At 47.6% G+C, this 56,871-nt stretch carries 58 protein-coding genes (1 of these 58 only partly in view); 32 read left to right on the top strand and 26 right to left on the bottom strand.

The genetic code is table 11. The annotated features are described in order from the left end of the window. From ABEQ74_RS09200 to ABEQ74_RS09230, 7 genes are all read right to left on the bottom strand, one after another. On the bottom strand, positions 1–229 hold the 5' end (the start) of the coding sequence (locus tag ABEQ74_RS09200; RefSeq protein ID WP_430121679.1) for a nucleoside hydrolase. It extends 719 nt beyond the left edge of the window; the window shows 229 of its 948 coding nt (coding positions 1–229); the start codon lies at positions 227–229; the stop codon falls past the left edge of the window. Positions 230–249: 20 nt separating this feature from the next. After that, a complete protein-coding gene (locus ABEQ74_RS09205; RefSeq protein WP_430121680.1) occupies positions 250–1,056 on the bottom strand; it encodes an energy-coupling factor ABC transporter ATP-binding protein in 807 nt (268 codons plus the stop codon). Continuing rightward, positions 1,053–1,913, bottom strand: a complete 861-nt coding sequence (locus ABEQ74_RS09210; RefSeq protein WP_430121682.1) for an energy-coupling factor ABC transporter ATP-binding protein — start codon at positions 1,911–1,913, stop codon at positions 1,053–1,055. The genes ABEQ74_RS09205 and ABEQ74_RS09210 overlap by 4 nt, the downstream gene beginning before the upstream one ends. Next, positions 1,910–2,659, bottom strand: a complete 750-nt coding sequence (locus tag ABEQ74_RS09215; protein ID WP_430121684.1) for an energy-coupling factor transporter transmembrane component T — start codon at positions 2,657–2,659, stop codon at positions 1,910–1,912. The genes ABEQ74_RS09210 and ABEQ74_RS09215 overlap by 4 nt, the downstream gene beginning before the upstream one ends. A 43-nt stretch (positions 2,660–2,702) precedes the next feature. Then, entirely contained in the window at positions 2,703–3,302 is a 600-nt protein-coding gene (locus tag ABEQ74_RS09220) for an ECF transporter S component (protein ID WP_430121686.1), read from the bottom strand. A gap of 55 nt (positions 3,303–3,357) precedes the next feature. After that, complete coding sequence (gene deoD, locus ABEQ74_RS09225; protein WP_430121688.1) at positions 3,358–4,065, bottom strand: purine-nucleoside phosphorylase; 708 nt, start codon at positions 4,063–4,065, stop codon at positions 3,358–3,360. Between the two features lie 135 nt (positions 4,066–4,200). After that, positions 4,201–5,652: a helix-turn-helix domain-containing protein gene (locus tag ABEQ74_RS09230; RefSeq protein ID WP_430121690.1), complete on the bottom strand. Its 1,452-nt coding sequence runs from the start codon at positions 5,650–5,652 to the stop codon at positions 4,201–4,203. Positions 5,653–5,906: 254 nt separating this feature from the next. On the opposite strand from ABEQ74_RS09230, the gene ABEQ74_RS09235 reads away from it, so the two are divergent. The 4 genes from ABEQ74_RS09235 to ABEQ74_RS09250 all read left to right on the top strand — a co-directional run bounded on the left by ABEQ74_RS09235 (position 5,907) and on the right by ABEQ74_RS09250 (position 11,685). Then, positions 5,907–6,521 (top strand): hypothetical protein, encoded by a 615-nt coding sequence (locus tag ABEQ74_RS09235; RefSeq protein ID WP_430121692.1) that lies wholly within the window; start codon positions 5,907–5,909, stop codon positions 6,519–6,521. 198 nt (positions 6,522–6,719) lie between these two features. Next, positions 6,720–9,830, top strand: coding sequence for an ATP-binding protein (locus tag ABEQ74_RS09240; protein ID WP_430122148.1), 3,111 nt, complete (start codon positions 6,720–6,722; stop codon positions 9,828–9,830). A gap of 60 nt (positions 9,831–9,890) precedes the next feature. After that, positions 9,891–10,649, top strand: a complete 759-nt coding sequence (locus tag ABEQ74_RS09245) for an AAC(3) family N-acetyltransferase (RefSeq protein ID WP_430121694.1) — start codon at positions 9,891–9,893, stop codon at positions 10,647–10,649. A 247-nt stretch (positions 10,650–10,896) separates the two neighbouring features. Then, positions 10,897–11,685, top strand: coding sequence for a methyl-accepting chemotaxis protein (locus tag ABEQ74_RS09250; protein ID WP_430121696.1), 789 nt, complete (start codon positions 10,897–10,899; stop codon positions 11,683–11,685). A gap of 214 nt (positions 11,686–11,899) precedes the next feature. Here the strand turns inward: ABEQ74_RS09250 and ABEQ74_RS09255 are convergent, their stop codons facing one another. Continuing rightward, entirely contained in the window at positions 11,900–12,694 is a 795-nt protein-coding gene (locus ABEQ74_RS09255; protein WP_430122149.1) for an SDR family NAD(P)-dependent oxidoreductase, read from the bottom strand. A gap of 65 nt (positions 12,695–12,759) precedes the next feature. Next, positions 12,760–13,785 carry an AraC family transcriptional regulator ligand-binding domain-containing protein gene (locus ABEQ74_RS09260; RefSeq protein ID WP_430121698.1) on the bottom strand — a complete coding sequence of 342 codons (1,026 nt, stop codon included), beginning with the start codon at positions 13,783–13,785 and terminating at the stop codon, positions 12,760–12,762. A gap of 466 nt (positions 13,786–14,251) precedes the next feature. Between ABEQ74_RS09260 and ABEQ74_RS09265 the strand changes: the two genes are divergently transcribed. Beyond that, complete coding sequence (locus ABEQ74_RS09265) at positions 14,252–15,058, top strand: SDR family NAD(P)-dependent oxidoreductase (protein ID WP_430121700.1); 807 nt, start codon at positions 14,252–14,254, stop codon at positions 15,056–15,058. Positions 15,059–15,291: 233 nt separating this feature from the next. Beyond that, entirely contained in the window at positions 15,292–15,597 is a 306-nt protein-coding gene (locus ABEQ74_RS09270) for a MarR family winged helix-turn-helix transcriptional regulator (protein ID WP_430122150.1), read from the top strand. A 43-nt stretch (positions 15,598–15,640) separates the two neighbouring features. On the opposite strand, the gene ABEQ74_RS09275 is transcribed toward ABEQ74_RS09270, so the two are convergent. From ABEQ74_RS09275 to ABEQ74_RS09285, 3 genes are read right to left on the bottom strand one after another with little or no spacing between them, the layout of a single operon-like run. Beyond that, positions 15,641–16,246, bottom strand: coding sequence for a response regulator transcription factor (locus ABEQ74_RS09275; RefSeq protein ID WP_430121702.1), 606 nt, complete (start codon positions 16,244–16,246; stop codon positions 15,641–15,643). Further along, positions 16,243–17,370: a sensor histidine kinase gene (locus ABEQ74_RS09280; RefSeq protein ID WP_430121704.1), complete on the bottom strand. Its 1,128-nt coding sequence runs from the start codon at positions 17,368–17,370 to the stop codon at positions 16,243–16,245. The genes ABEQ74_RS09275 and ABEQ74_RS09280 overlap by 4 nt, the downstream gene beginning before the upstream one ends. Positions 17,371–17,388: 18 nt before the next feature. Next, positions 17,389–18,525 (bottom strand): DUF418 domain-containing protein, encoded by a 1,137-nt coding sequence (locus tag ABEQ74_RS09285; RefSeq protein WP_430121706.1) that lies wholly within the window; start codon positions 18,523–18,525, stop codon positions 17,389–17,391. Between the two features lie 377 nt (positions 18,526–18,902). On the opposite strand from ABEQ74_RS09285, the gene ABEQ74_RS09290 reads away from it, so the two are divergent. The 3 genes from ABEQ74_RS09290 to ABEQ74_RS09300 all read left to right on the top strand — a co-directional run bounded on the left by ABEQ74_RS09290 (position 18,903) and on the right by ABEQ74_RS09300 (position 21,479). After that, complete coding sequence (locus tag ABEQ74_RS09290; RefSeq protein WP_430121708.1) at positions 18,903–19,640, top strand: hypothetical protein; 738 nt, start codon at positions 18,903–18,905, stop codon at positions 19,638–19,640. A gap of 88 nt (positions 19,641–19,728) precedes the next feature. Continuing rightward, complete coding sequence (locus tag ABEQ74_RS09295) at positions 19,729–20,295, top strand: hypothetical protein (protein ID WP_430121710.1); 567 nt, start codon at positions 19,729–19,731, stop codon at positions 20,293–20,295. 104 nt (positions 20,296–20,399) lie between these two features. Next, on the top strand, positions 20,400–21,479 hold the full coding sequence (locus tag ABEQ74_RS09300) for an ankyrin repeat domain-containing protein (protein WP_430121712.1): 1,080 nt from the start codon (positions 20,400–20,402) through the stop codon (positions 21,477–21,479). Between the two features lie 83 nt (positions 21,480–21,562). Here the strand turns inward: ABEQ74_RS09300 and ABEQ74_RS09305 are convergent, their stop codons facing one another. Beyond that, complete coding sequence (locus ABEQ74_RS09305; protein ID WP_430121714.1) at positions 21,563–22,594, bottom strand: YsnF/AvaK domain-containing protein; 1,032 nt, start codon at positions 22,592–22,594, stop codon at positions 21,563–21,565. 176 nt (positions 22,595–22,770) lie between these two features. On the opposite strand from ABEQ74_RS09305, the gene ABEQ74_RS09310 reads away from it, so the two are divergent. The 4 genes from ABEQ74_RS09310 to ABEQ74_RS09325 all read left to right on the top strand — a co-directional run bounded on the left by ABEQ74_RS09310 (position 22,771) and on the right by ABEQ74_RS09325 (position 27,585). Continuing rightward, positions 22,771–23,643: an SMI1/KNR4 family protein gene (locus ABEQ74_RS09310; protein WP_430121716.1), complete on the top strand. Its 873-nt coding sequence runs from the start codon at positions 22,771–22,773 to the stop codon at positions 23,641–23,643. Between the two features lie 111 nt (positions 23,644–23,754). Continuing rightward, on the top strand, positions 23,755–24,498 hold the full coding sequence (locus ABEQ74_RS09315) for a Bax inhibitor-1/YccA family protein (protein WP_430121718.1): 744 nt from the start codon (positions 23,755–23,757) through the stop codon (positions 24,496–24,498). Positions 24,499–24,680: 182 nt separating this feature from the next. After that, the gene (locus tag ABEQ74_RS09320) at positions 24,681–26,159 is read left to right on the top strand and encodes a protein adenylyltransferase SelO (RefSeq protein WP_430121720.1); all 1,479 of its coding nucleotides are present in this window, start codon (positions 24,681–24,683) and stop codon (positions 26,157–26,159) included. A 274-nt stretch (positions 26,160–26,433) separates the two neighbouring features. After that, complete coding sequence (locus ABEQ74_RS09325; RefSeq protein ID WP_430121722.1) at positions 26,434–27,585, top strand: VanZ family protein; 1,152 nt, start codon at positions 26,434–26,436, stop codon at positions 27,583–27,585. 169 nt (positions 27,586–27,754) lie between these two features. Here the strand turns inward: ABEQ74_RS09325 and ABEQ74_RS09330 are convergent, their stop codons facing one another. From ABEQ74_RS09330 to ABEQ74_RS09345, 4 genes are read right to left on the bottom strand one after another with little or no spacing between them, the layout of a single operon-like run. Further along, positions 27,755–28,918, bottom strand: a complete 1,164-nt coding sequence (locus tag ABEQ74_RS09330; protein ID WP_430121724.1) for a glycoside hydrolase family 18 protein — start codon at positions 28,916–28,918, stop codon at positions 27,755–27,757. Between the two features lie 4 nt (positions 28,919–28,922). Continuing rightward, positions 28,923–30,014, bottom strand: a complete 1,092-nt coding sequence (locus ABEQ74_RS09335) for an acyltransferase (protein ID WP_430121726.1) — start codon at positions 30,012–30,014, stop codon at positions 28,923–28,925. A gap of 30 nt (positions 30,015–30,044) precedes the next feature. Further along, positions 30,045–31,397, bottom strand: a complete 1,353-nt coding sequence (locus tag ABEQ74_RS09340; RefSeq protein WP_430121728.1) for a glycosyltransferase family 2 protein — start codon at positions 31,395–31,397, stop codon at positions 30,045–30,047. Between the two features lie 5 nt (positions 31,398–31,402). Continuing rightward, the gene (locus ABEQ74_RS09345; RefSeq protein WP_430121730.1) at positions 31,403–31,534 is read right to left on the bottom strand and encodes a hypothetical protein; all 132 of its coding nucleotides are present in this window, start codon (positions 31,532–31,534) and stop codon (positions 31,403–31,405) included. Between the two features lie 365 nt (positions 31,535–31,899). On the opposite strand from ABEQ74_RS09345, the gene ABEQ74_RS09350 reads away from it, so the two are divergent. Together ABEQ74_RS09350 and ABEQ74_RS09355 are read left to right on the top strand one after the other, a co-directional pair. Next, entirely contained in the window at positions 31,900–32,703 is an 804-nt protein-coding gene (locus ABEQ74_RS09350) for an alpha/beta fold hydrolase (RefSeq protein WP_430121732.1), read from the top strand. Positions 32,704–32,768: 65 nt separating this feature from the next. Beyond that, a complete protein-coding gene (locus ABEQ74_RS09355; RefSeq protein WP_430121734.1) occupies positions 32,769–33,773 on the top strand; it encodes a sensor domain-containing diguanylate cyclase in 1,005 nt (334 codons plus the stop codon). A 93-nt stretch (positions 33,774–33,866) separates the two neighbouring features. Here the strand turns inward: ABEQ74_RS09355 and ABEQ74_RS09360 are convergent, their stop codons facing one another. Then, positions 33,867–34,781, bottom strand: a complete 915-nt coding sequence (locus tag ABEQ74_RS09360; protein WP_430121736.1) for a phosphatidate cytidylyltransferase — start codon at positions 34,779–34,781, stop codon at positions 33,867–33,869. Positions 34,782–35,105: 324 nt separating this feature from the next. Between ABEQ74_RS09360 and ABEQ74_RS09365 the strand changes: the two genes are divergently transcribed. From ABEQ74_RS09365 to ABEQ74_RS09395, 7 genes are all read left to right on the top strand, one after another. Beyond that, positions 35,106–35,234 (top strand): hypothetical protein, encoded by a 129-nt coding sequence (locus tag ABEQ74_RS09365; RefSeq protein ID WP_430121738.1) that lies wholly within the window; start codon positions 35,106–35,108, stop codon positions 35,232–35,234. A 119-nt stretch (positions 35,235–35,353) separates the two neighbouring features. Next, the gene (locus tag ABEQ74_RS09370; RefSeq protein WP_430121740.1) at positions 35,354–35,806 is read left to right on the top strand and encodes a hypothetical protein; all 453 of its coding nucleotides are present in this window, start codon (positions 35,354–35,356) and stop codon (positions 35,804–35,806) included. A 338-nt stretch (positions 35,807–36,144) separates the two neighbouring features. Further along, a complete protein-coding gene (locus ABEQ74_RS09375) occupies positions 36,145–36,681 on the top strand; it encodes a hypothetical protein (protein ID WP_430121742.1) in 537 nt (178 codons plus the stop codon). 359 nt (positions 36,682–37,040) lie between these two features. Beyond that, positions 37,041–37,790, top strand: coding sequence for a class I SAM-dependent methyltransferase (locus tag ABEQ74_RS09380; protein ID WP_430121744.1), 750 nt, complete (start codon positions 37,041–37,043; stop codon positions 37,788–37,790). Between the two features lie 22 nt (positions 37,791–37,812). Next, a complete protein-coding gene (locus ABEQ74_RS09385) occupies positions 37,813–38,760 on the top strand; it encodes a helix-turn-helix transcriptional regulator (protein WP_430121746.1) in 948 nt (315 codons plus the stop codon). Between the two features lie 61 nt (positions 38,761–38,821). Further along, a complete protein-coding gene (locus ABEQ74_RS09390; protein ID WP_430121748.1) occupies positions 38,822–39,364 on the top strand; it encodes a DinB family protein in 543 nt (180 codons plus the stop codon). A 114-nt stretch (positions 39,365–39,478) separates the two neighbouring features. Continuing rightward, on the top strand, positions 39,479–39,979 hold the full coding sequence (locus ABEQ74_RS09395) for a cupin domain-containing protein (protein ID WP_430121750.1): 501 nt from the start codon (positions 39,479–39,481) through the stop codon (positions 39,977–39,979). Positions 39,980–40,104: 125 nt separating this feature from the next. Here the strand turns inward: ABEQ74_RS09395 and ABEQ74_RS09400 are convergent, their stop codons facing one another. Continuing rightward, positions 40,105–40,452: a DoxX family protein gene (locus ABEQ74_RS09400; RefSeq protein ID WP_430121752.1), complete on the bottom strand. Its 348-nt coding sequence runs from the start codon at positions 40,450–40,452 to the stop codon at positions 40,105–40,107. A gap of 113 nt (positions 40,453–40,565) precedes the next feature. Here ABEQ74_RS09400 and ABEQ74_RS09405 point away from each other — a divergent pair, with 113 nt between their 5' ends. Beyond that, a complete protein-coding gene (locus tag ABEQ74_RS09405; RefSeq protein WP_430121754.1) occupies positions 40,566–41,267 on the top strand; it encodes a Crp/Fnr family transcriptional regulator in 702 nt (233 codons plus the stop codon). A gap of 81 nt (positions 41,268–41,348) precedes the next feature. After that, positions 41,349–41,690 carry a zinc ribbon domain-containing protein YjdM gene (locus tag ABEQ74_RS09410; protein ID WP_430121756.1) on the top strand — a complete coding sequence of 114 codons (342 nt, stop codon included), beginning with the start codon at positions 41,349–41,351 and terminating at the stop codon, positions 41,688–41,690. Positions 41,691–41,912: 222 nt separating this feature from the next. On the opposite strand, the gene ABEQ74_RS09415 is transcribed toward ABEQ74_RS09410, so the two are convergent. The 4 genes from ABEQ74_RS09415 to ABEQ74_RS09430 all read right to left on the bottom strand — a co-directional run bounded on the left by ABEQ74_RS09415 (position 41,913) and on the right by ABEQ74_RS09430 (position 46,478). After that, positions 41,913–43,025 carry a glycosyl hydrolase family 8 gene (locus ABEQ74_RS09415; protein ID WP_430121758.1) on the bottom strand — a complete coding sequence of 371 codons (1,113 nt, stop codon included), beginning with the start codon at positions 43,023–43,025 and terminating at the stop codon, positions 41,913–41,915. Positions 43,026–43,203: 178 nt separating this feature from the next. Next, complete coding sequence (locus ABEQ74_RS09420; RefSeq protein WP_430121760.1) at positions 43,204–44,490, bottom strand: polysaccharide deacetylase family protein; 1,287 nt, start codon at positions 44,488–44,490, stop codon at positions 43,204–43,206. Between the two features lie 42 nt (positions 44,491–44,532). Continuing rightward, on the bottom strand, positions 44,533–45,273 hold the full coding sequence (locus tag ABEQ74_RS09425) for a hypothetical protein (protein WP_430121762.1): 741 nt from the start codon (positions 45,271–45,273) through the stop codon (positions 44,533–44,535). 218 nt (positions 45,274–45,491) lie between these two features. Further along, positions 45,492–46,478 (bottom strand): glycerophosphodiester phosphodiesterase family protein, encoded by a 987-nt coding sequence (locus ABEQ74_RS09430; protein ID WP_430121764.1) that lies wholly within the window; start codon positions 46,476–46,478, stop codon positions 45,492–45,494. 201 nt (positions 46,479–46,679) lie between these two features. On the opposite strand from ABEQ74_RS09430, the gene ABEQ74_RS09435 reads away from it, so the two are divergent. From ABEQ74_RS09435 to greA, 7 genes are all read left to right on the top strand, one after another. Further along, entirely contained in the window at positions 46,680–47,378 is a 699-nt protein-coding gene (locus ABEQ74_RS09435) for an FHA domain-containing protein (protein WP_430121766.1), read from the top strand. A gap of 260 nt (positions 47,379–47,638) precedes the next feature. Then, positions 47,639–47,767, top strand: coding sequence for a hypothetical protein (locus ABEQ74_RS09440; RefSeq protein ID WP_430121768.1), 129 nt, complete (start codon positions 47,639–47,641; stop codon positions 47,765–47,767). Positions 47,768–47,918: 151 nt separating this feature from the next. Next, positions 47,919–49,352, top strand: a complete 1,434-nt coding sequence (locus tag ABEQ74_RS09445; protein WP_430121770.1) for a PTS mannitol transporter subunit IICB — start codon at positions 47,919–47,921, stop codon at positions 49,350–49,352. 120 nt (positions 49,353–49,472) lie between these two features. Then, positions 49,473–51,509, top strand: coding sequence for a BglG family transcription antiterminator (locus ABEQ74_RS09450; protein WP_430121772.1), 2,037 nt, complete (start codon positions 49,473–49,475; stop codon positions 51,507–51,509). Then, positions 51,506–51,946, top strand: coding sequence for a PTS sugar transporter subunit IIA (locus ABEQ74_RS09455; protein ID WP_430121774.1), 441 nt, complete (start codon positions 51,506–51,508; stop codon positions 51,944–51,946). The genes ABEQ74_RS09450 and ABEQ74_RS09455 overlap by 4 nt, the downstream gene beginning before the upstream one ends. Then, positions 51,943–53,109, top strand: a complete 1,167-nt coding sequence (locus tag ABEQ74_RS09460; RefSeq protein ID WP_430121776.1) for a mannitol-1-phosphate 5-dehydrogenase — start codon at positions 51,943–51,945, stop codon at positions 53,107–53,109. The genes ABEQ74_RS09455 and ABEQ74_RS09460 overlap by 4 nt, the downstream gene beginning before the upstream one ends. A 370-nt stretch (positions 53,110–53,479) precedes the next feature. Next, on the top strand, positions 53,480–53,956 hold the full coding sequence (greA, locus tag ABEQ74_RS09465) for a transcription elongation factor GreA (protein ID WP_430121778.1): 477 nt from the start codon (positions 53,480–53,482) through the stop codon (positions 53,954–53,956). Positions 53,957–54,058: 102 nt separating this feature from the next. Here greA and ABEQ74_RS09470 read toward each other — a convergent pair whose 3' ends face one another. The 3 genes from ABEQ74_RS09470 to ABEQ74_RS09480 all read right to left on the bottom strand — a co-directional run bounded on the left by ABEQ74_RS09470 (position 54,059) and on the right by ABEQ74_RS09480 (position 56,283). Further along, positions 54,059–55,303, bottom strand: coding sequence for an MFS transporter (locus tag ABEQ74_RS09470; RefSeq protein WP_430121780.1), 1,245 nt, complete (start codon positions 55,301–55,303; stop codon positions 54,059–54,061). Between the two features lie 293 nt (positions 55,304–55,596). Then, positions 55,597–55,887, bottom strand: coding sequence for a transporter (locus ABEQ74_RS09475; protein ID WP_430121782.1), 291 nt, complete (start codon positions 55,885–55,887; stop codon positions 55,597–55,599). An 84-nt stretch (positions 55,888–55,971) separates the two neighbouring features. Continuing rightward, on the bottom strand, positions 55,972–56,283 hold the full coding sequence (locus ABEQ74_RS09480) for a hypothetical protein (protein ID WP_430121784.1): 312 nt from the start codon (positions 56,281–56,283) through the stop codon (positions 55,972–55,974). A 154-nt stretch (positions 56,284–56,437) separates the two neighbouring features. Between ABEQ74_RS09480 and ABEQ74_RS09485 the strand changes: the two genes are divergently transcribed. Continuing rightward, positions 56,438–56,794: a nucleotide excision repair endonuclease gene (locus tag ABEQ74_RS09485; RefSeq protein ID WP_430121786.1), complete on the top strand. Its 357-nt coding sequence runs from the start codon at positions 56,438–56,440 to the stop codon at positions 56,792–56,794. Positions 56,795–56,871: the final 77 nt, after the last annotated feature.

The raw sequence follows: 56,871 nt of genomic DNA on the forward strand, positions 1-56,871 counted from the left end.
GGCGAAACAAGGGGGCATCTGCCCCCATAGCAACTGGGATCTCGTAACCAGGCTGTGCCAATTCGAGCACCCGGAGCGTATTCTCTGTCGCCTGCTTCACACCGACATTGCCAAATACGGTTGTAATGCCTTCTATATGCAGCTTACTGGATTTAACAGCGTAGATGATCGCCAGCGCATCATCCACGCCTGTATCCACGTCCAACAGAATATGCTTTACCTGCTCCATAGGATCACTCCTTTATAACCTCACTTGTGCTTGGCCAGCTCGTCCGCAAGCTCCGGAATCGCCAGGATATTGTGGCCAATCCCCAGCGAGTATCCGAGCCGGCTGATATGCGGCTGCTTCAGCATCGCCCGCTCCAGCACATCCAGATTCCAGAAGATGGCCCGCTTGTCATCATCCGCAATGACCTGACGGTTCGCCATGACGATAACCCGATGGAAGTTGTTCACGACAAATTCCATGTCATGCGTAATCGTAATGATGGTTTTGCCTTCCTGATTTAATGTCTCGATCAGATTGGCGAGCCGCTCCATGGCAGGGAGATCCTGACCTGCTGTCGGCTCATCTAGAATGATGACGCTGGAATCCATCGCGATTACAGAGGCGATCGTTACGAATTTACGCATAGAGTAGGGTAAATTGTACGGATTGTCTTTCAGAAAGGGAACGACGCCTGCAAGCTCTGCTGCTTTCATGACGTTCGCTTTCACCTGTTCCTCCGGGAGACCCAGCTTGCGGGGCCCGAATTCAATCTCGCTGTACACATCGTTATGAAAAATCTGGTCATCGGGGTTCTGGAACACATAGCCGACTTTTCTCGATATTTGGGCGGTGGTATAATCCCGAGTGTTCCATCCATCGATAACGACATCTCCCTCGGAAGGCTTGAGCAGCCCGTTCATCATCTTGACGGTCGTCGTTTTACCTGCCCCGTTCTGGCCAACAATGGCAACGGATTCGCCTTTATTAAAGGACATATTAACTTGATCCACGGCTTTGTAGCCGTTCGGATAAGCAAAGGAAGCATTCGTCAATGTCAGAAAGCTCATGCGTTAACCCCCTTCTTCATCCATGTCTTCACAGCTTCGATAGCTTCTTTTTCCGTTAGCGGGATGCTGCCAAGATCCATCCCCCGTCTGAACATCTCCATGCCGAACAGTGAGTACTGAGGAAGGGCAGCCCCAAATGTAAGGGCACGCTCGTCGGTTAGAATCTCCCTCGTGCTGCCTTGCATGGCCACTTCTCCCTCGTTCAGCAGGATAATGTAGTCCGCATATTCAGCAATCAGCTCAATTTTATGCTCGACAAGAATGATCGTTTTACCTTTATTTTTCATTAGCTCAATAATCTTGAATACTTCTTCCGTTCCCTTCGGGTCAAGCTGGGAGGTTGGCTCGTCAATCACCAGCACATCCGGCTCCATGACGATGATGGAAGCGAGAGCTACCCGCTGCTTCTGGCCACCGGAGAGCTCAAACGGGTTCTTATCCCGCAAATAATCAATCTCCAGCATCCGGGTCACCTGATCCACCTTCTCCCGAATTAGTGCGGGCTCCATGCCCAGATTCTCAAGGCCGAAGGCAATCTCTTCGAATACATTATCTTTCACACCGCTAATTTGCGTAAAAGGATTCTGGAAGACATATCCGACTTTTTGGGAGAGCTCACCCATTCCCCATTCCCGGATATCCTTGCCTTCAATCAGCACCTCGCCGCGCAGGTCCCCCTTATAGAAGTGGGGGATAAACCCGCGGATAACATTGCACAGGGTCGTTTTTCCGCCCCCGTTGGCACCAACCAGTGCATACAGCTTACCCCGTTCAATCGTTACATTCACAGACTTGAGTGCATCAGACTCACTGATCGGATACTGGTATGACATATTCTTGATTGTAATGATACTCATAGCGCAACTCTCCAGACGATTAAGATAGCCAGCAGTACAATCAGCAGGATCTGTACCAGCCGGTCATACTTGGTTTTCTCCAGTGTGTAGATGCTGCTTTTTTTGACGTTGGCCGAGAAGGCTCTCGATTCCAGTGTCAGTACCCGTTCCTCGGTGCTTGCCACAGATCCGAGAATAAGTGGGCTGAGCGTTGGCAGGAAGGCTTTCATACGGACAAGCATTTTGCCTTCAGTTTCGACGCCTCTCGTTTTTTGGGCATCCATGATGACATGGGTCAGCTTCTTCATCTCGGGGATGAGCTGCAGCGTGGACAGGATGACATAGGTGACTTTGGACGGCAAGCCGATCTGCTCTAGGGAATGGACCAAATCCTTAACCTTGGTAATACGGAAGAACAGAACGAATGCCGAGGCCACCGCCACGATCTTTGATGTCAGAAACAGGGCGAACTCCACACCTTCCCGTTTAATAGAGAAGATGCCCCAGCTCCACAGAATGTCATGACCGGGATAGAAGAAGCTTTGAAGAATGAAGATGAATACAACAATCATCAGCAGTGCCTTAATTGCCAGATTGGAAAATTCCTTGAAGCTGCCGGCAAAGTAAGCCAGCACCATGCAAATGGGCAGAACAGCGTAGCTAAACGCATAGCCGGGCACGATAAATGCGGCCAAACATAAAGCGATCGTAATCATAAACTTGGTTGTTGGATAAAGACGGCTCAACATGGACCGTTCGTTATTCACAAGAACCCCTCCTTCTGAAAGCGTAACCATTGCTGACTAAACATCATTTCTTTTTGATGAAGATCGCTCCATAGTTCAGTTTGGACAAGTATCTCGGGGACATCTTCATCACGATGACAAAGGCGATGACGTTGCTGATAATTTTATCGACGCTTTCCACCAGAATTTTGGTTGAGAATACGGCTGTCCAGATCTGTTGACCGGAGGCCAGGAAGGTAGCTACCACAGCGTCCGAAGAGTTACCGGTTGCTCCACCGAACATCAGCACCTGGATCGGGGATGCAACGATCAGTACGGTCAGTACGACGGCCAGCGAAGCCAAGATCACTTTCCACAGCTTCGTATACATGCCTTTCATAGCCAGCAAGCCGACGACCAGACCGACCGCCATTTGAACAGGCGTAAAAGCGAACGAGACGGGGTTGGTGATACCGACAACGAGGTTGGTGCTGGCTCCTGTGACCATACCGACCCAAGGACCACCGATCATGGCTGTCAGAATCGTTCCGATGGTGTTCAGATAAATGGGCAGCTTGAGCAGTAGTATAATTTGCGCACCGACAAAGTTGATCGCGATTCCGATCGGAATCAATAAAATGGCCAACAACGAAAAGTCATATTTAAGTCCTCGTTTGATTCCCATTGTTTATTCCTCCTAAAATTATCGTTTAACTTTAAAAACATCCTGCTCAAGGCTATTACTCAGCCAGAATCGTGTGAAGCGCGATCTCCACCATGTCATGGAAGGATTTCTCGCTGTCTTGGTGCGACGAGCGTTCATTGGTCAGTAGATGGCTGCCTACCGTCAATATAGACAGGGCTTTAACACCGTATTTAGCAGCCAGCGTATACAAGGCAGCGCTTTCCATTTCAACTGCAAGTACTCCGAAATCCATAAACTTGTGAAGCCGGTCCAATGTTTCCCGATAGAACTCGTCCGAGTTGTAGATGTTGCCGACAAAAACATTCACTTGTTTCTGCTGGGCCAGTTGGTGGGCTCTGCTTAACATGTCAAAATCCGCTGTGGGCGCATAATTGCAGCCGTAGAATATTTTTTCCATCAGATTGCTATCCGAGGATACGGCCTGGGCCAGTACGATATCGCGAACCTGAAGCTCTTGCTGCATGGCACCGCAGGTACCGATACGGATCAGCTTCTTGACCCCGTAATCTTGAATCAACTCCGTTGCATAAATACTCATGGTCGGGTTGCCCATCCCTGTACCCTGAACAGAAACCGGAACCCCCTTATAACGACCGGTGTATCCATACATGCCTCTCACTTCGTTATAACAATGAACGTCCTCCAAGAAGTGTTCTGCTACAAATTTGGCTCGCAAAGGATCTCCTGGCAGCAATACGCGTTCTGCGATATCTCCTTGTTCAGCTCCCAAATGTATACTCATCCTGTTCCTCCTGCTTCATGGCCCCCTATGAAGAAAGCGCTTAATTGTTTATCTGCCTTCATCATAGTAAGAATCCGGGAGAGAACCAAGACCAGAAAATTACGGAGTTAAACGGAAAAATGCAACCATGAGCCCTCATGGTTGCATTAATTCCTTGCGGATATTTTCCAAATCACGTTTGGTTGGTATCGTTGAAATGATAACTACGGGTACCGTATTCAGCTCAACGGGAAATGTGCTGATCACAAAGTCGATATTATGCTTCTGAATGATTTCATCCGTAAGGCCTTCCATAATGGAGGTGTTGATGATCAGCTCGTCACCGATTTCATTCTTGATCAGCTTGGCGACATAATGGCGGATGGAGAATTCCCCGCCGATCAGCAGAAAAGCCTTCTTGCTGTTATAGCGCAGACTGGAGACGATCAGCAGCGTAAGTTTCGTCAGATGATAGTCGTTGTACAGAATGCCGGGGTAGCGGTTTCCCCATTCCTGCATGCAGTTCATGACGTTCTGATACATGGGACGGCATTCTCTCAGGACATACTCTGTCAGACTGCTTGTTGAGATCGAGATCATGTCGGGAAGCGAATTTTCCAGCCGCAGCTTTTCGAAGAACTCCCCGATTTCCCAGATGAAGCGATCATTCATATCAATAGCAGGGAAAGTGGCAAGCGCTAGCATGAGAAAATGATTGACGATCTGATCCTCTTCCTCCTGGATCTGCATGAGCCTTGCTTTCTTCATGGCTATCATCGTGCTGATCTTGGCTTCATCATAATAGTTATACTGGCCTAAACTGAGCATTGCCTGGAGAAACCGGGTTTCGTCGAGCGGTAAATGAATGGAATATCGATGCTCAAGCGCCCTTACCCATGCGGTAATGGAAGAATGGAGCATGCTGCTCTCCCAGTGATATTGGCCTCGGGGAATGTCGGCATATTTGCCTTGCAGTACTCTCGTCATCATGATGGCGGCCAGGAAGGACAAGCTCCGCTTGGCATTGAGGAAATAGACGATATCATTCTCCGATTCAATAGTTGTGATATATTCAAGCATCTGAGCCTGGTCCATGCCAGGAAAAGGCCAGCCGGAAAATTCATAGGCATCATAATACAATTTCCAGTAAAAATAGCGGATATTGATTTCATTGCCTTTTACCTCAGGCATGGAATACGTGATGCGCAAATGGTATTGCTTCAATTCATGGCTGTTCAGACGGATGATCAGCTTTTTCAGTGAGGAAGAACTCATATACAGCTTGTCGGCCAGCTCCTCCAATCCATAACGCCCACCCTCCAAGAATAGTAAATCGAGCAGTTGATAGAAGGTTCTCTGTCTGTACATCGAGGAAATGACTTCACCAAATGCCACATTTCGTTTGGCATAATGGAGAATGACGCCTTTTCCGCGGGAAATCTCAATCGTAATCGAAGGGGGAAGCTCCTGCTGAGTTTCGTCAATAATTTTGCGAATCGTTTTATCTGAGACGCTGAGCTGCTCTTCAATTTCGGCCAAGGTAAACCACCGATATTCGGAATCGAGCAGGGTCAGCAGTTTTTGTGTCAGAGCAAATTCCTTTTCCATGCATCTTTCTCTCCCTTCCTGAAAGAGCGGTTAGATGTCAGCACTAAATATTCTTATAACTAATCGTAAGGGGCTTTGGATGATTAATCAATTGCCATCTATGCGAAGAGGTCCTTTGATTGCTGCGTCATGAAACTAGGCGGATTCCCCTATTCCGCATATTACCCGAATCGGCTAAACTATATGTAAACTAACAACGCATTAGCGCATGTGTAAACTTGTAGACCCAAATCATTCAGATTGTCGGTGAATCTATGGATAGAATAAAAAACAGTGGATTTTATAAGCTGCGATTCTTCATAACGCCGGAAGAGTTCCGAAGCGTGCTGGAGCTTTTTGAACATAAGGATACCCAATTCCGCCTTACGAATGGCGACCGGACGAGGCATGATGCGAGTCAAGTGAATGAGGCTTATCAGGCTTATTATCGATATTTTGCTGCGAGGGAAAAGAGGGAGGGAGTTCGCCCTTTCTTTGTCTATTCCATTCCGGTTACGTTACAGCAGGAAGACTCGGGATTTTTTGCGAGAAATGAAGGTGTTCAGTTCCCTTACTATGGACAATGGGCCGAGGATGAGCTGCCGTGCATCCTGCTTTCTTTTCCTAAAGGCTTTCAAATCAATATGGAGGATAAACAAGGGAAGTACTATGTGTATGAGGATATCCGGGAACATCGTCCATTAACGTATAAGTTGTTTGAGGAAATCACGGGATTCATCAAGAAAAGAACAAAGCCGCTTCGTTTCTCAGCGCTGGATCCAGAGGCAATGAAGGAGCAGAAGCCAACGGTTCGTATAAGCCGTGATGTAATGCAAGACATGAGTACATCATGGATATTCACTAAATACGGACTTCAGATCCGTACCTGATGGTACTAGACACAAGGTTCTCCGATAGATAGAAGAGAAGCCACTCCATGAATCATGGGGTGGCTTTGACGATTCGTACCACATATTAGGAGGAATTCTGGAAGATTTGAATAGCTTTGTCCGATATAGAAGATAGGATATGGAGAATGGATTAGGAAAGAGGAGTACATCTTGGCAAAGAATTTATCAGGTCATCAAATGAAAAAGAGTCATCTTATATTATTCATAGTGTTATTATTAGTCGTCCTGTCGAGCTTGCGCATACTGTGGATGGAGTTATTCCCTGACGAGCGGCAGGTAGCCATTACAAATGGTCATCTTGATTTAAGGGATTGGAAGGCTGAAGACGGCGGTATCCTCCTGCTTGATGGGCAGTGGGAATTCTATCCCTCACAATGGCTGCAAGAAGGCAGCGGGCAGCATATAGCAGGTGATCTGGAGCCACAGATAATTACAGTTCCGGGGAAATGGAACGGAGCCTTACATACTGAAGCGTCAACGCCATATGGATTCGGATCTTATCGCCTGCGTGTTTTTGTTGATCCGAAACAGAACGCTAATTATAGTATTCGCATACCCAGCGTCCGTACTGCATCCGAATTGTATGTCAATGGGCGATTGCTCGCCAAAACCGGCCGGGTTGGAGAAACGAAGGAAGAATATACGGCGAAGAACCTGCCTTATTCTGCAAGCTTCACAGCAGACGACCATGGTGTCATCGATTTGGTGATTCAGGTAGCCAATTATGAGGATAGTCGGGGAGGCGGCATTGTCCGGTCCATTAAATTCGGATCAGAAGAAGTTATGGCAAAGGAAAAGACACTTTCCGTTTCGATGCAGACGGTGGGAGTTATTCTATTTCTCATGCATTCCGTGTATGCACTTGTTTTATTCTTACTGGGAAACAGGGATAAGAGACTGCTATACTTCTCTCTGCTTACATTTTGTGTAACCCTCTCCAATGTCTTAAGTACGGATGAGAAGCTGTTTCATCAATTCATATATATAAGCAGCGATTGGGATTATCGGCTGTCCAATGCCGCATTTATGATCGGATGTTATGCGCTGCTGGAATGTACTGCTCATCGGGAACTTCGTTATTGGAGAAGGGTTTATCCTGTTTATAAAGTGATGATTATTGGGACGGCCGGTTTAACCCTGTTCTTGACTCCACCGCAGGTGATTATGCTCTTCCCGATTTACTATTTGCTGGGCTTCACTACAGCCATCATCACGATTATTGCCATCGTAAAAAATGTAATCAAGGGTATCCAGGACCATCTGTTACTTCTTATTTCCATGCTTGGATTGGTCCATCATTTCCTGTGGGCGCTAATATCGAGGGGAAGTGCGCTGAGTGTAGCCCACTATCCGTTTGATCTGATTCTTTCAATGGGATGCCTGGCAGCCGTATGGTTTAAGGGGTATTTCAAGATGCATGCGAACACCAAAGAGATCGCCGCCACCTTGCAAAGAGTCAATGACCACAAGGATCAATTCTTGGCGAACACTTCCCATGAATTCAAAAATCCGCTCCATAGTATGCTTAACATGTCACAATCCGTGTTGAACCGGGAACGACATTCGCTTCAGGATCGAAGTGTAAAGGAGCTTGAAACGATTCTGTCCGTAGGACGTCGTCTAACATTAATATTAAACGATTTGATTGATGTGATGAGTCTGCGGGAAGGCAATCCACGTCTGCAGAAAAGGTCGATATCGATTCAGCCGATCGTCACGGGTGTTATGGATATGCTTCAATTTAACGCAGAGGTGAAGTCCGTCCAAATCGTAAATCAGATCCCTGAAGATTTTCCACCCGTCATTGCTGATGAGAATCGGGTTATTCAAGTTGTGTTCAATCTGCTGCATAATGCCGTGAAATATACGAATGAAGGGGTCATATCGCTTCAAGCTTTTACAGACGATGGTAGGGCATATATCGTAATTGCCGACACGGGAATCGGGATGGATGAAGCTATGCTAAAACGTCTGTTCCATCCCTATGAGCAAGCGAGCGCCAGCGAGACTATGATCGAAGGTGGCTTCGGGTTAGGTTTAAGCATAAGCAAGCAGCTCATTGAGCTTCATCAGGGTACGTTAGAGGTGTCCTCCGTACCAGGGGAAGGCTCCAAGTTTACGTTTTCGTTAAAGCTGGCAGAGGCGGAAACAGAGGGAGAGCAGAGTGATTCCAGCTCATTCGAATCGTTAGCAATACCATCTGCGCTGGCTGAGGAAACAGCCTGGGCCGGTCTGGAAAAAGGGGAAGTCCTGCCACCAGCTGCAAATCAAGAGCTTTTACCTGAAACAACTCGTAACCGTCCGCTATTATTAATCGTTGATGACGATCCGGTCAATCTTCAAGTGCTTGAAGCGATCCTGCCTCCGGACGAATATGATCTAACGATGGTCACCAGCGGTAAAGAAGCGTTAGCTATGCTGGATGCCAAGGCATGGGATCTGGTTATCTCCGATATTATGATGCCGCAGATGTCGGGTTATGAGCTAACACGGAGGATCCGCGAGCGGTTTACGCTCACAGAGCTCCCTGTGCTGCTCCTTACTGCCCGAAGCCAACCGAAGGATATCCAAAGCGGTTTTTTGGCGGGAGCAAACGATTATGTGACCAAACCGGTGGAGGCATTAGAAATCAGGTCGCGGATTGAGGCCTTGACGACGATCAAGCAAACGGTTCGGGAGCAATTGCGATTGGAAGCGGCATGGCTGCAAGCACAGATTCAGCCTCATTTCTTATTCAATGCCTTAAGTGCTGTAGCGGCTTTAAGCGACATTAATTTGGACAAGATGCGTAATTTGCTTGATGAGTTCAGTAACTTTTTGCGATACAAATTCAGATTCCATGATACGGATGGACTTGTACCGATCGAAGAGGAGCTAAGTCTGGTGCGCTCGTATATCTATATTGAACAGGTTCGCTTTGAAGAGCGGCTGCAGGTTGTATGGGAGGTAGACGATTACGAGGAATTGAAAATTCCGTTTCTTTCGATCCAACCTTTAGTTGAGAACGCGATAAGACATGGCGTCATGAAGCGCTCTCGCGGGGGGAATATATATATTCGGATTTCTGTCCATAACAGCCATGCGGAAATAACCGTTCAGGACGACGGGGTCGGCATGGATGAAGCTCAATTGCAGCGGATATTAGAAAGGAAGGCAGATCACAGTTCAGGGGTGGGATTAATCAATACGGACCAGCGATTAAAGCGGCATTTCGGCACAGGTCTTCAAATTAAAAGTACGTTAGGCCAAGGGACCGTGGTTACATTCTATGTACGCTTCTCTAAATGAATGATAGAGTGAGCTGTGAGTATTAAGCAAGTTTAATATAATGGCCCGGGAGGGAAGAACATGCACACAACTGGGAGTTTAATGAAACAATTAGAGCAGCTTGGCATCGATCACAATGGAACGTTATTGGTTCATTCATCGATGAAAAGCATGGGGGCTGTCGAGGGCGGCGCGGAGACTGTTTTGGATGCATTTACAGAGTATATGAAGGATGGGCTGCTGGTGCTGCCCACGCATACATGGTCCTATATTAATGCCGATAATCCCCGATTCTACGTGGATGAGTCACCTGCCTGCGTCGGTATTCTGCCAGAGCTGTTTCGTAAAAGACCCGGCGTGATTCGCTCGCTGCATCCCACTCATTCGGTGGCTGCATTAGGCGAAGATGCTGCAGCGTTTACCGATGACGATCATCACTTTGATACGCCATGCGCCAGAGGTTCCGCGTGGGGGAAGCTGCTTGATCGAAAGGCGACCATATTGCTGGTAGGTGTTGATCTAAGGCGTAACACATTTATTCATGGCGTCGAGGAATGGGTGGACATACCAGGCAGATTAACGGATGATCATCAGATGCTCTACACTGTTTTACCTGACGGGACGGAGATTTCGGTACCTTCTCGCAGACATTGCGGATTGTCATGGTCGGAGCATTTTTGGAAAGTTGATGAGGTCCTGGAAAGCCGGGGTGCCATGCATAAGGGGATGCTTGGCGATGCCGTTGTAAGGGTTTGTGATGCAGCCAAGGTGGCGGAAGTCATAACGGACATGCTCCAGGATAATCCGGATTTGTTCTCGGATAATAATCCTTTGGATTAGCGAAGACCCTCTAATAAGCTGCTATTATTCATCTGGAAGATCCTCACGAGAATAACAGTCGACTCACTAAAGCTCAGATGCGCAAAACACCATGTATATAATTTGTATAGATGTGGTTGTTAAACTGATATTTTAAGCTATAAATTTCTTCGCATCCTGTCATTATATGCACGAGCTGATAGTTGAGAGAATTCTGTAAGCTGCATGATTATGCCGCTTTATATAATAGTGGGGGTCGACTAATTTCATGATGTATAAACAAGTAGGATCGGATGACTTGGTTGTCCGGGCGCTGGAGAGAAATGTGGCCATGATCCGTTTTGGCATCGATCGGAAGGTGGCCTATGTAAACGAAGTATTCGCAAATACGATGGGATTTACCGTTCAGGATTTACTGAACATGCAGCATCGCGATTTCTGCTTCGAATCCTTTGCGAACTCTCCGGCATATGAGCAGTTCTGGCAGGCGCTGCTCTCAGGCCAAAGCTTTCAGGATAAGATTGAACGCAAAAACGCAAGTGGTGAAGCGGTTTGGCTGGAGGCTACTTATATGCCAATATATGACGAGCAGGACTCCGAGATTATTGGAGTCTTCAAAATCGCCACAGATATTACGCAGCGACAACGCAGTCTGACTATCGTTGTTCAGGCATTAGAGAGGACTTCCCACGGTCTGAGCCAACGAGCAGAAGTAGGTATCGGCAGGAGCCGGGAGCTGCTGTTGAACGTGGACCAGATTGCTGAGATATCGGAGGATAATACGATGATTCTCAAAGGGCTGCAAGAGCAGGCCAAGTCCATCCAGGGCATTGTTCAAACCATACGTGGTATCGCCTCACAGACCAACCTGCTTGCTCTAAATGCTGCCATTGAGGCAGCCCATGCGGGGCCGCATGGCCGCGGGTTTAATGTCGTGGCTACGGAAGTTCGGAAGCTGTCCAATGAGTCATCAGAATCGACCGGCCGGATCCAGGACAATATCAGCGGCATCACGAGAGAAATATCCCAGATATCGGATGGAATCAACCGCATTTAGTCTTCAATCGAAGAGGGCCAGCAGCAGATCCGGGTGACCATGGACGACTTCAATGATATTGTTAACTATGCTCGGAAGCTAGATGAACAGGCTCGAAACGTTGCTGTGAATATTTAGCTGGAACATAAGAAGAATGTAGAATGCAACCAAATGAAAGAGCTGCAACAGCAGCTCTTTTGTATTTTTTATCCTTATATAAACAATGCGAATCGATTTAAAATATCGTTGGCACCATCCCCCCATCCATCCGGATGGGAGAACCTTTAAATGCGGAAGCATAAGGGCTGCATACAAATGCAGCGAGTCTGCCAATCTCCATAGGTCTGATAAAGCGTTGAATTTCAGATTGAGGCAGATTTGTTGTCATAAATGTTTTCTCTTTTTCTGAAAAAGTCATATCTTCATCAGGGTAAATCCCCTCAATAATTTGCTGTACATTCTCAGAGAGTGTGGGTCCTGGCATGATTGTATTGACTGTAACTTCGGTACCGATGGTTAATTTGGATAAACTTTTAGACAATGATAACAGCATGGATTTAGTCATCGCGTACTGAGGCATTTGTCCTGAAGGCATCATGGCTTCTTCACTCGCAATGAAAATAATGCGGCCATAATCCTTCTTCAGCATGGCAGGTAAATAAAATTTTGATAATCCATTGGCTGTAAGAACATTCGTCCGGAAGTACTTTTCCCATACTTCATCGTGGGCGTCCTCATACTGCATAATTTCATAGATCCCCATATTGTTAACCAAAATATCCACATCGGGAAATTTCTTGAACAAAGCTTCTCTTTGCTTGATATCCACGATATCCGCCGCGGCATTTTGTGGAGAGGTAGCGGGAAATTTCTCTTTGATTTCATGCACCGTTCGTTCTACCTCTTCATGATTACGTCCATTAATGAGTACATGAACACCTTCCTTGGCAAGTTCAATGGCAATGGCTTTACCTATACCTTTTGTAGAGCCTGTAACTAGAGCTGTTTTATTGTGTAGTCCCATATCCATCATGCATTTCTCCTTAAACAGTGTGTTGATAGGCGGTCATTCTCAAGAATAGTTCAGCGGTTCTTCTATATCGAGCTTATGTCTGGATGCTCAGTACGCCAATGGGTGGGTGTATCACCTTCCCATTGGCGGAAGGCGCGGTAGAATGAGTTCTGATCTTCATATCCAATTAAGAAAGCCACTTCTTTAATATCGAGTGATGGGTCTGCCAGGTACTCTCGCGCCTGTTCATGTCTGGCTTGTGTCAAAAGGTGATTGAAGCTCGTGTTTTCATCAGAAAGACGGCGCTGCAAGGTTCGGTTGCTCATATTGAGCTCCCTGGCAATCGTCTGAATGTCGGGGCGCCCTCCGGTAAGGCTGCGTTTCATAATCCACTTGACCGTTTCGGTAATGGAGCGGCTGTGCTGCTGTTCATAAAGCGATCGGTCCAAAGCGGGAGTCAGGATCTCTAACAGTTCTTCGTTGTACGAGAGAAAGGGGCGGTCCAGATCTTTTCGATGAATCGTCAACCGGTTCCGTCCTGCACCCATCTGGATAGGACCGCCGAAGTAATCTTCAAGGGCATGTACATCGCCCTCGGTGTGTGAAAATTCGACGAGCTGTGCCGTCAAAGGCTGACCTGTACCCCGGCGACCAAGCTCCAGAAGACATGCCAGCGTGATGCCCACCAGCACCGGTGGACCGGGCTGCTCGGCATGCAGCCATTCAAGTTCGATGGTACAGTGCTCGCCTTCTTCAGTGATACGTAAGCTTTCGGGCGGACACAGTTGCTTGTACCGAGCCATTCGATTTAACGCGTCACGGTAATCACGAGCGTGGTAAGTAGCCAACATGGTGGGAGGATACTTCGCTGTTTCGTAGACGGTTGCAAGCCTGATAATCCCTTGGGCCGTATCGCCTATGAGTTCTGAATAAGCCTCCCAAATCGCAAAATATTGGGTATTGGTAACGGTGGATTCCGTTACAATGGTAAGCGGCAATTGTGCTTTACGAGCTACCTCATGGGAGGCAATTCCTAATTCACTTAAACCTGCCCAGAACCCTGGCGGAATTTTAATGCGGTTGGAGGCAGGAGAGTTATGAAGATTCATGGTATGTGGCCTCCTTTATCTGCGTAACTTATCTTCTGTCCCGGTGTTGATGATTGTCCTGCCTTATGGCAGCGACAGCTTATATAATACCTCTCGAGTTTCGCTATGTAACTAGTAGAATGTGACATCTCACTTGCCAGTTACGCCAATTGCAAGATGCAGGCCAGCCGATCCAGCCACACGCGGCCTATTCGTAATGAATTTCCCTCCATTATAACGATCCCTTAAGGAATAACCCTGCATCCCAAACGGCTTATCACTTAACCCAGATATGAACATTTGCATCGAATAATAGGTTCTGCTATTATTTTAGATTGAAATAGTTAGATATCTAAATAATTAAAAAAGAGACTAACTTGATCCTTCTACGGGTACCCTCAATACAGTACTGTATCTTGATGCGCTTCAAGAGAATACCAGGAACAAAACGATGAAAGTCTCTCTTAAGAGAAAGGGGTTATGAACGATGGGAAGAGTGGAAGATAAGGTAGCGTTAATAACAGGGGGAGCCTCTGGCATTGGCCTTTCCTCTGCAACATTAATGGCAAAAGAAGGAGCCAAAGTCGTTATTGCGGACTTTAATGTGGAGGGTGCTAAAGAGGCGGCCGAGCACATTAAAGCAGCGGGCGGAGAAGCGACCGGCATCTTCCTTGATGCAGGGGATGGAAAATCCATTGAGGAAGCCGTTGAATTTACGGTAAGCCACTATGGTAAGATCAATGTCTTGTTTAACAATGTAGGATTGACCAATCTGAAGAAGGACTTGGATGTTGTTAACATGGACCTTGATGAATGGGATCGACTGATGAACGTCAATTTGAAGAGTGTACTATTGGGAAGCCGATTTGCCATTCCTCATATGATTAAAGCAGGCGGAGGTTCCATCATTAATACGGCATCCATGGCGGGCTTTGCAAGTGATTCCATCCGGACTGCTTATGGTACTTCGAAAGCGGGCGTCGTGCATCTGACTAAGTATATTGCCACTCAATACGGCAAACACAGCATCCGCTGCAACGCGGTAGCGCCTGGTTTGATTTTGACTCCGGCTGCCAAGAACAATATGGTACCTGAAGTACTGGATATTTTCGCAAAATATAATGCATTGCCGTACCACGGTGAGCCCGAAGATCTTGGCTACACGGTTCTCTTCCTGGCTTCGGATGAATCCAAGTTTATAACAGGACAAACGATCGAGGTAGAAGGCGGGCATTATATCGCGAACCCAAGCATTGCCGATATCGAGGCATTTGCTAAAAAGGCACAAGCTTAATCTCCGCTCTGAGCTATACTTGCGTGGGGATGTATGCTTAACTAGATAGCTGTAAACGAATAAGAGCCTATTAATCTCATTTAGGCTCTTATTTTTTATAGATGGGGAGGTTTGTATGAACGAAGAGCAGACGATATTCCAAACCATACATAATATGGACAAGGTTACGAACCATTTGATTATTCAGTGGGAGCAAATTGTTTAATGGTGACCTTGGTATTTCCCACATTCTCGTGCTCAGCCATTTAAAGGCTAGTGGAAAAAGCCGACCGTCCGACATTGCGCGGAATTTAGGATTGACCCCGTCTACGCTGACCCATTTATCAGAGAAGCTGGTGAAGAAGAAGCTGGCCATCAGAATAACGGATGAGTCTGACAGGCGAATAAGTTGCCTGAGTATTACGGATAAAGGGATAGACATGATTCACAAAGCGTATGAGTGCGGGCACGCTTTACGAAGAAATTTATATGAAAGATTAGTAGAGGAAGAGAGGGCGCAGCTGCTACGGATTTTTGAAAAACTAAATGCGACCCTGTAAAGAAGTAAGCACCCCACATTGTAACCCGCTATTCCGGTGCCCGCTACAGCCAGCCTTTTTCCTCCGCGATGGTAACAGCTCGCTGCCGGGATTCGGCCCCCAGCTTCTGAATGGCAGAGGAGAGATAGTTGCGCACGGTTCCTCTCGTCAGAAACAGGGCTTTGCTGATATCCCCGGTAGTCATGCCTTCCCTGGTCAGGCGAAGCATCTCGGTCTCCCGTTCGCTCAGCGGGTTCTCTTCCTTCATGAAGAGGGCTGCCGCCAGGTCGGTGCTGACGACCCGTTCACCCTTCATGACCCGTCGAATGGCTCGGATCAGGCAATCGATCGGCTCATCCTTTAGCAGATAACCCTCCACCTGGGCGTCCATCGCCTTTTGTAAATAACCGGGACGCGCAAAGGTCGTAACCATCATAATCTTGCAGGGCAAACCGGCACGACGGATGTTCTCGGCCAATTCAAGGCCGTTGATATGCGGCATTTCAATATCGAGCAGACACACATCCGGCTGATGCGCAAGGATCGCTTCCCAGGCTTGCTGCCCGTCGGGAACCTCGGCCACTACCTCAAAATCGTCTTCGAATTTCAGCAATGAGGCAAAGGCGCCGCGAAGCATTTTTTGATCTTCCGCAATTACGATTCGAATCATATAGCGTCCTCCTTGTCATGCGGGCGAAGCGGAAGCTTCAGTGTCAATTCGGTGCCTGCCTCTGGCAGCGGGTCGATGACGAAGGAGCCGCCCAGCACCTTCATGCGTTCCATGATCGATGGAATGCCGTTACCACCGCTTCGCCCCCTGATCCCCACCCCGTCATCAGCGATATGAATCTGATAGGCCTGCTCATTGAATTTCAGGATGATGGTACACTGCTTGGCTTCGCTATGCTTGATGATATTGGTCATGGCTTCTCGAACGCAGAGCGCAAGCATGGTTTCCTCTACACTGGATAACAACGGCAGGTTCTCTGGAGCTTCGATATGCAGCTCAATGCCTGCCGTATGGAGCAGCTTGGCTGCATGCTCAAGTTCATCACTCAAGGATATGAATTTCATCTCCGATACCAGCTCTCTAACTTGTTTCAAAGCGGTCCGGGACGTATCCCGAATCTCGTTTAATTCCTGCTTGGCCTGTTCCGGGTCTTTATCGACCCATTTTGTTGCCAGTTCGCTTTTCATTTTGATCATTATGAGGGTCTGTCCCAAGGTATCGTGAAGATCCCTTGCGATGCGCTGCCGTTCCTCTTGCTGGATGTACTGGGCAATTTGCTCGTTGGCGGCGTCCAGCTTTCCTTGCAGGCTTTTGGCTTTCTCCTTGATATAGATGACGGTTGGGTACAGCATCTGGACAATCATGACCGGTAGGTAGATGGTATTGGGATTCTCGATCAGGGACTCCTGCCTGATGAGAAACACAAGCAGATATGATATACCAATGGCTGCACTGCCGATAGCAATATGTATCTTGGATTTGGCTCTCCCCAGCAAATCGGCCTGAATGATCGAGAATACGAGGATGCCCGGGCCGCTGTATATTCCAAGCACGGCAAGCGAGAGAAGTCCGGAGAGCACGGCAATCAGCAGCCAGCCGCCCCGCTGCCACAGACCAACGTAGAACGAAACGAGGAACAACAGGAGCAGCCCGAAGCTGCCCCACCATCCCAGCGCCGAATCCATATAGAAGATCCGGTAGATTAAAAACACGGTTAATATGATATCGATAAGCAGATAACTTCTGACCTGCTCTCTCGGGTATAACTTGAAGAATCTGCCCATGCGAAGCCCCCAATTTGGCTATCTTGATTCGAAGTAACCTACCGCCCGCTTGCGGACGGTCTCCATGGGACCCAGCTTGAAACCGCGCAGCCACAATGATGCCAGAATTAGCTGGAAAACACAGATCACCAGCCAGATGCCGATAATAGCCGCAGAATTCAGCTTGCTGGCAAGGCTCAGGCCCCATCCGTAGAAAATGACAGATGCCAGGATATTCTGAAATACATAGCAGCTCAAGGACATTTTCCCCGCATTTTCCAGTAGGCGCCACAGCCATTCCCATTTCGTATATTGTATCATGCTGGCAAGGATAGCTATATACCCTACAGACATAAGCGGAGCGAACAGATAGCGCACGGGCAGATCGAAAGCACCGCCAGGGATAAAAATGAGCAAATTGAGCGGTACACCGACATAGAGCCCGAGCTTGAATAGCGTTCCCCGTAGTTTTTTGCCGTTCTCATCCGGGGAGAACACCCCTGCGCGCATAAAGCGAACCCCCAGCAGGAACAGGAATACGTTGGTTGGTATTACGAGGATGGCTTCCATTCGCAGTGGAAGGAAGTTCGCCAGTCGATATTGGACTTGCTCCAACCATGTGCCTTCTTGATAAAGAGCAACAACATCGCCAAAACCGCCCAGCGATACACTTGCGCCGCTCGCGAGTATCAATCCCGAGAGGGCCAGAATCGTAATAGCGAAGATGCTGCCAATTACGTTCATCGTACGGGCGATGAGCCGATCGCCGCCTTTTAGGATGAATGCCGCTATGAGAGCGGTAACCCCATAGCTCATTAAGATGTCATACTCCATGACGAATATAAAGTGCAGCAGGCCTTCGAGGATCAGAAACATTACGGCCCACAAATAAACGCCTGGCCATGGCTTCCCTTTGCGCTTCGCCTGCTGATACTTCATCTCCATACCGACGCCGAACATAATCGTTAATAGACCGAGCAGCTTTCCGTTGACCAGGAACAAAACGATCATGCGGAGAAGATCATTCAGGCCCCACCACCCGGATTGATTAAAGGTCGTAATATAGTTGAGATCCCCGGCTTGCGCGAATATCCAAATATTCGTTCCGAGCGTTCCCAGTATGGCAAAACCCCGCAAAATATCCAGCAAGCGTATTCTGTCTTTCCGTTGTTTCATCTCCCGTCTCCTTCTTTCCTTATGGCTTCTCTTTGTATTGTTATTGTAGATGTGCTGCCCCTTGGCGCGATATTCACACCTGTAAAAGGAATCGCATGACACCTGTCATAAATGTAAGAAGTGGTTGAAAAGCAAGAAAAGTAAGGAAAGGATCTGGAAGGAAATATTCCACGGTTTGTGGAAGATAACATACAACATATTTTAAAGGGAAAAAGGGATTGGCGCTTCATTTAGTGCCGATTCGAGGTACATAACGCGGGGGATGCCAGCTTAAAGATATGTGGGTGAATCGTCTTGTCCTCCCAAGAATAATTAGGATTCTGGTGAATGGAGCTCGTGAACGGGGAGAGACTCGCCAGTATACAGGAGGAATGATCATGTACATTGTTTCTAAACCAAAGCCGCTGTCGGGCGTCCAATGTCAGGAGTTTGCAAGCGAGACACCCGCTGTATATCCACCGGGCTACCTCCGGTTTTTGCAGCAGTTTGGCGAAGGCACTTACACAGGGTGGATGAATGTCCAGCAGCCCGATCCAGAGGTGCTTCAGCCTTTTGCCGAGTACGGTTTGTGGGAACATGATGAAGACGGCCCGATTACCGAGCAGCAAATTGCAGAATGCATCGCTATCGGCACAACGGTGGACGGTGATTTTCTGGCAGTGCATCCCAAGATATTCGGACTGCTGTGGTTGCCTCGTCATTCGGAGTATATTCAGGTGTTGCCGCTGCAAGCATGGGAGCAGGAAGAAGATAGTGTGTACCCGCTTGTGCTGGATGAAATCTATCGGCATGTGTATGGAAGCAGTCAAGAGGGGCCCGTTTATTATGAACCATGGACAGGTACACGGAGTCATCTTTTTCTAAGGTTGCCGTCGGGGCCGGATTCACCTTCGCTGCCAGAACTAGCCGGGATGTGCCAGACGGATGCATCTCCTGATTTAATCATTGAGACCCCACATGCATGCCATTTGTTTTATCGGCATCTGGGTGGTTATATTCGGTTTAATTATGCTTATGGACAAGAGGTGGCTATCTTCTACGAACAGGATGCACAGAAGGCCTTCGCCGATATGGAGCAGTGGCTTTTGTCAAAAGGGTGCCGCGCGATTTCGTAACAATATAGTTCCGGAACGTTTCTCCTTAAAGTCACTATAAATGCAGGCGGGCCATTTTTTTATGAGGTCTGCGAGAGGGGGCGTGTAAATGAAGCTGGGCTTTACTTTGGATACCCATGGAACGTGTGTAGGTCAATTGAAGGATGAGCTGCGGCCATTGGAGGATGCGGCAGCAACATGGCTGTTTCCTTATAATATTTTCATTGTATTCCGTGTTCTCCCTGATCATTATGCTCGCCAAACATTCAGACGGTTTGATAGCAAAGAACACACCCTCTACTTGGATATCAGCATAAGTTATGAGCAGTATCTGCGGATGTCCAAGCATGAGCAGCGTGAGGCATTGGGCATCTATCTCTATGACTATCTGTCGGAGTCTGTTGCTAAATATAAAAAGCATGCTGATCCGGAAACCCAAAGCCAATGGCTAGGACAGGTGAAACAATGGATGCTCAATAACAACTGGCTGAATGGGAAAATTCATCAAGCGCGGGAGCTGCTGTCACAAGATTTGGACCTGTATGAAGTCAGTCGAGCAACGCAAATGTCGCTAGAAGAAGTGGAGTATATCTATCTTCGCATGTTTGGCCATGAGCAGGCCGAAGTACATCCCGATAACATTACAGCAGCCAAAGCTCCACCATATTCTTTGTAGGTCCCCTATAAGATGACGATACGGCCGTGGCCTGATCGAGAATACCAGTCAAGCTGGTAAAATGTATGATCATGCGCGTACATAAACGAGAAGGGGGAGAATAGATGATCGTTCTGAAGGATATCGGCAAGTTCGAGGATTTGCCGGACATAGCGATGCATATTAACAAGGGAAATATTCCGGCTTTGCAAGATGCCATTGCCACAGGTTGGAATATGGAAGAGGGCATTGTACTGAGTAAATATACCACCTTAAGCCCGCTCGATCTGGCGCTGATCTCACAGCGAATGGATGTTGTGAAACTGCTGGTCGAGCACGGTGTTAACCTGAATGCGCATCATAACCCGGCTTTTTTGCGGGCTGTCCGCTATGGTAAGGAGGATATCGTCCGCTATGTGGCTGCTCAAGGAGCCGAGATGGATAAGCGCAATCAAACCGGGTCAGGCGCATATACGCAGGCCTATTACGGCAACAAAAAGAACATCCCGCTCATTCACGAGCTGGGATTGGATCTCAAGAAACATGGCAGCAGTGTGCTGCGCCAAGCCGTATCGGATCATGACTATAAGACACTCGACTATTTACTCGATCATGGAGCGGACATCAATTATAACCAGCCCGACATGGTCTATCCTTATCAAGCGACCCCGTTGACCGTTGCCGTCCGGTTCGGGAATCTGGCCATGGTCAAATATTTAATTGAACGCGGCGCGGATGTAACGATAGCGGAGAAGGATGGTGAGCGGCCGTATACAATTGCGGTCAGCGAAAAGCATACCGCTCTTGCAGACTATTTGAAATCGCTGGAGCCAGCGGAGTTTCATGATATGGAGAACAAGAAATATGAGCTGAAAAAGTATAAATTGCCCGAGGAACTGGTCAAATTTCTAACCGGGGACCAGCTGCACTTGGAGCTTGCACCGAATGAATACGAAATCGAATATATCGATTTCTTCCCTTTGATCGACACGATCGAAATGAAGATCGGCCGGCAAAAGCTGCTGCGTCTGTCAGCGGATATTGACAATTACTCACATCTATATCTCGTATGGAATCCGAAGAAAAAGGGTCAGATCGGTTGTTATGACACCGAGCATCAGACGTATGCTGATTTATGCAGCTATACCGAATTCATCGCGCAGCCGGACGTGTATCTTATCCGGTTTCTTGAGGGAGAGTTGTAAGTAAGGAATTCACCTTAAATAAGAACGGGACGGCAGCAGCCGTCCCGTTCTATTATGATATGAATATTGAGGCATTGACCCTATTAGTCCAGATTTTTATCTCCCTTAATCGTAGGGTTTCCTGTCTGGTCCAGATGGGCTACTTCCTTCTTCAATGTATCCCGAACCTGCTCGGTATCCTCCACTTTTTGTTTATGGACTTCTCCTTCACCAGTGACTACCGGGCGTTTATTGACCTCAACGCGTTCCTCCGTGACGGGGATGCGGATGGTTTCATCACGGCCGATCGGTTCACCGGAAACATCATCTTTCACCGATTTTTTCTCAATTACAACCTCTTCGCGGGTTACCGGGACATTAATTGTCTGCTCGTTCTCGACGACTTCCTTACGAAGATTACCCTCGCCGGCGGATTGTGGCTTCTTCGAGATATCCAGCTGTTCCTCGCGAAGACGCATGGTGCGCTCCTGGTCAGTATCAAGGGTACGCTTATCCTGCTGGTCCAGACGATTTGGGCGATCCAGTGTAGCCATCTCCTGATAGAAGACAGGCTCTCTCTTTTCACGCGTAGGAACATCCACGGCATCCGAATTCGAATTCGTTACGCCTCCGCGATTCTTGTAATAGGATGCATTTAAGGAATGGTGATTGCGGAATACAGTATATACCTGATCGTCCCGATTGTTATCCGCGTCCATCATCACCAGAATATTACCGCTATTAACATGCGAGTTGTATTCTTTGGCCTCATCTTCCGGTATACCCAGACCAACCAGTCCTCCGACCAGTCCTCCTGTACCTGCTCCCACCGCGGCTCCGGTTAGCGTTGCTGCAATTGGTCCTGCTGCCAAGATTGGTCCGATACCAGGAATCGCCAGCGCTCCCAGACCAGCCAGCAGTCCGGCTACGCCACCTAGCACGCCACCGGTTGCCGCGCCGGTAGCAATGCCTTCCGGAGCCTTGGTTCCTGTCTCGTCATGAATCGTATCTATATCTGCTTTGTTTTTGCCTACTACCGAAATATCATCCGCACGATAACCGAGGTCTTTTAAATCTTGGATTGCATTTGAAGCGTCTTGTTCCGATGCAAATACACCAACTAATTTTTCTGTCATGTTGATTACCTCCTGCTGTGTGGTATGGGATTCAAAAAATACTTAACCACTCCATTAGAGTTCAAACTTGGGGATAATAGGGAATTTACTGGGGGGAATCTCGACTTTGCGGCATGTTCTGGGGAGAGGAAAATGGTATAATTTGATCAAGTGATTTGATTGGGAGGCGACAGACGATGAGTGAAGAGCTACTGGAGCAGCTGGAAGAGTGGCATGAAGAGGACGAGTTTGAGGAAATCGTAGATGCGATTATGGAAATTCCGGAGGAAGAACGGGATTATGTGCTGATCAGCCATTTGGGCCGAGCGATGAATAATTTGGAACGCTATGACGAGGCAGTTGAGTTATTTTTGTCAATACAAGATGAGGGCAAGGATGATCCGCTGTGGCATTATCGCATTGGACTTGCTTATTACTACTTGGACCGGTATGAGGAAGCGCGAAGAGCGTTTGAAGTAGCTGATCAATTGGAGCCCGGCGACGAGGATACACTCGAGTTCTTGGAATGGATTCGCAGTAAAACCGCTCCGAAACCTGCAGAGCAACCGATTGCGATGTCCCATACCGATCCGGATGTACTGAATTTCTGGGATGATCGCGCACTTGCGGCTGACCAATACACCTCAGCTCCACCTTCAGATGATCTGATTGAATCGGTGGAAGAATCATTGGTCTTCAAACTGCCTGCATCCTATATCAAAGCGATGAAATTACATAATGGTGGAATTCCCCGAAACAGGAAGTTTCCGATAGGGGATGGAGCGCAGGAATATATCGAAATCTCAGGCATTCTGGGAATTGGACGAGATAAGAAAAAATCACTGTGCGGAAGCCTGGGCAGCCGCTATATGATCGAAAGCGGCGGGTATCCTGAGATTGGCGTGGTCATTTGCGATTGTCCTTCCCCATCCGAGGTTGTAATGCTGGATTATCGCTCGTCGGGGAACGATGGCGAACCTGAGGTCGTCCATGTTGACAAGGCCAAGAATTATAAGATTACACGTCTTGCCACGAATTTCGATGCCTTCCTCGGCGGGCTTTCATCATAGCCCTGTGAAAGATAATTCTTGAATTGATGTGTGATGCTTAATTTTGTGTATCCTAAAATATTCCAACCTATGTTAGAATAAATAAAAAAGTTAGATAGGGAGGATATTCATTTGATAGGGCGCAGTGGAAATCCGACGCTCAACGAAGAAAGGTTTGAGCGCGAAGGATATTATTACAACGATCAAGAAACGATGACAATTGGCGGCACAGTGAACAAATCGTTCATGCTGCTCGCGCTGCTGATTGGGGCAGCCGTTATTTCATGGGTTATGTTCTACAACGGGTATGAGGTATTCCCGTACATGATCGGCGGAGCGATCGGCGGCTTTGTGCTGGCGTTGATTATCAGCTTTGTGCCGAAGGCAGCACCATTTCTAGCTCCGGTGTATGCAGTCCTGGAAGGCTTCTTCCTGGGTGCTTTATCGGCTCATTACGAGTATTTGTATTATGGAATCACGATGCAAGCGGCTTTACTGACGATGTCTATATTCCTGGGTATGCTGATTGCTTATAAATTGGGCCTGATCAAGGCTACTGCAGGCTTCAAGCGTGGGGTTATCACCGCTACGATCGGTGTTGCGCTTGTATACTTGTTAAGTTTCGTACTGCGGATGTTCGGCGTGGCTGTGCCTTTCCTGCATGACAGCACCCTGATTGGCATCGGAATTTCCGTTGTCATCATCATTATTGCGGCATTGAATTTTATACTCGATTTTAATTTTATCGAAGAGGGAGCCGAGAACGGTTCACCTAAATACATGGAGTGGTACGCTTCCTTCGGTTTGTTGGTTACACTCGTATGGTTGTATATCGAAATCATCCGTCTGTTATCAAAGCTGGCAAGTCGGGACTAAAGATTTCACTCACTTTATCATCGTCATCGGAATTCCCGATGGCGATTTTTCTTTTATAGGACATGCAGTTTTTATCCTGCGGAATAATTAATTTCCTACAGTAAACCCTATCAACAGTGACTTGTGTTTAAATAATACGTAGAACCTAATTTATCAAACTTGCTTTTTGAGAAGGAGATCTCATGACGAATAACAATGCTGTGACCGAGATTGGATGGAATTTTGACAACAGCTATGCGAAGCTGCCGGATTCCTTTTATACCTTACAAGATCCCACGCCCGTGCGCTCGCCGGAGCTGGTTATTCTAAATGAGCCGTTGGCGGAATCCCTGGGTTTAAACGCAGAGGCGCTCCGGAGCGCAGAGGGTGCTGCCATGCTGGCGGGTAACAAAATACCAGAAGGTGCTTCACCGCTCGCACAGGCGTATGCGGGCCACCAGTTTGGTTATTTTACGATGCTCGGGGACGGACGGGCAATTCTTCTTGGAGAACAACTCACTCCGGAGGGGAAACGCCTGGATATTCAGCTCAAAGGCTCGGGACGGACGCCGTATTCCCGTGGGGGCGATGGCCGGGCGGCTCTGGGTCCGATGCTGCGTGAATATATCATCAGTGAGGCGATGTTTGCCCTGGGGATTCCAACCACCCGCAGCCTGGCGGTCGTATCCACCGGACAGCCTGTCACCCGGGAGAGAGAGCTGCCTGGTGCAATTCTGACCCGTGTGGCCTCAAGTCATATTAGAGTAGGTACATTTCAATACGTTAGGGGAGCAGGTACGACCGAAGATCTGCGGATTCTGGCCGATTACACCTTAAAGCGGCATTACCCGGATGCTGATCTCGCTGACGGTAGCAACCGCTATTTGGTCTTGCTCCAGGAGGTCATCAAGCGGCAGGCTGCCCTAATCGCCAAGTGGCAGCTGGTCGGTTTTATTCATGGGGTGATGAATACCGATAATATGACACTCAGCGGCGAAACGATTGATTACGGTCCGTGTGCGTTCATGGATACCTTTGACCCCAATACGGTATTCAGCTCCATCGATGCTCAAGGCCGCTATGCTTACGTGAATCAGCCGCATATGGCTACCTGGAATCTCGCCAGATTGGCGGAAGCCCTGCTGCCCCTGCTGCATGAGGAAGAGGAGCAGGCCATCAAGCTGGCTGAGGAGGCGATCGGATCATTCGCTGATCTGTATCACGGACATTGGCTTGCAGGTATGAGGGCCAAGCTGGGGATCTTCCATGAGGAGGAGGAAGATGAATCACTGATCGAGAACCTCCTCCAGATGATGAAGAACCATCAGGCAGACTATACGAATACCTTCCGTGCGTTGACGCTGGATCAGCTGGATTGTACGCCTCTGACGGGTACGCCTGAATGGGCTTCCTGGTATGAGCGCTGGCAGGCGAGACTTGATCGGCAGCAGGAATCCAAGGAACAATCCTTGGAACTTATGCGCAGCAGCAATCCTGCGATCATTCCACGTAATCACCGGGTAGAGGAAGCACTGGAAGCGGCAGAGCAGGAGGGTGATTACAGCGTCATGGAGGAACTGCTGCACGCGCTATCCGATCCTTACGCGTATTCTCCGGCGCAGGCCGAGTATGCCGTAGTGCCTGAGCGATCGCGTCCTTACCGGACTTTTTGCGGGACGTAAAGAAGAAGGAATGCTCCTATAGTAAAAAAGATTAAACGATATAAGCATAAGTTTTCTGAACGCCAAGGACCTCAAAAAGCCAAGCAAGATTTACTTTGCTTGGCCTTTTTATATATGGGGGGATTATCATAGATCATTTATGCTCTCTATGCGCTCTTGGGTAATAGATCACAAGGTATTGCCAGATCAATCTTTTGGAAATACTTATACGACTGAGGATTATTCATCTGCTTAGTTGTTATTCCTCGAGGTGCAAATAGAAAGGGAGAACGAAGTGCAAGTCTATGTATTGCCTATTTTTATTGCCATTTCCATATGCTTTTTATTAGCACTTTTTCTAACGCTGCCGTGGGCGGTTTATCAGTATCGTAAACATGGGTATTTTAGCTTTTGGAGAACATTACTTATCTTAAGCTTTATTTTTTATGGATTAAGTGCATTCTTCTTAGTGATTTTTCCATTACCCAGTGTTCGGAATAATTGTGCTTCGATTGATCCCGGCGCGATATTCATACAAAATCGTCCTTTTCAATTTGTACGGGATATTCAGCGCGAAAGTGGATTTCATTGGGCGGTCCCTTCAAGTTATATCGACTTGTTGACGACACGTGCCTTTTACCAAATGTTTTTTAATGTTTTGCTTTTGTTTCCTTTAGGTGTGTTTCTAAGATACTTTTTTAAGGGGAAAGCAAAATGGTATCATGCCGCTCTTATTGGGTTTGGTGTTTCGTTTTTCTTTGAAATAACCCAACGAACCGCTTTGTTTGGCTTTTTTGAATGCCCCTATCGTATATTTGATGTAGATGATTTGTTGACGAATACAGTGGGGACTGTACTTGGCTTTATACTCGCTCCTATGTTTTTGGTGTTAATTCCATCGAGGGAAACCCTTAGTGAGCAAAGGGACTTCTTTAACAACCAGAGAAAAGCAACTTTTGGTGCCCAACTCATGGAGGTTCTTCTAAATATAATAATTACCAGAGTGATAACCAACTTTATATTCGGGTTGCTGAAGAGACCGGGAGTACTTGTTGAGGAGATCATTTTTGCCATTGTTTTCTTTGTGGTTATGGTAGTTATCCCTGTAATTTGGAAAGGGAATACGGTGGGCTCCAAGATCGTTCGCATGAGATTGCTTCCCGAAAAGGGGAATTGGTTAGGAAGCTTGAGCCGACGTTACATCATTGTCTATATGCCTCTAATGCTCTCCGCATTATCGAAAATATTTTCTAATCAAATGGGTGAGGATCTTCTAGCTAACCTATTTGTAATTGGAGTTGTTTTTCTTACAGGTCTGTTATGGTTCTTTCTTTTCTGTCATATCATGGTCAGATGGATTAAGAAGGACAAAACCATTTATTTTAATCGGTACAGTCACATAGAGGCTGTAAGAGTCACTGGTGAAAGTGATAAAACGAAAATATAGGATACTGATGAATTAATATGTAGACGATTCGGTTTTCCAAAATAGATAGAGCCGATGATCCGCATTCGACTGCGATGATCATCGGCTTTTTCGGGTAAAGCAGTCTAGGTGTGTACCCTCTCAAAGAACGTATAAAGCATGGACTGAGATTAGGTACTGTCGCTTTATATTACCGCTTATCCGCTTGCTGCTTCTCATTCAAATGCTCCGTCAAATACTTCACGATGCCGTCCTCCGCGTCCTGGGCATACTGCCAGACCATTGCACCTCCAAGATTCTTGCTCTGGATGTAGGCCACCTTCTCTTTCAGGGCTTCCTTATCCTCATAACTGATGAAGGTCTTGCCGTCATACAGGTAGGCGGCTTTGGCTTGATCGTCGAAATAACGTTTGAAGCCATTTTTGTTCAGGTAATCCTTCTCGATCTGCTTGTAATGGAGGTTCACCTTGTCGATATCGATGGGTGTTCCAGGAGCGAAGAGACCGTTCTTGGCCCCTTGGTTCTCTTTCACGTTCTTCCAGCCGTACGAGTAGGCAGGGACGCCGAGCAGCAGCTTTTTGCTGTCGATATCATGATCCAAGTACATCGAGATGATGCCATCTATGGAGTGCTTGGATTTGCCTTGGCTGTCTACATACAGATTGGAGTTAAAGCCGGTGGTGTCGGACCATTTGCCGGTCAGGTCGTAGGTCATAACGTTGATGTAATCCACATACTTCTCCACCTTCTTAACCTCGACATTCTGAAAATACCAGTCCTGGGTTCCGGAAGCGAAGGTCAGCAGATAGTCCTTGTTCTTGTGAGGCAGCCTGTACAGCTTCTCCCGCAGCTCCTTCATCAGGCTGGTGAAATTCTTCGTATCCTCCGGGCGCGCTTTCTGCGTGTTCCAGGCATGGAACGCCGGATATTCCCAGTCGATGTCCACTCCGTCAAGGTCCAGCTCTTTGACCAGGTTGATGATGCTTTCCGTGAAGAGATACCGGTTCCCATCGAGTGCTGCATCGGAGAATCCGTCTGCACCGTAACCACCTACGGCCAGCACCATGCGTGTGTTCGGATTCGATGCTTTCAGCTGTTTAATGTTCTCTTTAATCTGGTCATTAGTTGTGCTGTCTTCATGAAAGTAGAGATCCGTTCCTGTAATCTTGGCAAACGCGATAAACGCGATATCCACGCCTTTCTCCGACAGCCTCATGTCCCGGTAATCCTGCCAGGCCTCCACATAAACCGCCGTTATTTTCCGGTCTTCCGCCGCGGAGATTTGATAGAAATAGAGTCCCATGCCCACAAGCAGCAGCACAATGAAACATTTGGTATAGATTGTTATTCTCATATGGTTAACCTCGCCCGCCGAATAGAATGTAGGTTGCCGCTTTGCTTAGGTTCAGCACTTTGACGGTGATATAGCTGATGCCGAAGATGATGGAGATATTCACGACCAGGCTGAGGGAGGCTTCCAGAAACGTCGCATCGACTCCAGTTCGCCCGGATAACATCATCTCGACCAACAGGTGGATCAGATAGATGCTGAAGCTGGCCCGGGAAACCGAACTGATCAATTTCTGGACTTTATGGTTCACTTGTTGGCTGATCGCCGCTTCCTTCTCCTTAAAGAAGATGAATAAACCGACCGACATGAAGAAGGTGGTAATGGAATAATTTCCATAGAACATTTCATCCAGGACACCGCTGCGCAGTGAGACAAAATAGGTAGCCACCGGCGTAATGAAAAACGATATAATGCCCAAATTGTACAGATAGTTTTTGGCTTTGAGGGGCAGCTCGAAATGAAAGAGATAATACCCCAATATAAAATAGCCCAGATAACCCATGAAGAACGGAATGTTCATGATGGGAATGTTAATGTATTGATCGGTGGCCCGAAAGATGGCATCCGAGAGGAAACGGTAGGCGATGCTGACGATAAACCAGAGAAGCAGATAATACCGGAGGTCCTTCTCGGAGCAGGCTTTGATGAATTTGCTGATGAGCGGCACCGTCATATAGATGGCAATAATGGCATACAGGAACCAGAGATGTACATAATTCCGGTCAGTAAGCAGCCGGTACCCGAAGTCAACAACGAATGCATAGGCACTCAGCTTGCTTTTCATCACATAATATTGATTATACAGGCCATAGATGAGCGACCAGGTCAGAAGGGGAATGAGCAGCGGCACGACACGCTTTCTATAAAATTCTCGGTAAGACGTAATGTTCGTTCTCAGAATCATCGCGCCGCTGATCATGAAGAACACAGGCACGGCGAAGCGGGAAATGGAGTTGAACCCGTTGCTGATCCACCAGGAGGAGGAATTGAAGTTATTTGAATTGGTTAGTACCTCCGCTGTATAGTGCAGAATAATGACAGCAACAATGGATAGGATTCTTAGGATATCGACGTAGACAATTCTCTTATTGGGAACCATGTGGTTTCAAACAGCCTCCTTCTCCATAACTTAATTCGATCCTGCAGCCATGTTCTGGCTGATAGCGGCTACACCTTTACGTTCCACGAAGCCCCAGCCCTCATCATTGTCAAAATATTTAAACGTCCCTGCAATGTTGATATAGAGCAGCAGATTACGGTAAGTTAGCAGCTCTGCCTGACTGAACAGGAACATCTTCATATAATCCCAAAACGTATACGTACTACCGTACTTACGGCATAAGTAGAAGGAAATGAGAATCTGGGCTGCATTCAGCAGCACGCTCACCAGCAGAAAGATAACAGCATGCAGGATATTTCCACCAACGATCAGCGTCTGTCCCAGATAGAAAACCGTGGTGAACGCCGACAGCGTTCCGAGCATGAATCCGTCAATGGCAAAGAACAGGCTGACTTTGACGCTGAACCTCTTGGACAGCCGGGACCAATAGATAAGGATGCAGTCAATGAACGCCTTCTGCCAGCGAATGCGCTGCTTATAGAAGTTGGGGAGATTCTCGGGGCATTCGGTATAGCACACGGCTTCGGGGGCATAGACGAGCTTTTTCTTCAATCCATTGGCCTTGATATACTCATGAATTTTCAGCGTGATGTCGATATCTTCACCCACCGTGCTGCGAAAGCCGCCGACTTGAAGCAGAACGTCTTTGTAAAAGGCGCCAAAAGCACCCGAGATCACCACAATAGAATTAAAATACGATTGCGTAAGCTTGCGGACATAGAAGCCGTGCGTATAATTGATGATCTGGCTCTTGATGAGCCCTCTGCCGCGAAACTTCTCGAGGATGACACCGTTCTTGTCCCGCATGGCGCCTTGTACAATCTTTACGGTTCCGCCCAATGCGATAATATCGTCATCATGGAAATATTGATTTACATAACGGAGCGAGTCAGCCTCCAGCATGCTGTCTGCATCCAGGGTGATCACGATGTCGGATAGGGCATAATCAATGCCTGCATTCAGCGAATCCGCTTTTCCGCCATTCACCTTGTTGATCACATAAATATGGCGATAGCGATCCGAACGATAGAATCCTTTTATGGGTTTGTAGGACAGTTTGCCATCTGCCATTCTGGCGTCCGGCCTTAAATCCAGGAGCTCGTTCAGCGCAGACAACGTTCCGTCCTTCGAACCGTCGTTAATAATCAAGATTTCATAGTTGCTGTAACGCAGTGCAGCCATGGCATCAATACAATTCCCAATCGTCAGTTCCTCGTTATAGGCAGGGACGAGTACGGAAATTGATTTTTCGGCCAGATCAGGGTTGAGCTTCTTCACCTTGCTGCATAGCAGCGGGATGAACGTATACAAGATTTGAAATACCAGAAACGCGCCGGCCAAACCATAAAAGAAATACTGCAAATGCCTCACTCCTCTCTCTTCTCATTTTCTCTGTCTCTTTCGTCTCTCTTAGCAATGATGACCAGTATGGTGCGTCCTTTCGCCTGCTCTACTGTCGTATCTGCAGGCAAACGCTCTTTCTGTGCGATCGGTGTCAAGGGTGAATATCATGGTATCGAGGGAGAAAATCACAAACATTTAAAACCTTAAATACCATATAAACCCATATGACATCTTATGTAATAAACTATCCTATTTCAGTTGTGCATGTAAAACCCAACCAGCGAGCAAGAAAACGAATACATGCTAGCTTTTCGTGTGCAGTCTCGGTTATGGTTCATCTTTCGATATTTTAGGCTGCTAAAGCGATTTAAATAGGTAGGTTTCATGGATTTTAGGAGATTTCGTGTTACTTCGATCCTATTTATCTTAAATCGACAAACATTCGCAGGAATGACTTGATATTTCCAAAAGGTCCCTTAGAATGGAGAGAAAGAATGAAGATGATAGGGAGTTTATATGAATGAATGAGGTTCAGATTATTGCACGAAATAACGTGAAGGTGTTGGGGACAGGAGAGCGCACGCTTATGCTGGCGCATGGGTTTGGATGTGACCAGAGCATGTGGAAATATATCCTGCCTGCTTTTGAACCGCATTATCGAATTGTGTTGTTTGATTACGTGGGCTCAGGCTATTCCGACCTGTCCGCATATACTTCGGAGAGGTACGGCAGCCTTCACGGATATGTGCAGGATGTGCTGGACATTATGGAGGCGTTAGAGCTGCAGGACGTGACTTTTATTGGCCACTCCGTCAGTTCCATGATTGGCATGCTGGCATCCATCGAACGTCCCGAGTATTTTGCTGAGTTAATCATGATCGGGCCGTCCGCCCGTTATTTAAATGATGTGGGTTATGTCGGAGGCTTTGAAAAAAGCGATGTGACGGAACTGCTGGATATGATAGAGATGAATTTTGCGGGATGGGCCGGCTTCCTTGCACCGATTGCCATGAAGAATCCGGAGATGCCGAGTCTGACTCAAGAGCTGGAGCGAAGCTTTATTTCGACCGATCCAGTCATTACGAGGGAGTTCGCCGAGGTCACCTTTTTCTCGGACTGCCGGCAGGAGCTGCCTAAGGCTACAGTTTCTACACTTATCATGCAATGCTCGGATGACAGCATCGTACCTATTTCGGCCGGCGAGTACCTACACGCCCATATATCGAACAGTGCGTTTCGCTTAATGGAGGCCAAGGGCCATTATCCGCATATCAGTCATCCGGAAGAAACGATTTCATTAATACAATCCTATTTGAATACATGAACGGTTAGGCGGTAAGTTTCAGTACAAGCTAAGCGACCTGTGCGGAAAGGATCGATCAATAAGCAATGGATGTGCGTTTGAACTATGCTCCATGCGGCTATGTTTCTATTACCCATGAGGGCATTGTGGCGGATGTGAATCAGACTTTTCTCGATATGATGGGGTATCGGCAGGAAGATTTGGTGCAGAAGCATTTTGAGACGTTGATGTCGACGGCGAACAAGCTGATGTTCCACTCTTATTTCTACCCGTATATCAATCTTGACGGGCATGTGGAAGAACTGTTGATCCGGTTGAAGAACAGCCGGGGAGAGTCGGTTCCCTTTATTTTGAATGGACGAAAGTCCGAGCGGGAAGGCCAAGAATGGCTGGACTGCGTATTGGTACAGGTAGGTAAGCGTATTGATTATGAGATGGAGCTTCGACTGGCGAATAAGCAGATTGAAAAGGCCTATTGGGAGAAGGATCAAGCCTTGGAGGAACTGCAGCATATCTACGCGGAGATTGAGCGAAAGCAAACAGAGCTGATGGAGATCAACGCGGTCCTGTTGGAGCTGTCGAATACCGATAAGCTTACTGGAATGAAGAACCGAAGGTTCTTTCAGGAGAAGCTGGAAGAAGAGCTTAAGCTTTTTAGCGAAACGGGTGTTCCGTTCTCGTTGTTCATGCTGGACATTGACCATTTCAAACGCGTGAACGACACTTGGGGACATGCGTATGGAGATGAGGTTCTATTCGATGTAGCGAGTGTCCTGCAGACGCATGCCCGCGAAGGAGATATCGTGGCCCGGTATGGAGGAGAAGAGTTTGTCATGCTGCTGCCGCGGACACAGGCCAGTGAGGCCAAGGCCTGTGCAGATCGAATCCGGCAGGCAGTCAGCGATTTCAGCTGGAAAGAGGACGGCGTGACCATCAGCATTGGGATCATGACGGCAACGGATGCTTTAGAGGACAATGAAGCGATACTCTTGGAACAGGCAGACCAGGCGCTCTATGCTTCCAAGGAAAATGGACGAAACCGGGTTACCCACTATGAAGATTTGAAGCTTCAAGATTCTCCGCACTCCTAAAAATAATACAGACCCTAATAGCCATAATCCAAACGGGCACAAGCTCACTTGGGTTATGGCTGTATGAGGTTCTATTGGGGCCTAAAGCCTGCCTTACATAAAGTCGTAGAAATAACGGATGAAATGAAAAAAGATCGGGGAGGTGTAGGTGAGACTGTCCACCCGGCTCAGATAGCTTTTCTTCAAGGCGTCGAATCGTCCGTCATCCCCGATTAACAGGTCACGCTTCAGCACGGAAACCGTCAAACTGCCGAAGAAGCCGCTGAGGCTGATCAACATGCCGGACAGGAGCCCAAACGTCGGACTCAGCGGCGTCAGGTAGGGATAGATGAGATAGGAACAGCCAGACGTAACGAGAAAAGCGCATGCGAAGCCTTCCCAGGTCAGATTCGGGTTGGAGGTAGGTACAATTCTCCTTTTGCCAAAATAAAGAGAGGCGATCGTATGCACCACATCGTTTAGCTGCGTCAGGACCACGAGAAACAGCACAAGTCCAGCCCCGTACTGGGGCGTGGCAAATTGGAAGTAAGCCAGGTGGCTGAGACCGAATACCATAAGCATCAGGCCCCATTGCGTAGAGCTGACGCTGCGCATGAAACCGACGGTGCCCTTGTTGATCAACCGCGGAAGCGGCAGCACCAGGAACACATAAATGGGGATGAACACAATAAACATCCCGTACCATTCAATATAGATCCAATAGAATTGCACCGGTATGGTTAAATACGCCCACAGAAATAACCGACGATCGGCTTTCCTTGTTTTGATCATCGAGAAATATTCTTTAAGCGTAAAGAAAGTAAGCACCATCAGGGATAACAGAGAAACGACAGGATTCAGCAGTGTTGCCATGCAGAATATGATCAGCATGCCCCACCAGGTTTTGATGCGCATGCCCACATCAGTGTAGTCGATATTCGGCTGTGTCTTGCTTACCACATAATAGAGGAGCTGGATGACCGATAAAACAAAGAAGATCAGAATTAAGGTTACAAGCGAGCTGTCCATATGCTTTCATCACCAACTTGTTACTTTTGCTATGCAGGGCATTAAATATGAGTACTTACATTATTCCACAAAATCAGTTTTTGGTTCAAGAAGCTAAAAGAACATTCAACTCAAGTCAAAGCTTTAATTAGCTAAACGCTTAAAATATATTCAAAATTCCAAGGATGAAGTAATTATACGAAGCCCTAGTGATGCAGCAAGTTTGCTTATGGACATGCAGCATTTAGAAAAGGAGCATTTTTATATGTTTTTTTGCTAGATGAGGTATAGACCTTTCACCAGCGGACGCCCTAGAATTAAAAGCTTGCTGGGAGGTTTATATTTATGAAGAAATTACTTGGTAGAAAGAAAAAAAGCGTCATTACTAGAATTCCATTAGATGAGAGAGTCGGCCCATCTAAAGAACTTCAAGTCATTATGAAGAAAGCTGAAAAGATTTTGGGGCTCGATTAGAAGAAATGACTGGACATATCAAGGAGTTAACATTTGTGATTTGCAATTTTCCCGATAAGTGTAACTTCAATAGTGATTCCTACGTCATTCTTTATAAGAATCTAAAATGGAGGTTTGTAATGGAAAAAATTAGCAGGGCAATTATTATAATGATCCTGTTAGGTATCCCTTTTCTAATAGTCTCCTGTACTAATTCGTCAGAGAAAAAGCCTAATGTGGTTGAGAATCCTCAGGAGAATAATAAACCAACTTTCAAACTTAAACCTGAAGATATTTCAAATATTATTGTTTATGACCATGAACCAGAAAGGCATAAATCCGCAGAAGTAAATAAAAGAGAGGAAATTGTTAAGATAGCAACAATTCTAAATTCATATACAAATTATACCGAGCCACACACATTAAAAAATTATCGAGATATAGAAATTCATATGAAGAATGGCTCAGTATTAACATTTATGCTCCTTAATGAATCAGTAGCTTATGTAGAGAATTTCGGCAGTATCACGTTTAACCCACCAGAAAATTATGAGAAATTAAAGCAGCTGATTGAACAATTAGAAAACGAATAATTATTCAAACTTATCGGATTCTGGATGAAGGAAATCCTATCTAATATGAAGCAGCTGAAAAAACCGCGGGCATGATAGTAAACCTATATGGTAACTACTATTCATATTTCGAGGTTTTTTGGTATGTTTTTGTAGAAAACAAACACAAAGTAGCTGTGGGAGATCGTTTTAAAAAATATAATCTTCTGACAACTCTTGTTTGGGATTACATGGAGCAATCTGATTATTCCTATCATGGAGTAATACGAAGCTGGAGTGAATTACGAGATAGTTCCACTACAGGAATCATATGTTATGATGAAGGAACAATTCAATAGGGATAAGGGGAATTTTCGTAAATGGTAGACGATCAATCGGTCTTTATATTGCTTACCAATACCGGTACGCTCTTTACGAAAGTCATTCAGGGTTACACAAGGGCACCTTATAATCATGCATCGATATCCTTTAATCGTGAGCTGTCGGAGTTATACAGTTTTGGGAGAAAGAATCCGAATAACCCTCTGAATGGTGGATTTGTGAAGGAAGATCTGCAGACGGGCACGTTCAGTAAGTATCCGAACACGACATGCGTCATCTATGAGCTGCGGGTAATGGAACGCGATGTCGCGAAAATGAAGCGGGTGCTGCAGGCGTTTATCCGAAAAAACCATAAGTACTTTTATAATATACTGGGTGTCCTGGGCATCGCGCTGAAGGAACCAATCGAATTCAGCAATTCCTATTTCTGTTCGCAATTCGTGGCCGAGATTCTGCAGCGGTCCGGAGTCAGGCTCTGGGATAAGCTGCCCGCTTTGGTAACACCGGATGATTTTCGCCAATGCGAGCGGCTGCAGCTGATTTATGAAGGAAAGCTGAATGAGTATGAGCCATAGGCGGCATTCGACGTACTGCTATACTGGCAGGCGGTTGTGTAGCTGATCTGCGGATGTTGTTATCGATATGATGTCGACTCTGCTTGCTGCCCATTTTTATGCTCGTTGGGAACGGTTATTATACGAATATGGATCATATAGAACCCCGGTTCGTCTCTTCAGGCGTATCGGGGATTTTTTCTTGCTGCTTAGGAGAGGAAAAATCCATGCTCATTATGGATAACATTATGCTGGATAACAGGGGGGGATTGCTATAAAATGGAGTTGTTATCGAAAATGAAATAGAGTTTCATCTAGCGAGACATACAGTATCATGAACTAGAATTTAACTTAGATTTGGGAGAGGAGTGTGGTTTAGGATGGACAGCAAGGAACGGTTTTCGAATCGGGTAGATTCGTATACGAAGTATCGCCCGAGTTATCCGCATGAGGCCCTGGATTATCTGTACGATACGGTAGGATTGGACGGTGAGATTGCCGATATCGGCGCAGGGACGGGGATATTCACGAAGCTGCTGCTGGAGCGGGGAAGCCGCGTGACCGCGGTGGAACCCAATCAGGCTATGCGGGAAGCTGCCGAGTCGGAACTTGAAGGCAAGCCTCGCTTTCGAATAGTCACGGGTTCAGCCGAGGTGACAGGGCTGCCTGATCAATCGGTCGATCATATCGTAAGTGCCCAGGCGTTTCACTGGTTTGATCGGGATGCCGCCCAAGCCGAGTTTCGGCGGATATTGAAACCAGGCGGTAAGGTAGTGCTGGTCTGGAATTCCAGGCTTACACAGGGAACACCGTTCCTGGAAGCTTATGAGCGGCTGCTCCTTACCTATGGCACCGATTATGAGCAAGTGGATCAGAAGAACATTTCGCATGAAACGCTCGCTTCCTTTTTCCGGTCAGGGGATATGAAGGAAGCGAAGTTCTTCAATCGGCAGACGTTTGATTACGAAGGCTTGTGCGGCCGCTTGCAATCATCCTCATATGCTCCGATCCCTGGGCATCCGAATTACGAACCGATGATGAAAGAGCTGCGCAACCTGTTCGAACAGAATAAGCAGGATGGCAGCGTGTTTTTTGATTACGAGACGAAAGTGTACTGGGGAGAGGTTTGAGCCGGATTGGAGGTACAGCAGCATGAACAAGACTGATCGAATGCTGGCAATCCTGCTTGAGCTGCAGCAGCGAAAGGTTGTGCGGGCCGAAGATTTGGCATCCATATTTGAGACAAGCGTCCGGACGATCTACCGGGATATTCAAGCCCTTAGCGAAGCGGGTGTACCTGTGATGGGAGCCCCCGGACAAGGATACTCGTTAATGGCGGGATATTTTCTGCCGCCAGTCATGTTTACGGCAGAGGAAGCTGTGGCACTGCTCATTGGAACCGACTTCATTGAACAACGTTTTGACGTTGGATATGGTTTAAAGGCTCAGGCTTCCCGTAAAAAGATAGAATCTATTCTGCCGGAGGCTGTCCGCGCAGACGCTTCGCGGGTTCGGAAGACCATGCGGCTGCTTACTCCCGTTAACAAGGCGATTTCAGAAGAGGAGAAGGATTATGTTGAGATGATTCGCCGAGCTATACTGGAAGAGCGAAAGATAGAATTCCATTATGTGAAGAAGTTGTCCGATTCTACAGGCGATCGAAACAGCTTTCGCTCGGCAGCTCCTTATGGGCTGGCATTTCTTCAAGGCTCATGGACATTAGTTGCCTGGTGCGACCTACGGCAAGGCATTCGCCATTTTCGGCTGTCCCGCATGAAGGATCTGACGGTTCTTGAAGAGCGTTTTGAGATGCCGCCGTATTTTAACTTGGAGGACTATCGACCTCCGGATGATCGTAACCTGCAGGTTCGGATTCTGGCAAATCCCGATATTGCGGATCGAGTCAAGGAATCAGGCAATTATTACATGGAGACATTCGAAGAATGCGAAGACGGGCTGCTAATGAGCTTTCGCGTTCGCCGGCCGGAGGAGATTTTACAGTGGGTGCTTAGCTGGGGATCGAATATCGTTGTTCTTGAGCCGGATTCCTTCCGTGACCAAATCCGTGAAGAAGCGGAAAAGATGTTTAAACGCTACTGACATAACGTTGTCAGTAGCGTTTTTGTATATTCGGTACAAAGACATCTAAGGAGTGGTTGATATGAATACAACGGAAGCATTACAGCGGTTTGAAGAGACGGTGCAGGTCTATTTACAGGAACTGGATGGCTTCAGTATGGAGGAATTACAGTACAGACAGGCAGAGGACGAGTGGTCGATCGGGCAAATGTATCAGCACTTGGTTCAATCCGCGCTGTTTATGCATCTTCGGAATATTGAGCAATGCTTGAACCCGATTGGAGAGGCAGGAGCGTCCACGGCCGGAAAAACCAGAGAGGGAACAGCGGTATTCGAACAGGGCAGCTTCCCTCCCATTCGTATTCAAGTTCCGCCATCTCCTCAATATACACCTGAGCAGCCTGCAACCAAAGAGCAGTTAGTCCAAGGGTTGGATACCGTAATCCAACGAATGAGACAAATCGAGCCGATGCTTGGAGAGGCATCTCCGATACATACAGTCGCCCATCCGAGTTTTGGTGGATTGAATGCCGAGGAGTGGTTTTTGCTCATTGAAATGCACTATAGGCATCATTTACGGCAGCTGTACCGGTTGAAACAGTCTTTGGAACAGCAACGAGCATAATAGGTTCGCATATTAGGAATGGTTTCCTCCATCAATACAGGGATTGTTTGAGGCACGGATGCTTGGGGTACTGGTACTACGAGTGGATCCAAGTGTTGAAAGGAGCAGATGACCATGAATGTACATGTTCGATCATTCTTTGTAAAGGATGATGGCGAGGTTCCCAATAATCCGGAGCTGCCGGTCATTGTGTACAATGGGGTATTCGCGGATGATCCTAACGGTTTAGAGGCCGCCTTCAACCGCCACCATTGGACCGGCAGCTGGGAGGGTGGTGTATTCGATTATCACCATTATCACAGCAATACCCATGAAGTTCTGGGCGTACGTTCCGGTAGTGCGACCGTTCTTGTAGGCGGCGATGCGGGAGAGCGGCTGGAGATAACCACGGGCGACGTGCTGGTCCTGCCGGCTGGTACTGCCCATATGAAGCTCACCAGCAGTCCTGATTTTGAAGTCATTGGTGCTTATCCGGAAGGGGTTACGCCGAATATTAGGGAGCGGAGCCCGACGGACCGGACACAGGCAATGAATGAAATTCGCAGCGTGCCTGTTCCACAGACGGATCCTGTCTTTGGAGAGGAAGGGCCTCTTCTGGATAAATGGGTGAAATGAGTGTTAGTAGAATAGAGAGTAATAGCAGGATAGCAAAAGGCTCCTCGTCTGTGACATGGGATGAGGAGCCTTCTTCTGTTTGCCCTTGATAAGAGAAGACTATTGGGGCCTTATTCTCATTTCAATCATTTCTGGAATAGAAGGGTAACAGACAATCCAAGCATGAGGACGGCATTGATGGCCATGACGGGATGATGCCTGGCTCGGACTAGATGAGCATGAACGGCTCCTATCATCAGGACAGCAAATAAAGAAGCGGCATAAATTCTATTCTCCGGCGACCAGAATGCTGATATCATTAGAACAATTCCTGCTGTTTCCAGACTGGCAACGGCGAACATTCCCCATGTTGGATACCTGTATTGGGTCCAATGCTGGACCATCGAACGGGTACGGAGAAACTTGAATGATGCGGAAAGAGCAAACATTCCGATCAATATACACTGGATCAAGATGATCCACAGTGGTTCCATCTGCACATCACTCCTTCGTTTTCTATGGAAGTTGCTTCCTCCAGATTTAGTGTATATGCCAAGAAATGTGAAGGATGTAGTCTGGAATACAAAGCGAAAGGGCGAGATAGGGTTTGGAGTTGATTACATACTTAGCAAGAATGGACCTGTTTGATGGACTTACCCAGGATGAGCTGCTGCAGTTGAATCATGTAACGCCACTCGAAATTCGCAGCAAAGGAAGTATGGTGGTTTCTCCCTATATGAGCCCCAAAGTGTTATACATCGTAAAGTCAGGAAAAGTACGTCTCTATAAGCTGACGGAGGAAGGGAAGGAGCTAACACTTGATATTCTGGGGGCGGGCCATTTATTTGGGGAATTATCATCCTTTCATACGAGTGCTGATATGTTTGCCGTCACGATGGAAGACTCCATCATTTGTGAAATAGATGTTCAGCAATTCCGCAAGATTGTCAGTGAAAAGCCGATGCTTGCCTTAAAGTACATTGAACTCGTCACAGCCAGGTTGAAGGAGGTAGAGGAGCTCCTGGGGTATATGGCGTACGGAAGCGTGCGACAACGTCTGCTTTTTTTGCTTCATAAACTGGCTATTAAATTTACCTCAAATTCGCAGATGATGCATGAATGGGTGACGCTAGAGATTGAATTGACCCATCAGGAGCTGGCAAGCATGACAGGGAGTATAAGAGAAACCGTAACACCAATCATAAACCAGCTGGTATCTGAAGGCATATTGCGTAAAGAAGGTATCCGTAAACCGTATTCGATTCATCTGAACCGACTACAGACTGCCTTATCCGTGGTCAGCCTGTAATTCTGCCCGAATCACGCAATCGCCTGCATTATATTTGAATATAGGCTATAGTAGTATAAAACGAATGGAGAATACACAACCATGTCTACTTTGCCAAATTGCCCTAAATGTAGTTCACAATATACATACGAGGACCGAAATCATCTGGTTTGCCCGGAATGCGCTCATGAATGGCCTGCGGGGTCGGAAGCGGAGCATAGCGAGGACGCCAGAATTATTAAAGACGCCAATGGAAATGTCCTGGCCGACGGGGACTCTGTTACGGTGATCAAGGATCTTAAAGTAAAAGGCAGCTCGACTGTCTTAAAAATAGGCACGAAGGTGAAAAATATACGTTTAGTAGATGGAGATCATGATATCGACTGCAAAATTGATGGATTCGGTGCGATGAAATTAAAATCGGAGTTTGTGAAGAAAATATAATGTAAACACTGCTATATTACATACCATACATACGCAGCACGACAGCCTTTCATTAAGGTTCAGGACTGACCACATAATGTGAGATAAATGGAAAACACCTTCAAGAGATTGAATGCGCCGGGTCATAAGACTTAGAGCCAGTCTTGAAGGTGTTTTTGTATGGGCATTAAAATGAACTGCCCCGCTGATTCTTGAAATTCTGAGATCCTGTTTCCGCAATGTCTATTTTCTGGCATGTTTGAATAGTGTTTCAGCCAGCAAGGGGAACAGATTGTCAAAAGCATGCGTATTTCCATCAAACACATACCCTCCCGGATAAGCGCGCTCCTGGCCTCGGAATTGGATCATCCGATCATATAACTGTTCAGCCCAAGCGAGGTCATTTGTTTTTATGGCCAGGATCATGGCCAAGCCGTAGACGGCAGGCGATTCATAATCAGTGCCGGGCTTTCGGGTCTCCCGGTTATAGCGTCCGAAGAGCCGCTGGTTCTGCTGGAATTCTTCCTTCAGGAATAGCAAGAGCTCCTTTGGCGGATGTCCCATTTCAGCGAGATGAATGCCTAGGATTAACTGGTCAATCAGATTGATGGATGCGTCGTATTCATACTGACCTGAGGCAATGCGGAATGTTTTTGGGGAAAATATACCGTCACTGGGCATGTGAAGGAGCAGGTCCTCGTAACGTTTATAATCGGAAGTGGTCAGAATTCCGTTATTTCGCATTTCCCGCAATGCCGAGATGTCCACGTAAACCAGGCTCAGTACGGCTGCTGATTCATCACGCTCGAAATCATGGAAGTCGACAAAATATCCTGCGGTTTGAGAAGAGGCTTTAAGTGTTGTGCCAATGTCCTTCGCTAATTGAAGATACTCTTCCTGGCCCCAGAGCTTGTATGCTTTCAGCAAAGCATCCAGAATTCGAAGATCATCCCCAAGCGCATTGGTTGTGACTTCAGCTTGGCCATCGGACCGGAGCTTCCAACGGATATAGGATTTAGGAGCCTGATCGAGGAAATAAGTCGTCAGAAGCCTGACGTTATCATCGAAGTGGGTCTGATTTTCGGAGAGTACGGCGTATTGCATCCATAAACCGAGCGACTCAGATAGCGCTTCTCTGCCAGCAACGATGTCCGGATGCTCGGAAGGCGCCGGCTTGAGATAGGTAGCTATGGTCCCGTTATCGTTCGTCATATGTTCTTTCATGAAGACAGCTGTCACATCTGGGTTCTCCTTATGATCGATGATGGTGTACGAGATGAAGATGATACTTGCAATCACAGCGGCAATACAGATAGATAGCAGGATTATCTTGCTGGTGGATAACCGGTTTGCCATAGGCTCACCTCGAACATAAGATTCTGTGTTGATGTTCCCGATGCCTCTTAGGGAAAGCTTATGATGAAATGAACATAGGCTTCCAGGAGCGGGGGCATGGTTCGATATATTTATAAAGGCTGTACCCTGATAGGTTCCTAAACATCGAGGATACAGCCTTTTTTCGTGAAACTATCGATTATTGCAAACTGACGATGTTCAGCCCCTGATTCTGCAGATGGGTAATGATTCTGGGTAAGGCATCTACAACCGCCTGAGATTCATGCAGAAGAATAATGGAGCCGGAAGCTTCGGTTTGCTGGATATAATCCAGGATCTTGTCCTCGTCTCGTGTCAGCCAGTCCTCCGTGTCCCGGTTCCAGAGAACCAGCTTATTACCTAGTTGTTGACTCAACGATTCGGTCTGATCATCAAATGCACCGTAAGGCGGACGGAAGAGTACCAATTTCTCATTGGTGATATGCTCGATGAGACTGGCCGCTTGAGTCATCTCAGCCTCTTGCTGTTTAAGAGAGAGGTTCGACATCTGGCTATGGGTCATGGAATGACTGCCGACGGAATAGCCGCCTGCGCTGATGGCTTGCACATAGTCCGGATGTTTTTTCACATTTGTGCCAATAAAGAAGAACGTTCCACCCACCTTGTATTGCTGCAAGACGTTCATGATATCCATGGAATACTTGGAAGGCCCATCATCGAATGTAAGGGCTACATAGCCTTTCGGGATGCTGAAGCTAATGAGTTCATCCAGTTCCAGTTGTGGAACGGCAGCGGAAGGTAGGGTATCTATGATATCTTCCTGCTTGTTATCTGTTTGTTCCACTTTGGGTGCCGATACGACAGAGTGAGTTATCTTTGTCATTCTATTCACGGCAAGCCATTGGCTGGAGGTCTCAGCCTCAACGGAGGCTGTTGTTGCAGGTTGAAGCTGAATATCATCAGGATACGAGTAATTGAACGAGCTTAACAAAAGAACAATAATCAAGCTCACCATGGTTGCGCCCACCAGTTTAAACGGAAGGCGGCTTCGCTTCCTTGCTGAACTTGAGGCGGCTATTACCTCCTTGATTTGCGTCTCCTCGGTCAGATCTGCATCCGGCCTGTACGTCGACAGGAAGGGCAAGGTATGTAAGTCATCTAAATGTCGGGCTTTCATTATGTACTCTAATTCATCCCTGAACTGAATAGAACAGGCAAAAGGAAACGGTTCACTATGATCGCGGTATGTCCGGGTTACGGAGCCTATGTATTGCTGTTTATTTATATCCCACATGGTATGTAAGGATATTCGGTATTTATGAACTCCGTCAAAATCCGATATGGCCGCTAGATTGGCTGCGGTTTCGTTATCGGTCACCCATAACAACTCAACCGAATTCATGAAGGATAACCTGATTCGCAGATCGGTTGCGGTACTTCCTTCGATAGCCAGCAGCTCTATGACTTTTCCATAATAGTCTGTCATGGCTGTCCCCCTTCTTCTAGCTGCTGTATGTAGTAGTCTTCTTTAGTCTGATGAAGTGCTGGAAGCCGCCGTTTTCGGTGAGAAGGAGAAGGACATTTTCTCGGTGAAATCATTGATGGTCTGCATCAATTTGGCTTTGTCATCCAAGATGTTCTGGTATTGCTCGGCATACCTCTGGTTTGCAATCTCTAGCTCGCGGATCTTCTCCTCAAGTGAGTTGATCTTGAGCATGCTCTGATATTGCGTGTTGTTGGACTCTTCATAGAGCTTGTTGTACTTGGCGGTTTCTGTTTCTAACTGGCTGGAGAGCTTCTCATACGCCAGGTTTGTCGTAAGCTGATATTCCTTGTAATCTTCAAGCAGCTGATCGTAGCTCATCTGTTTGTTGGTCAGGACGTTCTCGAGTTCACGAATTTCCTTGTTCTTCTCCTGAATTAGCTGGTCCCGCTTAATCTGTTCCTGCTTGTACCGGTTGATCGTTTCGTTTGCAGTGGAGAGCTGGTCCTCCAAGCCTTTGTTCTTATAGGACAGTAATTGTCGTTCCTTGAGCATGTTCTCAATCGAGACAATGACATCAAGGCCGATCTTATCTTGGCTATCCTTGGAGAATAGATGGTTATTGCCTTCTGCTGCGGGCAGTTCCGATTCCCCAGAATAAGCGGACTCTTCTTCTGCTTTTATGTCAACCTCTTGGTGTTCGCTGTGGTTCTTCTCGGGTAGATTCTGATTTGAACGTGAATTCTTAAACCAGACCATTCCTTTTTTTTCTGTTTCCCTGGCCAAAATATCAACTCCTATATTGCATTAAATTTATATGGAAATTAGACGAAAGACCCTACTAATAGTCATCGGTAAAAACACCCTAAAAACTTTGCCCAATTGCTACGTGAAAATAAAAAAAAGCCCTGCAGCATGGCAGGGGCTTTCAGTAGGAAATGTGCAGGTTTGCGTAACCTCCGATTCGCACTTCATGATGAATGCTAATTGGACGGGTTCCTCTGTTATTCGAGCTTCTTGATTGTGAACTCCGGGGCGATCACATCGATTCGATTCGTCCATATGCCGCCGCTGTAATCGTCAGGCAGCCTTTGCAGGTCCAGGACGGAGTCAAAGCCCTCCGACCAGCCGCCGTCCCCGGCGACGAGAATGACCCTGGTATTAATGCTGTCCATCCGGTTCAGGAATTTATCCGGCCACCCCCATAAATAACGGGCATATTTCTCCGGTATATGCAGCTCTGTATTGCGGCATACGGACGGGAGATAGCCGCTCCAGCCGGCCCCGGCATAGGATACGAGACAGCTCTTCAGCGTATCCTTCGACATGACGCGCAGGGACGGCAGCTGCGATTTTAATGTGCGGATGGGGCCATCATCTCCGTATACGGTTAGCTGGGTAAGGCGATTCACCGGAAGTCCGGATAGATAGTCTGCCAGCAGCTTTCCTTCCTCGGGATCCGTGCTTTTGATATGGATGAGAAATGCGCCGTCAGGGAATGCCGCTAACACCTCGTCCAGTGACGGAATCAGCCCCACGCCCTTTCCCCGAAAAGGATAAGTCGCCCCCTCATCCGCGGTGTAACCATAGCCGATGTCTATGTTTTTCAGCTGGTCCATGGTATAATCCTTGACCGAGCCCTCCATATTGGTGCGGCAATCGAGTGTCCAATCATGAAACACGGCGAACTGGCCGTCTTTGGTTGGCTTGATATCCAGTTCCACAATATCGGCACCGGCTTCAAATGCTGCTTTCATGGATGGAATGGTGTTTTCCAGGTAAGCATGCTCCGGCACATAGATACGGGAGGCGGTGCAGGTATCGGCTTCAATGCCTTCCATTGAGAAAGTTTGGCCGAGCCCGCGATGCGCCAGCAGCAGCGGCTTTGCGTCACGCTCTTTGGTGAACAGCGATGTATTGTTAACAAACAGAAATACTACCAAAACGAGAAAAAATAGTATGGTTTTGTTCCATCTTTTTAGTTTTCGCATGATCCAATCCCCCAAAATCGTATACAATATGCAGTAGTTGATTCATATTTTTCTCTATATCTCTATCTAAAACTTTAATCGGTCCATTCTATACTTAAATTTTAGTGATTTCTGGCACATACTCAATGGCTGATCCATAACAATTGCATAATAGCGAGCTAATAAATTTTAATAAGCAATATAGAAATGGGAGGGAGTTTGATGGATAAGTCCTCCTTTTTGATGGTGGAGCGGGGGAATCCCTATGAACGCGGAGATGTCATACCTTTGACCAAACCCATAACGGTGCTTGGTCGCAAGGGTCAGCACTTTGACCCCGATATCGCGTTTGATAATATATTTGTTTCGCGCAGGCATGCAGCGCTGCTATATAGAAACGGCCAATTCAGCATTAAGGATCTGAACAGCAAGCATGGGACATTCGTCAATCTTCAGCGATTGGAACCACATGATGAAATACCCCTTCAGCATGGAGATACCATTGTGCTCGCTGGCGACTTGATCGTGTTGTCCTTCTCGATTCTCAGTATGGATGAGACGATGGACATGACTCCCATCATCAGGCAGCTGGCAGCGATCGAGGCCGCGGGTGGTTTAAGGCTGAATCCTTTTAAGCAGGAGCTTTCCTATGGAGGGAAAGTGTACGCTTTTTCGGACAAAGAGTACAAATGCCTGGAGGTGCTGGTTAATCACCAGGGCCAATTTGTGTCCAAGGAAGAGCTCAAGATATACGTATGGCCCGAGCGTTGCTTTGAGGCGGATGCTGTGCCTGATGTAAGCTCGGAGGAGCTGAACGCCTTAATCTACCGGGTGCGCAAGAAAACAAGAGATATACTGAATATTGAGAGTATTCGGGGCAAAGGATATATTTTGCAGAAGCAAGCGGACGCACAAGCATGATAAAGAAAAGAAGAGATATGAACATCAAAGACAAGCTCTTCCTTACTACAGGGAGGGCTTGTCTTATATTTATATATGGGAAAAGCAAACATAGAATACAAGAAACGTCGAGAACTGCTCGACGTTTTTTTTGTCATGGTTGCCCATACTAGGTTTGTACTAGTTCAACTTATAGATTCGTAACGACTGGAGGAAATAAAGATAAGCAGTCGGTTCACGATTTATCTGTTATAGGTTCGGTTGCCGGAGGAATGTTTTGGATGCAAGACGGGGCTGCATGTGGTTTGAAAATTCATCATATCAAAATTAATATTTTTGAATTTAGAGGATCAGGACAAGGCTTGCTCTACGAAAGAAACCGCAGTGGCTCAGGATTTTCAAAAAGCTGACATGATCCATTTAAAAGTTGTCAACAATATTCTTGACGAAACCGGCTTTTCCTTTCGTTGAGCCTTCTGGTGGGCTGACTTAACATAAAGATGTCAGATGAAAGCGACACAACAACAGTGCGATTTATTTATAAATTAGGAGGTCCATACGATGTCCAACGAGACAAATCCAAATGCTTCAAAAGGCATTCGCGTAAGGGTCCAGCAGCTTGGCCGTCTCCTCAGCGGTATGGTGATGCCGAATATCGGTGCGTTTATCGCGTGGGGGCTTATTACGGCTCTGTTCATCCCCACCGGCTGGTTCCCAAACGAGCATCTGGGAGCGCTGGTAGACCCGATGATCAAATACCTGCTCCCGCTCTTGATCGGTTATACGGGCGGTCAGATGATCCACGGCAAACGCGGTGCCGTTATCGGTGCGGTTGCTACGGTCGGTGTGATCGTCGGTGCAGAGATTCCAATGTTCCTTGGCGCCATGATTGTGGGCCCGCTGGCTGCATGGGTATTAAAGCAGTTCGACAAGCTCATTGACGGCAAAATCAAATCCGGCTTCGAGATGCTGGTGAACAACTTCTCCCTCGGCATCATTGGCGGTGCGCTGACTTTGGGGGCATATACCGGAATCGGGCCGTTTGTACAGGGTATTACAAGAGCGCTGTCATCCGGTGTTGATGTACTGGTTAACGCCAACTTGCTGCCACTGGTCAACATTATCATTGAGCCTGCGAAGGTGCTGTTCCTTAACAATGCGATCAATCACGGGATATTCAGTCCGATCGCGACAGAGGAATCGGCACGGATCGGTCAATCTGTCCTGTATATGCTGGAATCGAATCCAGGTCCAGGTCTTGGGATTCTTCTTGCCTATTGGTTCTTCGGACGCGGTTCCGCCAAATCCTCTGCACCAGGTGCGGTAGTGATTCATTTCCTGGGTGGTATTCATGAGATCTATTTCCCATATATTTTGATGAAACCAGTTTTGATTCTGGCTGCCATCGCGGGTGGCGTTGCCGGAACATTCACCTTCCAGATTTTTGGGGCAGGTTTGGTAGGCCCTGCGTCACCGGGCAGTATCGTCGCATTTATCGCCATGGCGCCTAAGGGCGGCCTGATTCCAGTCTTGGCAGGTGTCCTTGTAGGAACCGTTGTATCCTTTGTCGTGGCGGCATTGCTGCTGAAAACGGGCAAACAAACGGAAGAAGAGCCGAATCTTGAAGAAGCATCCGCCAAAATGAAGGAAATGAAAACTGGCGGCATGAACGACCAAGTCGCTCCTGCTTCTGCGGCTGTAGCCAATCTGGCTAAAGAGAATGTGCATAAAATTGTGTTCGCTTGCGATGCCGGTATGGGCTCCAGCGCAATGGGCGCTTCGGTATTAAGAAAGAAATTGCAGCAAGCGGGTGTCAACATTACCGTTGTGAACTCGGCAGTAAGTGAATTGCCGGATGATGCGGATATCGTCATTACGCAAAAAACGCTCACCGAGCGGGCCATTGCGAAGAATCCAAACGCCGAGCATATCTCTATCGATAACTTCCTGAAGAGTCCGAAATATGACGAGTTGGTGGAACGACTCAAAGATTAACATAGACCCATATGACACGCTGGCGTAATGACGCCGGCGTTGTCTTTCATTCCATGAAGAAGGGAGCCTAAGCGTCTGAAACATATCACTGCCCGCCAGCGACAAATCCTTCTGCTCCTAATGAGCAGGACCGAGGGCATGACGGCTGCAGAAATAGCCGCTGAGGTCGGGGTCAGCGTCAGAACGGTTCACCGGGAAATGGAGGAGATTGAGAAGGACCTGAGAGGTACGGGCGTTATGCTTCATAAAAAGTCGGGGACGGGCATCCGGCTGGAAGAGAAGACGCCTGAAGGCATGGTTCAACTACGGAGTCGCCTGCTTGCAGGTAAGCCGGCCGATTACTCTGTGGAAGAGCGCAAAATTCTTATGCTGTGTGATCTGCTTGAGGCTGATGAGCCCATCAAACTGTTTGCCTTGGCCCATAGTCTAAAGGTAACTGTGCCGACCATCAGCAATGATCTGGATGAGCTGGAGCCATCGGTGAAGCGGTTTAACCTTGACCTGATACGCCGTAGAGGCTATGGGATCGAGATAGAAGGTTCGGAAGACGTAAGACGAAGGGCGATTAGCAGGCTTGCAGAGGAACATCTGGATTATTCCGATCTTATCGGCGATACATCTAGCGATCGAAGCGGCCCAGTGACAGCCCGTCTGCTCTCCATGATGAATAAACCGGCTCTGCTGGATGTAGAGAAAAGTTTATGGGATATGAATTGGGATTGGACAGAGGGGCTCAGCGAGAGTGCATATACCTCGATGCTTATCGCATTATCGGTTTCTGTAAACCGGATCAAGCAGGGGCGGAGCATGGAGGTTGAAGATATAACGGAATATGCTCCTTCCTCCGCCTCGCTGGAGGAAGCAAGAGATTTTACTAGTCGCCTTAGCGAGACACTGGAGTTGTATGTTCACGAACCAGAAATGAAATATATAGCCCGTTTGTTTGAGGAGGCCAAAGAGAATTCTGAGGTCAGTGAACTGGCTCATGCGGATGTTGAATTGGTGGAGATTGCCCATCGCCTTATCGAACGGGTTCAGAAGCGCACGGGTATTCCGTTCCAGGATGACCGCACATTGCGGGCAGGCTTAGTGGAGCATCTCGGTGCAGCTATGAAGCGGATTCGGGAAGGGATCCGGATTCGAAATCCCCTGCTTAATCCGATTCGGAAGGATTATGAGAAGCTGTTCGGAATTGTCCGTCATGCAGTTGACGAGTTGAAGCTAGATTTAACTGTTCCGGATGAGGAGATTGGGTTTCTAGTCATGCATTTTGGTGCATCGAGCGAACGGCTGAACCAGCTGGAACACCATTTGAAGGCTATTCTGGTATGCTCCAGCGGGCTAAGCTCGTCCAGGCTTCTTGGTACCCGGCTGAATAAGGAGATGCCTCAGATTGAGGTGCTGGGCAACGTATCGTGGTATGAAGCGTCGCGGATTCCGAAGGAGCAATATGATCTTATGATATCGACCATTGATCTTCCATTGCCAAAGGATCGGTATGTGAGACTAAGCCCGCTGCTGACAGCGGATGATAAGGAGGCACTGCTTCAATTTATCCAAGATTCGTCTCGGCTGCCGGTCAAAGACGCTGCCGTTAAGCGAGTGGATGACGAGCGTAAAGCCGCATCATTCGAGCGGCTTCGTATGCAGGCAGCTCTGATGAACGAAATGGTATCACTGTTGGGTGGCTTCCATGTGTATCACTTGAATAATCGGCAGGATGATTTGGAGGGCACATTAGATACAATCCTGGCCAAGGTGTATAAGGTCGGTGCTATCGGTGATGCGGAGAAGGTGAAGGAGCGATTGTTGAAGCGCGAACGGATGGGTACTCAGCTCATTCCTGACACGGCGCTGGCCTTATTCCATACCCGCAGCAGCTTTATAACTAAGCCATTTCTATCCCTGTTCCGATTAACGCATGCAACGCCTCTAGAAGATGGGACGGAGGCTGGTGTCATTCTGCTGATGCTGGCACCGAAACAACTCTCGAAGGAGAGTCTTGAAGTGCTCAGCGAAATCAGTGCAATGCTGCTTCACTCCGAGCTGATGGAGTTGATGGAACGGGGCAGTGAGGAAGAAATCCGATCTTACTTGGCGCAAGAACTGCATCATTTTTTTCAATCACAGACTATAGAAAGAGGGAGAACAACATGAGTAACATACTGTCTAAAGATAAAGTGGTTCTGAACGCGAAGGCTGATAACAAGAGTGAAGCCATTCGCATGGCGGGAAGCCTGCTTGTGAAAGCCGGGCATGTCTCGGAGAATTATGTGGATAAAATGCTGGAGCGCGAAGAGATTGCCTCCACTTATATGGGCGGGGGACTTGCGATTCCCCATGGCACCAAAGAGGCTAAAGGCATGGTTATCTCTACGGGATTGTCCATTGTTCGTTTCCCGGAAGGGGTCGATTTCGGAGGAGATGAGCCGGCATTTATTGTTATTGGTATCGCGGCTGCCGGCGGCGATCATATGGAGATTCTGACGAATGTAGCGATGATCTTCACGGATGACGAGAGCATTGAGAAAGTCATGAACGCTTCGAGCGAAGAGGAGATTCTGGCCATCTTCGAAGGGGGAATGGGAGCATGAAAGCTGTCCATTTCGGAGCAGGCAACATCGGACGCGGCTTTATAGGGCTCTTGTTGTCACAGGCCGGCTATGAAGTTTGTTTTATTGATGTGAATGAAGAGCTGGTCTCGGAGTTGAAAGCGCGAGGGGAGTATCCTGTAACCTTAGCCAGTGAAGGACGGGAGACCACAGTTGTTAAAGGCATCACGGCTCTTAATAGCGCTACGGAACCGGAAGCAGCGGCGCGTGCGGTAGCGGAAGCGGATCTCGTAACGACCGCGGTGGGCGTGAACATTCTGAAGTTTATCGCTGGCACCATTGCCGAAGGGTTAAAGCTCCGCCTGCAAGCAGATTCTGCACCACTTCATATTATTGCCTGCGAGAATGCCATAGGCGGCAGCACGCAGCTGAAAGAACACGTTTATGGGAAGCTGGATGACGAGACGAAGCAGAAGGCTGATCAGCGGGTGGCTTTCCCTGACGCAGCCGTTGACCGGATTGTACCGCTGCAGCAGCATGAGGATCGTCTGAAGGTTGTGGTGGAGCCATTCTATGAATGGGCGGTAGACCGTTCACAGATGTTTGAAAACTATATGCCAGTGGAAGGCATTCACTATGTGGACCGCCTGGAGCCGTACATTGAACGCAAGCTGTTTACCGTAAATACCGGGCACTGCTCGGCAGCCTATATAGGCTTTCTGCAAGGATTTGAGACGATTCAGGACGCCATGAAGGAGGAAACCGTAGCAGGTCATGTACGGGCGGTACTCGCAGAAACGGGAGCTGCACTCATACACAAGCATGGCTTCGATCCTGCGGAGCACCAAGTCTACATTGACACCATCCTGGAACGGTTCCGCAACCCGGCCCTGACCGATGAGGTATCGCGCGTAGGCCGCTCTCCGATCCGGAAGCTGTCTCCAGGCGACCGCTTGGTATCACCAGCTATGCTGGCGTTCGAGAGCGGGCTTCCCTATAAGAGCTTGGCGAAAACGATGGCAGCAGCACTGCTGTTTGATGTTCCGGAGGATCCGGAAAGCGTGGAGCTGCAAGCATCCGTTCGGAATATCGGCGCCAGCGATACTGCCTCCAAATATACCGGCATTGCGGGCGAACATCCGATCATGGGTGAGCTGATGGAGCAATATGAAGCTTTGAAGGCTGATATCGACTCCCGTTCGTAACATTGCTTTGTTACCGCCGGGGGAAGCCATAATGCATTTGACGTCAGGATATGGCGTGTCCCTTTACCTAAAAAGCCCCTGTTTCTCTTCACAGAGAAGTCAGGGGCTTTTGCTAATTGGTCTATTTACTCCACAGACTCTGCATATTTCGGGATGTTACTCGCTTCCTTAAGGCTCGTTGCAGGAGCTGCGATATAGAGCTTCCTCTCGGCGTCTTCCGGCTTCGGTTACAACGATTCTGATTTGTTCAAAAAAGGGATTGGGAAAAAATACTAGAAATCCCATCCATCAATTTTCAGAAAGTTTTCGCTAATTTTAAAAATTAGGAGTACACTAGAAGTAAGAAACTAAAAAAGTGGATGTGATGAGCATGGCAGAAGAAGTGATCTTGACTCAAGAGGGCTATGATAAGCTCCAGGAAGAACTGGATGATCTCAAGTATGTTAAACGCAAAGAGCTGGCAGAGCGGATCAAGCTCGCGATCAGCTATGGCGACCTGAAAGAGAACAGCGAATATCACTCGGCCAAGAATGACCAGGCGTTTATGGAAACGCGCATCATCATCCTGGAGAAAACACTCAACAACGCTCGCATTGTCGATGCCGCGCATGTGAGCTCTAACACGGTGCATGTTGGTTCGAATGTCGTTCTGAACGACATCGAATTTGGGGAAAAGCTGGAATATCAAGTAGTAGGCCCGGCAGAAGCGGACGTGTTGAACAACAAAGTTTCCTATGAAAGCCCGCTTGGTAAAGCGTTGATGGGCAAAGCTGTAGGCGATAAAGTCAATGTGGAAGCACCGATGGGCATTGTTAAGTATGAGCTGTTGGAGATCAAAGGATTATAATCGACAGATGATTCAACTTAGGTATAACGAATAAGGCGTAACCGGGCAAGATGTCCGGTTACGCCTTTTTAGTGAATCGTCTTTAATTATGGCAATGCTATTTTATTGATTGATATCATTGATGAGAGCGGTTGAAGCAGATTGAGCATGAGCCGATGCCGTCTTGCGTTCATATAGATAGCAGGCGACGCCCAGTAAAAAGGCAAGTCCGACCAATCCGGCTCCCACCCAAGGCAAAGACGTTAAGCTCAGATGCGTGATCACCAAGCCCCCGATGAAAGCGCCCGTTGCATTGCCGAGATTGCCGGCAGAGTGGCTTGCTGTGGAGGCCAGGGCTGGCGCCGATTGGGCCAAGTTCATTACACGGACCTGCATGCCGGGCATAACAGCGAAGGAAGCGGCTCCCCATAACACGATGGTCAGTACAGCCGTTACCGGGTTATGGATCGTTATCGTGAAAATGGTAAGAATAACAGCTGTCGAGAAGTAAACGCCCAGGATGGAGGGCAGCAGCTTCCAATCAGCTAGCTTGCCCCCTACGATATTACCGGCGGTTACGCCAATACCGAACAGAATCAGAATCCAGGTCACGCTCGGCTCTGCAAACCCGGTGATCTCGATCAGCAGCGGAGCAATATAAGTGAAGACGGCGAACAAGCCAGCATTGCCAAGCGCCCCGATCAGCAGGAAGAGAAGAAGTCTTGGTCTAATGAGTGCTGTAATCTGCTGAGCGATGCTTGAGGCTTGTGCTTGTCGTATCTGCGGAATGAAGATCAGAATGCCGATCAAGGCCACAACCCCCATGATAGCAATGGCGGCGAATGAGGCGCGCCAGCCCATCGTTTGGCCAATGAAGGTACCGATCGGAACCCCGATAATATTGGCTATCGTTAACCCGGCCATCATGATCGAGACTGCCCCGGCACGTTTATCCGGCCGCACCAGATTCGAGGCAATGACGGCACCGACACCAAAGAATGTGCCGTGTGTCAGTGCAGTCAGCATCCGGGCGCCCATCAGAACCGCATAATTGGGAGCGAAAACGGAAATGCCGTTGCCCAGAATAAACAGGCCCATGAGGAACAAGAGCAGCTTTTTCTGCGGGATTTGATGCGTAAGGATGGTCAGAATAGGAGCTCCTACGGCTACCCCCAGGGCATACATCGTAATCAGCTGCCCGGCTGATGCAATGCTGACATGCAGATCATTCGCAACGTTGGGGAGGATACCCATGATGACAAACTCCGTCATGCCAATGGCAAAAGCGCCGACGGTGAGAGATAGTATGGAGATGGGAAAAGGCTCCTTACCTTCTTTATTCCCAGCGGAATGCTGTAATGAATCCATTTTGTTTGAGTCAACCTTTCTGTTGTATAAACTAAAATGTGTATTAACCCAATCTACATTATGGGTTTTATATAAGGGACACTGTATCCTATTATTTAATGTTCTTTGATGATAATCAAGTGAATTATTTTTTGGAAGAAGAGAGACTGGCAAGGATCTTTTGGTAAGGATAATAGGGGGAAGCTTGTCCACAACCCAAAAACTTGAGAGCGCCGCAAGGGCGCCCTCGGAGTGGGTCTACGCAGCCAGCCATCTATCAAGCCTGCTGATCCAACTCGCAGAATATTGAGGTCTTAGAAGCAGGTGAACGACTCGATCCTTCTTAAATCGAACCCCGAATAGACCCATCTGCTACCCGTCCACCGAAAGCCGGCAACCGAGGTGCGGCCGACAAACGTCGGAAAGAACCAGAAGCCGGGTCCAAATGTCGGCCAAATATAGGTATTTCTGAACAAGCAGCCTGTGATCGCTCCAGGATCAACTGCGAAGGTGCTGGCCACAGGCTGCTGCGGAATCGAGGCTGGGGGCGGGGATGTAGGTGCTTGCTGTGGTCCCTGAGGTCCTTGCGGCGGCATAAATGCCATAATGAGTTCACTCCTTAAGCTGGTTATATAGTTGGGAATGGCTTATGAGTCTGCAATTCAAAGAATTCATGTTGACCTGGGGTTCTAGACGTAGAGCAGGGTGATGACAAGCAGTTCGAAGAGGACAAGTGGCAGGATGACATTGTTATAGTAACTCGGACCGAAGCCACGCTGGTTTCCGTATCCGGGCATACTCAAGTACAGAATCCCTTTCTCGCAATGCATGATGGTTCCTTCAAAAACATCACCGTCGAGTGTTTCCACGCGAACCAGCTGATTCGCATGCTGCTTGCATAGATGATGAATACGATCGCGAACCGCTTTGACGTTGTGCATCATGTTGGGTTCGGCTTGATATAAGGTTTGTTCCTGGTGTCCGGAATGTTGGATGCTCATTTGAAATTGACCCCCATCGTTATTAGTTATACCTGGTTTCCATTCTATGCAGATGCCTATAGCGGGGTGCTTTTATAAATTCCCGCATGGGCAAATCAGCAAAATAGTGTTACGATTTAGACAATCTATGAATTAAGGAAGTGAACGTTTAGTCGTGATCAATATAACCATCCCTCAGCCGGACGTTACCATTACCAAGCAGGAAGCTCCGGAAATGAGTCATATTTATGGGTTTACGGATTTTCACCTAATTCCGAGAGATCGGGGCGGAATTTTTATGTTTTACAACAGCAAGGGAGAGCTCCTGTTTGTAGGAAAGGCAAGAAAGATTAGACCGCGAATCAAGAAGCATTTTGAAGATAGCGTCTCCCCGATCAAGGATCACCGGAATGAAGTTGCGAGAATCGAGGTCTGTGTCGTTGATGACGCCGTACATAGAGAGATCTATGAAACTTACATCATTAATGAATTGAAGGCCAAATACAATGTAGACAAGGTGTTCTTTAAGTAGGGAACACGAAGAAGAGAATGGCAATAGACGTGGTCTGACCACGATATCATGAATGGCCGGAACCCACATGGGTTCTG

Origin of the sequence: Paenibacillus solani, from assembly GCF_050475945.1 — a bacterium.
In the GTDB taxonomy this organism is placed as follows: domain Bacteria; phylum Bacillota; class Bacilli; order Paenibacillales; family Paenibacillaceae; genus Paenibacillus_AQ; species Paenibacillus_AQ solani_A.

Coding starts and splice junctions, on each gene's coding strand:
- ABEQ74_RS09230 (WP_430121690.1), bottom strand. CDS start 5,652: ATGGAAAAGGAATTTGCTCTGACACAAAAACTGCTGACCCTGCTCGAT.
- ABEQ74_RS09235 (WP_430121692.1), top strand. CDS start 5,907: ATGGATAGAATAAAAAACAGTGGATTTTATAAGCTGCGATTCTTCATA.
- ABEQ74_RS09335 (WP_430121726.1), bottom strand. CDS start 30,014: ATGGTTCCCAATAAGAGAATTGTCTACGTCGATATCCTAAGAATCCTA.
- ABEQ74_RS09210 (WP_430121682.1), bottom strand. CDS start 1,913: ATGAGTATCATTACAATCAAGAATATGTCATACCAGTATCCGATCAGT.
- ABEQ74_RS09310 (WP_430121716.1), top strand. CDS start 22,771: ATGAGTGAAGAGCTACTGGAGCAGCTGGAAGAGTGGCATGAAGAGGAC.
- ABEQ74_RS09435 (WP_430121766.1), top strand. CDS start 46,680: ATGGATAAGTCCTCCTTTTTGATGGTGGAGCGGGGGAATCCCTATGAA.
- ABEQ74_RS09450 (WP_430121772.1), top strand. CDS start 49,473: ATGAGCAGGACCGAGGGCATGACGGCTGCAGAAATAGCCGCTGAGGTC.
- deoD (WP_430121688.1), bottom strand. CDS start 4,065: ATGAGTATACATTTGGGAGCTGAACAAGGAGATATCGCAGAACGCGTA.
- ABEQ74_RS09365 (WP_430121738.1), top strand. CDS start 35,106: ATGAAGAAATTACTTGGTAGAAAGAAAAAAAGCGTCATTACTAGAATT.
- ABEQ74_RS09255 (WP_430122149.1), bottom strand. CDS start 12,694: ATGGATATGGGACTACACAATAAAACAGCTCTAGTTACAGGCTCTACA.
- ABEQ74_RS09420 (WP_430121760.1), bottom strand. CDS start 44,490: ATGACAGACTATTATGGAAAAGTCATAGAGCTGCTGGCTATCGAAGGA.
- ABEQ74_RS09400 (WP_430121752.1), bottom strand. CDS start 40,452: ATGGAACCACTGTGGATCATCTTGATCCAGTGTATATTGATCGGAATG.
- ABEQ74_RS09415 (WP_430121758.1), bottom strand. CDS start 43,025: ATGGCAAACCGGTTATCCACCAGCAAGATAATCCTGCTATCTATCTGT.
- ABEQ74_RS09480 (WP_430121784.1), bottom strand. CDS start 56,283: ATGAGCATCCAACATTCCGGACACCAGGAACAAACCTTATATCAAGCC.
- ABEQ74_RS09205 (WP_430121680.1), bottom strand. CDS start 1,056: ATGAGCTTTCTGACATTGACGAATGCTTCCTTTGCTTATCCGAACGGC.
- ABEQ74_RS09280 (WP_430121704.1), bottom strand. CDS start 17,370: ATGGGCAGATTCTTCAAGTTATACCCGAGAGAGCAGGTCAGAAGTTAT.
- ABEQ74_RS09430 (WP_430121764.1), bottom strand. CDS start 46,478: ATGCGAAAACTAAAAAGATGGAACAAAACCATACTATTTTTTCTCGTT.
- ABEQ74_RS09350 (WP_430121732.1), top strand. CDS start 31,900: ATGAATGAGGTTCAGATTATTGCACGAAATAACGTGAAGGTGTTGGGG.
- ABEQ74_RS09390 (WP_430121748.1), top strand. CDS start 38,822: ATGAATACAACGGAAGCATTACAGCGGTTTGAAGAGACGGTGCAGGTC.
- ABEQ74_RS09275 (WP_430121702.1), bottom strand. CDS start 16,246: ATGATTCGAATCGTAATTGCGGAAGATCAAAAAATGCTTCGCGGCGCC.
- ABEQ74_RS09360 (WP_430121736.1), bottom strand. CDS start 34,781: ATGGACAGCTCGCTTGTAACCTTAATTCTGATCTTCTTTGTTTTATCG.
- ABEQ74_RS09220 (WP_430121686.1), bottom strand. CDS start 3,302: ATGGGAATCAAACGAGGACTTAAATATGACTTTTCGTTGTTGGCCATT.
- ABEQ74_RS09320 (WP_430121720.1), top strand. CDS start 24,681: ATGACGAATAACAATGCTGTGACCGAGATTGGATGGAATTTTGACAAC.
- ABEQ74_RS09290 (WP_430121708.1), top strand. CDS start 18,903: ATGTACATTGTTTCTAAACCAAAGCCGCTGTCGGGCGTCCAATGTCAG.
- ABEQ74_RS09240 (WP_430122148.1), top strand. CDS start 6,720: ATGAAAAAGAGTCATCTTATATTATTCATAGTGTTATTATTAGTCGTC.
- greA (WP_430121778.1), top strand. CDS start 53,480: ATGGCAGAAGAAGTGATCTTGACTCAAGAGGGCTATGATAAGCTCCAG.
- ABEQ74_RS09455 (WP_430121774.1), top strand. CDS start 51,506: ATGAGTAACATACTGTCTAAAGATAAAGTGGTTCTGAACGCGAAGGCT.
- ABEQ74_RS09410 (WP_430121756.1), top strand. CDS start 41,349: ATGTCTACTTTGCCAAATTGCCCTAAATGTAGTTCACAATATACATAC.
- ABEQ74_RS09300 (WP_430121712.1), top strand. CDS start 20,400: ATGATCGTTCTGAAGGATATCGGCAAGTTCGAGGATTTGCCGGACATA.
- ABEQ74_RS09440 (WP_430121768.1), top strand. CDS start 47,639: ATGCAAGACGGGGCTGCATGTGGTTTGAAAATTCATCATATCAAAATT.
- ABEQ74_RS09375 (WP_430121742.1), top strand. CDS start 36,145: ATGGTAGACGATCAATCGGTCTTTATATTGCTTACCAATACCGGTACG.
- ABEQ74_RS09265 (WP_430121700.1), top strand. CDS start 14,252: ATGGGAAGAGTGGAAGATAAGGTAGCGTTAATAACAGGGGGAGCCTCT.
- ABEQ74_RS09245 (WP_430121694.1), top strand. CDS start 9,891: ATGCACACAACTGGGAGTTTAATGAAACAATTAGAGCAGCTTGGCATC.
- ABEQ74_RS09355 (WP_430121734.1), top strand. CDS start 32,769: ATGGATGTGCGTTTGAACTATGCTCCATGCGGCTATGTTTCTATTACC.
- ABEQ74_RS09475 (WP_430121782.1), bottom strand. CDS start 55,887: ATGGCATTTATGCCGCCGCAAGGACCTCAGGGACCACAGCAAGCACCT.
- ABEQ74_RS09470 (WP_430121780.1), bottom strand. CDS start 55,303: ATGGATTCATTACAGCATTCCGCTGGGAATAAAGAAGGTAAGGAGCCT.
- ABEQ74_RS09305 (WP_430121714.1), bottom strand. CDS start 22,594: ATGACAGAAAAATTAGTTGGTGTATTTGCATCGGAACAAGACGCTTCA.
- ABEQ74_RS09395 (WP_430121750.1), top strand. CDS start 39,479: ATGAATGTACATGTTCGATCATTCTTTGTAAAGGATGATGGCGAGGTT.
- ABEQ74_RS09445 (WP_430121770.1), top strand. CDS start 47,919: ATGTCCAACGAGACAAATCCAAATGCTTCAAAAGGCATTCGCGTAAGG.
- ABEQ74_RS09380 (WP_430121744.1), top strand. CDS start 37,041: ATGGACAGCAAGGAACGGTTTTCGAATCGGGTAGATTCGTATACGAAG.
- ABEQ74_RS09285 (WP_430121706.1), bottom strand. CDS start 18,525: ATGAAACAACGGAAAGACAGAATACGCTTGCTGGATATTTTGCGGGGT.
- ABEQ74_RS09370 (WP_430121740.1), top strand. CDS start 35,354: ATGGAAAAAATTAGCAGGGCAATTATTATAATGATCCTGTTAGGTATC.
- ABEQ74_RS09250 (WP_430121696.1), top strand. CDS start 10,897: ATGATGTATAAACAAGTAGGATCGGATGACTTGGTTGTCCGGGCGCTG.
- ABEQ74_RS09260 (WP_430121698.1), bottom strand. CDS start 13,785: ATGAATCTTCATAACTCTCCTGCCTCCAACCGCATTAAAATTCCGCCA.
- ABEQ74_RS09460 (WP_430121776.1), top strand. CDS start 51,943: ATGAAAGCTGTCCATTTCGGAGCAGGCAACATCGGACGCGGCTTTATA.
- ABEQ74_RS09385 (WP_430121746.1), top strand. CDS start 37,813: ATGAACAAGACTGATCGAATGCTGGCAATCCTGCTTGAGCTGCAGCAG.
- ABEQ74_RS09295 (WP_430121710.1), top strand. CDS start 19,729: ATGAAGCTGGGCTTTACTTTGGATACCCATGGAACGTGTGTAGGTCAA.
- ABEQ74_RS09330 (WP_430121724.1), bottom strand. CDS start 28,918: ATGAGAATAACAATCTATACCAAATGTTTCATTGTGCTGCTGCTTGTG.